56 protein-coding genes (1 of these 56 running past the window's edge) are annotated in these 57,671 nt (G+C 53.5%); 10 read left to right on the top strand and 46 right to left on the bottom strand.

From position 1 onward, the window contains the following. Positions 1 to 935: the end of a cell wall-binding repeat-containing protein gene (locus VCU37_RS08750; RefSeq protein ID WP_336250267.1), read on the top strand. Its footprint begins 1,291 nt before the window's first position; only the last 935 of its 2,226 coding nucleotides appear in the window; its start codon lies off the left edge, out of view; its stop codon occupies positions 933 to 935. Positions 936 to 1,133: 198 nt separating this feature from the next. Next, positions 1,134 to 3,260 carry a cell wall-binding repeat-containing protein gene (locus tag VCU37_RS08745; protein WP_336250266.1) on the top strand — a complete coding sequence of 709 codons (2,127 nt, stop codon included), beginning with the start codon at positions 1,134 to 1,136 and terminating at the stop codon, positions 3,258 to 3,260. Between the two features lie 67 nt (positions 3,261 to 3,327). Here VCU37_RS08745 and VCU37_RS08740 read toward each other — a convergent pair whose 3' ends face one another. The 28 genes from VCU37_RS08740 to VCU37_RS08605 all read right to left on the bottom strand — a co-directional run bounded on the left by VCU37_RS08740 (position 3,328) and on the right by VCU37_RS08605 (position 29,373). Next, positions 3,328 to 4,506 carry an EscU/YscU/HrcU family type III secretion system export apparatus switch protein gene (locus VCU37_RS08740; RefSeq protein WP_336250265.1) on the bottom strand — a complete coding sequence of 393 codons (1,179 nt, stop codon included), beginning with the start codon at positions 4,504 to 4,506 and terminating at the stop codon, positions 3,328 to 3,330. A gap of 2 nt (positions 4,507 to 4,508) precedes the next feature. Continuing rightward, complete coding sequence (locus VCU37_RS08735; protein WP_336250264.1) at positions 4,509 to 5,276, bottom strand: flagellar biosynthetic protein FliR; 768 nt, start codon at positions 5,274 to 5,276, stop codon at positions 4,509 to 4,511. A 1-nt stretch (position 5,277) separates the two neighbouring features. After that, positions 5,278 to 5,547: a flagellar biosynthetic protein FliQ gene (locus VCU37_RS08730; protein ID WP_336250263.1), complete on the bottom strand. Its 270-nt coding sequence runs from the start codon at positions 5,545 to 5,547 to the stop codon at positions 5,278 to 5,280. Further along, positions 5,544 to 6,497 (bottom strand): flagellar type III secretion system pore protein FliP, encoded by a 954-nt coding sequence (gene fliP / locus VCU37_RS08725; RefSeq protein ID WP_336250262.1) that lies wholly within the window; start codon positions 6,495 to 6,497, stop codon positions 5,544 to 5,546. The genes VCU37_RS08730 and fliP overlap by 4 nt, the downstream gene beginning before the upstream one ends. A gap of 112 nt (positions 6,498 to 6,609) precedes the next feature. Next, a complete protein-coding gene (locus VCU37_RS08720; protein WP_336250261.1) occupies positions 6,610 to 7,107 on the bottom strand; it encodes a flagellar biosynthetic protein FliO in 498 nt (165 codons plus the stop codon). 20 nt (positions 7,108 to 7,127) lie between these two features. Next, positions 7,128 to 8,147, bottom strand: a complete 1,020-nt coding sequence (gene fliN / locus VCU37_RS08715) for a flagellar motor switch protein FliN (protein WP_336250260.1) — start codon at positions 8,145 to 8,147, stop codon at positions 7,128 to 7,130. A gap of 6 nt (positions 8,148 to 8,153) precedes the next feature. Beyond that, complete coding sequence (gene fliM, locus VCU37_RS08710) at positions 8,154 to 9,236, bottom strand: flagellar motor switch protein FliM (RefSeq protein WP_336250259.1); 1,083 nt, start codon at positions 9,234 to 9,236, stop codon at positions 8,154 to 8,156. 24 nt (positions 9,237 to 9,260) lie between these two features. After that, positions 9,261 to 9,758 carry a flagellar basal body-associated FliL family protein gene (locus VCU37_RS08705; RefSeq protein ID WP_336250258.1) on the bottom strand — a complete coding sequence of 166 codons (498 nt, stop codon included), beginning with the start codon at positions 9,756 to 9,758 and terminating at the stop codon, positions 9,261 to 9,263. Between the two features lie 21 nt (positions 9,759 to 9,779). Beyond that, entirely contained in the window at positions 9,780 to 10,028 is a 249-nt protein-coding gene (locus VCU37_RS08700) for a flagellar FlbD family protein (protein ID WP_336250257.1), read from the bottom strand. Positions 10,029 to 10,242: 214 nt separating this feature from the next. Then, positions 10,243 to 11,745: a cell wall-binding repeat-containing protein gene (locus VCU37_RS08695; protein ID WP_336250256.1), complete on the bottom strand. Its 1,503-nt coding sequence runs from the start codon at positions 11,743 to 11,745 to the stop codon at positions 10,243 to 10,245. Between the two features lie 7 nt (positions 11,746 to 11,752). Continuing rightward, a complete protein-coding gene (locus VCU37_RS08690) occupies positions 11,753 to 13,027 on the bottom strand; it encodes a flagellar hook protein FlgE (RefSeq protein WP_336250255.1) in 1,275 nt (424 codons plus the stop codon). Positions 13,028 to 13,066: 39 nt separating this feature from the next. Further along, entirely contained in the window at positions 13,067 to 13,816 is a 750-nt protein-coding gene (locus VCU37_RS08685) for a flagellar hook assembly protein FlgD (protein ID WP_336250254.1), read from the bottom strand. Positions 13,817 to 13,826: 10 nt separating this feature from the next. Beyond that, positions 13,827 to 15,515, bottom strand: a complete 1,689-nt coding sequence (locus VCU37_RS08680; RefSeq protein ID WP_336250253.1) for a flagellar hook-length control protein FliK — start codon at positions 15,513 to 15,515, stop codon at positions 13,827 to 13,829. 80 nt (positions 15,516 to 15,595) lie between these two features. Further along, positions 15,596 to 17,113 (bottom strand): transglycosylase SLT domain-containing protein, encoded by a 1,518-nt coding sequence (locus VCU37_RS08675; RefSeq protein WP_336250252.1) that lies wholly within the window; start codon positions 17,111 to 17,113, stop codon positions 15,596 to 15,598. A gap of 135 nt (positions 17,114 to 17,248) precedes the next feature. Next, complete coding sequence (locus VCU37_RS08670; RefSeq protein ID WP_336250251.1) at positions 17,249 to 17,725, bottom strand: hypothetical protein; 477 nt, start codon at positions 17,723 to 17,725, stop codon at positions 17,249 to 17,251. 156 nt (positions 17,726 to 17,881) lie between these two features. Beyond that, positions 17,882 to 18,361, bottom strand: coding sequence for a TrmO family methyltransferase domain-containing protein (locus tag VCU37_RS08665; protein ID WP_336250250.1), 480 nt, complete (start codon positions 18,359 to 18,361; stop codon positions 17,882 to 17,884). A gap of 233 nt (positions 18,362 to 18,594) precedes the next feature. Further along, a complete protein-coding gene (locus tag VCU37_RS08660; protein ID WP_336250271.1) occupies positions 18,595 to 19,965 on the bottom strand; it encodes a FliI/YscN family ATPase in 1,371 nt (456 codons plus the stop codon). Positions 19,966 to 19,974: 9 nt separating this feature from the next. Continuing rightward, a complete protein-coding gene (locus VCU37_RS08655; RefSeq protein ID WP_336250249.1) occupies positions 19,975 to 20,604 on the bottom strand; it encodes a FliH/SctL family protein in 630 nt (209 codons plus the stop codon). A gap of 102 nt (positions 20,605 to 20,706) precedes the next feature. Continuing rightward, on the bottom strand, positions 20,707 to 21,726 hold the full coding sequence (gene fliG, locus VCU37_RS08650; protein WP_336250248.1) for a flagellar motor switch protein FliG: 1,020 nt from the start codon (positions 21,724 to 21,726) through the stop codon (positions 20,707 to 20,709). Between the two features lie 125 nt (positions 21,727 to 21,851). Continuing rightward, complete coding sequence (fliF, locus tag VCU37_RS08645; protein WP_336250247.1) at positions 21,852 to 23,435, bottom strand: flagellar basal-body MS-ring/collar protein FliF; 1,584 nt, start codon at positions 23,433 to 23,435, stop codon at positions 21,852 to 21,854. Next, positions 23,435 to 23,827, bottom strand: a complete 393-nt coding sequence (fliE, locus tag VCU37_RS08640; RefSeq protein ID WP_336250246.1) for a flagellar hook-basal body complex protein FliE — start codon at positions 23,825 to 23,827, stop codon at positions 23,435 to 23,437. Before fliE ends, fliF begins: the two co-directional genes overlap by 1 nt. Positions 23,828 to 23,897: 70 nt before the next feature. Continuing rightward, positions 23,898 to 24,302 (bottom strand): flagellar basal body rod protein FlgC, encoded by a 405-nt coding sequence (locus VCU37_RS08635; RefSeq protein WP_336250245.1) that lies wholly within the window; start codon positions 24,300 to 24,302, stop codon positions 23,898 to 23,900. A gap of 5 nt (positions 24,303 to 24,307) precedes the next feature. Further along, positions 24,308 to 24,739, bottom strand: a complete 432-nt coding sequence (gene flgB, locus VCU37_RS08630) for a flagellar basal body rod protein FlgB (RefSeq protein WP_336250244.1) — start codon at positions 24,737 to 24,739, stop codon at positions 24,308 to 24,310. Positions 24,740 to 24,970: 231 nt separating this feature from the next. Beyond that, positions 24,971 to 25,390, bottom strand: a complete 420-nt coding sequence (locus VCU37_RS08625; protein ID WP_336250243.1) for a flagellar assembly protein FliW — start codon at positions 25,388 to 25,390, stop codon at positions 24,971 to 24,973. A 36-nt stretch (positions 25,391 to 25,426) separates the two neighbouring features. Continuing rightward, positions 25,427 to 26,332 carry a flagellin N-terminal helical domain-containing protein gene (locus VCU37_RS08620; protein ID WP_336250242.1) on the bottom strand — a complete coding sequence of 302 codons (906 nt, stop codon included), beginning with the start codon at positions 26,330 to 26,332 and terminating at the stop codon, positions 25,427 to 25,429. Beyond that, positions 26,332 to 27,873 (bottom strand): flagellar hook-associated protein FlgK, encoded by a 1,542-nt coding sequence (flgK, locus tag VCU37_RS08615; protein ID WP_336250241.1) that lies wholly within the window; start codon positions 27,871 to 27,873, stop codon positions 26,332 to 26,334. Before flgK ends, VCU37_RS08620 begins: the two co-directional genes overlap by 1 nt. Before the next feature lie 69 nt (positions 27,874 to 27,942). Continuing rightward, on the bottom strand, positions 27,943 to 28,425 hold the full coding sequence (locus tag VCU37_RS08610; protein WP_336250240.1) for a flagellar protein FlgN: 483 nt from the start codon (positions 28,423 to 28,425) through the stop codon (positions 27,943 to 27,945). A 96-nt stretch (positions 28,426 to 28,521) separates the two neighbouring features. Then, the gene (locus VCU37_RS08605; protein ID WP_336250239.1) at positions 28,522 to 29,373 is read right to left on the bottom strand and encodes a response regulator transcription factor; all 852 of its coding nucleotides are present in this window, start codon (positions 29,371 to 29,373) and stop codon (positions 28,522 to 28,524) included. A 158-nt stretch (positions 29,374 to 29,531) separates the two neighbouring features. Here VCU37_RS08605 and VCU37_RS08600 point away from each other — a divergent pair, with 158 nt between their 5' ends. Further along, a complete protein-coding gene (locus VCU37_RS08600) occupies positions 29,532 to 29,942 on the top strand; it encodes a flagellar protein FlaG (RefSeq protein WP_336250238.1) in 411 nt (136 codons plus the stop codon). A 35-nt stretch (positions 29,943 to 29,977) separates the two neighbouring features. On the opposite strand, the gene VCU37_RS08595 is transcribed toward VCU37_RS08600, so the two are convergent. The 8 genes from VCU37_RS08595 to clpS all read right to left on the bottom strand — a co-directional run bounded on the left by VCU37_RS08595 (position 29,978) and on the right by clpS (position 38,371). Continuing rightward, positions 29,978 to 30,304, bottom strand: a complete 327-nt coding sequence (locus tag VCU37_RS08595) for a hypothetical protein (protein WP_336250237.1) — start codon at positions 30,302 to 30,304, stop codon at positions 29,978 to 29,980. Further along, the gene (gene fliS / locus VCU37_RS08590) at positions 30,304 to 30,726 is read right to left on the bottom strand and encodes a flagellar export chaperone FliS (RefSeq protein ID WP_336250236.1); all 423 of its coding nucleotides are present in this window, start codon (positions 30,724 to 30,726) and stop codon (positions 30,304 to 30,306) included. Before fliS ends, VCU37_RS08595 begins: the two co-directional genes overlap by 1 nt. A 368-nt stretch (positions 30,727 to 31,094) precedes the next feature. Beyond that, positions 31,095 to 32,408 (bottom strand): flagellin N-terminal helical domain-containing protein, encoded by a 1,314-nt coding sequence (locus VCU37_RS08585; protein ID WP_336250235.1) that lies wholly within the window; start codon positions 32,406 to 32,408, stop codon positions 31,095 to 31,097. Between the two features lie 211 nt (positions 32,409 to 32,619). Continuing rightward, positions 32,620 to 33,930: a flagellin N-terminal helical domain-containing protein gene (locus VCU37_RS08580; RefSeq protein WP_336250234.1), complete on the bottom strand. Its 1,311-nt coding sequence runs from the start codon at positions 33,928 to 33,930 to the stop codon at positions 32,620 to 32,622. Positions 33,931 to 34,138: 208 nt separating this feature from the next. After that, positions 34,139 to 35,530 (bottom strand): flagellar filament capping protein FliD, encoded by a 1,392-nt coding sequence (gene fliD, locus VCU37_RS08575; protein WP_336250233.1) that lies wholly within the window; start codon positions 35,528 to 35,530, stop codon positions 34,139 to 34,141. 187 nt (positions 35,531 to 35,717) lie between these two features. Then, positions 35,718 to 37,493, bottom strand: coding sequence for a DEAD/DEAH box helicase (locus VCU37_RS08570; RefSeq protein WP_336250232.1), 1,776 nt, complete (start codon positions 37,491 to 37,493; stop codon positions 35,718 to 35,720). A gap of 74 nt (positions 37,494 to 37,567) precedes the next feature. Continuing rightward, complete coding sequence (locus VCU37_RS08565; protein ID WP_336250231.1) at positions 37,568 to 38,080, bottom strand: DUF2017 family protein; 513 nt, start codon at positions 38,078 to 38,080, stop codon at positions 37,568 to 37,570. 3 nt (positions 38,081 to 38,083) lie between these two features. Beyond that, on the bottom strand, positions 38,084 to 38,371 hold the full coding sequence (gene clpS, locus VCU37_RS08560) for an ATP-dependent Clp protease adapter ClpS (protein WP_336250230.1): 288 nt from the start codon (positions 38,369 to 38,371) through the stop codon (positions 38,084 to 38,086). Between the two features lie 83 nt (positions 38,372 to 38,454). Here clpS and VCU37_RS08555 point away from each other — a divergent pair, with 83 nt between their 5' ends. Both VCU37_RS08555 and rsgA read left to right on the top strand, forming a co-directional pair. Further along, positions 38,455 to 39,183: an FxsA family protein gene (locus tag VCU37_RS08555; protein ID WP_336250229.1), complete on the top strand. Its 729-nt coding sequence runs from the start codon at positions 38,455 to 38,457 to the stop codon at positions 39,181 to 39,183. Then, the gene (gene rsgA, locus VCU37_RS08550) at positions 39,183 to 40,193 is read left to right on the top strand and encodes a ribosome small subunit-dependent GTPase A (RefSeq protein ID WP_336250228.1); all 1,011 of its coding nucleotides are present in this window, start codon (positions 39,183 to 39,185) and stop codon (positions 40,191 to 40,193) included. The genes VCU37_RS08555 and rsgA overlap by 1 nt, the downstream gene beginning before the upstream one ends. Here rsgA and VCU37_RS08545 read toward each other — a convergent pair whose 3' ends face one another. Together VCU37_RS08545 and VCU37_RS08540 are read right to left on the bottom strand one after the other, a co-directional pair. Beyond that, a complete protein-coding gene (locus tag VCU37_RS08545; RefSeq protein WP_336250227.1) occupies positions 40,194 to 41,264 on the bottom strand; it encodes a Fic family protein in 1,071 nt (356 codons plus the stop codon). Beyond that, positions 41,264 to 42,139, bottom strand: coding sequence for an HAD-IIA family hydrolase (locus VCU37_RS08540; RefSeq protein WP_336250226.1), 876 nt, complete (start codon positions 42,137 to 42,139; stop codon positions 41,264 to 41,266). The genes VCU37_RS08545 and VCU37_RS08540 overlap by 1 nt, the downstream gene beginning before the upstream one ends. Before the next feature lie 163 nt (positions 42,140 to 42,302). Here VCU37_RS08540 and pncB point away from each other — a divergent pair, with 163 nt between their 5' ends. Together pncB and VCU37_RS08530 are read left to right on the top strand one after the other, a co-directional pair. Further along, the gene (gene pncB / locus VCU37_RS08535; RefSeq protein ID WP_336250225.1) at positions 42,303 to 43,649 is read left to right on the top strand and encodes a nicotinate phosphoribosyltransferase; all 1,347 of its coding nucleotides are present in this window, start codon (positions 42,303 to 42,305) and stop codon (positions 43,647 to 43,649) included. Between the two features lie 65 nt (positions 43,650 to 43,714). Further along, positions 43,715 to 44,578: a hypothetical protein gene (locus tag VCU37_RS08530; protein WP_336250224.1), complete on the top strand. Its 864-nt coding sequence runs from the start codon at positions 43,715 to 43,717 to the stop codon at positions 44,576 to 44,578. A 33-nt stretch (positions 44,579 to 44,611) separates the two neighbouring features. Here the strand turns inward: VCU37_RS08530 and VCU37_RS08525 are convergent, their stop codons facing one another. Both VCU37_RS08525 and VCU37_RS08520 read right to left on the bottom strand, forming a co-directional pair. Continuing rightward, positions 44,612 to 46,591, bottom strand: coding sequence for an ATP-dependent helicase (locus tag VCU37_RS08525; protein WP_336250223.1), 1,980 nt, complete (start codon positions 46,589 to 46,591; stop codon positions 44,612 to 44,614). A 51-nt stretch (positions 46,592 to 46,642) separates the two neighbouring features. Next, positions 46,643 to 47,857 (bottom strand): sensor domain-containing diguanylate cyclase, encoded by a 1,215-nt coding sequence (locus tag VCU37_RS08520; protein WP_336250222.1) that lies wholly within the window; start codon positions 47,855 to 47,857, stop codon positions 46,643 to 46,645. 98 nt (positions 47,858 to 47,955) lie between these two features. On the opposite strand from VCU37_RS08520, the gene VCU37_RS08515 reads away from it, so the two are divergent. Further along, a complete protein-coding gene (locus VCU37_RS08515; RefSeq protein WP_336250221.1) occupies positions 47,956 to 48,816 on the top strand; it encodes a hypothetical protein in 861 nt (286 codons plus the stop codon). A gap of 133 nt (positions 48,817 to 48,949) precedes the next feature. Here the strand turns inward: VCU37_RS08515 and VCU37_RS08510 are convergent, their stop codons facing one another. Next, a complete protein-coding gene (locus VCU37_RS08510) occupies positions 48,950 to 49,879 on the bottom strand; it encodes a type IV toxin-antitoxin system AbiEi family antitoxin domain-containing protein (protein ID WP_336250220.1) in 930 nt (309 codons plus the stop codon). A 264-nt stretch (positions 49,880 to 50,143) separates the two neighbouring features. On the opposite strand from VCU37_RS08510, the gene ettA reads away from it, so the two are divergent. Next, positions 50,144 to 51,814, top strand: a complete 1,671-nt coding sequence (gene ettA / locus VCU37_RS08505) for an energy-dependent translational throttle protein EttA (RefSeq protein ID WP_336250219.1) — start codon at positions 50,144 to 50,146, stop codon at positions 51,812 to 51,814. A gap of 481 nt (positions 51,815 to 52,295) precedes the next feature. Here ettA and VCU37_RS08500 read toward each other — a convergent pair whose 3' ends face one another. Further along, complete coding sequence (locus VCU37_RS08500; protein WP_336250218.1) at positions 52,296 to 52,811, bottom strand: RDD family protein; 516 nt, start codon at positions 52,809 to 52,811, stop codon at positions 52,296 to 52,298. A gap of 412 nt (positions 52,812 to 53,223) precedes the next feature. Then, on the bottom strand, positions 53,224 to 53,403 hold the full coding sequence (locus VCU37_RS08495; RefSeq protein ID WP_336250217.1) for a hypothetical protein: 180 nt from the start codon (positions 53,401 to 53,403) through the stop codon (positions 53,224 to 53,226). Positions 53,404 to 53,429: 26 nt separating this feature from the next. Here VCU37_RS08495 and VCU37_RS08490 point away from each other — a divergent pair, with 26 nt between their 5' ends. Next, positions 53,430 to 53,942 (top strand): RDD family protein, encoded by a 513-nt coding sequence (locus VCU37_RS08490; protein ID WP_336250216.1) that lies wholly within the window; start codon positions 53,430 to 53,432, stop codon positions 53,940 to 53,942. Between the two features lie 60 nt (positions 53,943 to 54,002). Here the strand turns inward: VCU37_RS08490 and cysS are convergent, their stop codons facing one another. The 3 genes from cysS to VCU37_RS08475 all read right to left on the bottom strand — a co-directional run. Then, the gene (gene cysS, locus VCU37_RS08485) at positions 54,003 to 55,190 is read right to left on the bottom strand and encodes a cysteine--tRNA ligase (RefSeq protein ID WP_336250215.1); all 1,188 of its coding nucleotides are present in this window, start codon (positions 55,188 to 55,190) and stop codon (positions 54,003 to 54,005) included. Positions 55,191 to 55,217: 27 nt separating this feature from the next. After that, a complete protein-coding gene (locus tag VCU37_RS08480) occupies positions 55,218 to 55,853 on the bottom strand; it encodes a ribonuclease HII (RefSeq protein WP_336250214.1) in 636 nt (211 codons plus the stop codon). A gap of 9 nt (positions 55,854 to 55,862) precedes the next feature. Next, positions 55,863 to 57,671, bottom strand: a 1,809-nt coding sequence (locus tag VCU37_RS08475; RefSeq protein WP_336250213.1) for a trypsin-like peptidase domain-containing protein, incomplete at its 5' end; no start/stop codon positions are given.

The raw sequence follows: 57,671 nt of genomic DNA, 5'->3' as shown, positions 1-57,671 counted from the left end.
CTGGAAATAACGCCGGTGGTGGCACCAACCCCAGCGGAGATACCAATATTGCTGGCGATGATCCCATGAAGCGATTTGGTTCAACCACCCGTTTTGAAACTGCGGTTGCGGTTTCAATGGCGCAATACCCAACCGGTGGGGCTAAGGCCGTCATTTTGGCCCGTAGCGATGTCGCTGCCGATAGTGTTTCTGCGGTGCCCTTGGCTAAAGCCATCGATGCGCCTGTTCTGCTCACCCAGCCCGACCAACTCCATACCGCAACCGAGGCTGAAATTAAGCGCCTTCTTCCCAATGGCGGGAAAATCGTGCTCATGGGTGGCCCGGTTGCAATCAATCAGTCAGTTGAGGATCACCTCGTTAAACAGGGGTACACGATTGAACGGATCGCTGGAGCGAACCGTGCAGGTACGGCAGTTACCACGGCTGAACACCTCACCACCATGGGGAAGGCCAAAGCCGTGCTATTGGTGGATGGTGCTGACTGGCAGCCTGACCTGATTGCCGGACCTGCTGCCGCCCAGGTAGAAGGGGTGACCTTGTTGACGAATGGTGCGGCAATGGCCGATGAAACCGCCACATTCCTAGCAACGCATGCAGCCTTGCCGGTTACCGCCATTGGTGCCCGTGCGAAACAAGCAGGGTCTGTTCAGTCCAGTGTGGTTGCTGATGACCCGTCTGCGTTAAGTATTGAGGTGGCAACACGGTTCTTCCCGAAGGCAGAAGCCGTTGGCTTTGCAACTACGGCAACCTTTGCCGATGCACTCGCCGGTGGTGCACACATTGCTAAACAAGGCGCCCCGTTGATCTTGCTCCCAGGTGAAACACCCGCTGTTGTCCGCAATTGGGTTAAAGCAAATGCCGGTATTAAGACATTCTTTGTCTATGGGGGAACAAAGGCTATTTCTGACGAACAAGTAGAGGCACTTCATTCATAAGTCCTGCCTCTAGATGATGGCACCGCCGTACGTGGTGGTGCCATCATGGTATCTATTGATATATGCAATAATCGGTAAAGTTCTACCTCGTAATATTGGAGTAGGTTTTGGTGTGGTAATTATTGACTATAGATAACCAAGGATAGTAAGAGGTAGTGAGAGATAGACATCTAGAGGTTGTTACCTATAGTCGTGAATATGACTATTCAATTCAAAACTCGTAACGCTCTGCTTATCACACTTGCTACAGCTTCAATGCTCGCTCCTGTGGCGCTACCCTCTGTGGCGATCGCGCAGGAACAAGACATCAATATCGCGCAGCCTATGGGTAACAACGTAATTGATGTTATTGGTCGTAATGGATTGGCTGACGCGATTGCTCGTGCGACAGCAACCCTGGAAGATCCATCAGTAGGAACGGTAACTATTACCATTCGTAATGGTCAGCCTCAACAACTCCCTGATTCTATTAAAGCTAACGGGAAGATTGTTATCGTAGGTGTGGATGTTCCGGCGGGTGCTGATGGTGCGGATAATGTTGCACGTCCCTTGCTTACCCTTACCGGTGAACGGACTGTTCATGTAGAGTCGCCGCTTGAAATCCGTGGCGTTCGAATTAACATGCAATCAACAGCATTTAATGCTGACAGTGACTTAAAGATTGCGAATAGCTATATCTATAACAGCACCACTGATCCCATTGCGGCTGTTATGGTAAATGATAGTAGTAGTCACAAGAATAATACAATTGACATTGAGCAGAGTACATTCTTTGCAAGTCGTATCCTTTATATGGATGGACCTATTAAGAATATCCGAATTGTTAAAAATCGGTTTGAGGGAAATGTGATTAGTACTAATGATACGACAATATCATTGGGTAGTACGCAATCTCATCCTGGGCAAGTGGTTATTGAAGGGAATAGTTTTCAAGTACGAAATAGCCATATGAATGCACAAAATATTCTGGTATCTCGTCCTAATGTAGGGATTTATCGGAATGAATTTATGGCTTCAAACCCAGGTCAACATTTTTCTGCAATCAAGATTAATAATGTTGCCAATAAGAACCCAATCAACAATGTCAATATTGTCTTGAACCAAATATTCACGTCCTATGGGGTCCTCAGCGCAGGTGATGACCAGCCACTCATGCCGGGTGCGTTGAAGATTAACTTCAACAGTTTTGAGCGGTCTAAGACGATTTTGCCGATCACCCTTCCCAACAGCACCAAAGACCATACGACGGTTGACGCGAGAATGAATGTGTGGCCAGCTGGATTTGCGCCCGAATCGGTGTATGCAAAGGTCACCGAGCCCATCACCAAGGAAGCCTTCAATAAGGCGAGTGAAGGTAAGGAGTTGCCAAAGATTCCTGCACCCCAGCTTCCCCCTGCTCAGCCATTGCCCCAGCCAAACCCAAGTCCTTCCAATCCCATTGCCCCTGCAGGAAGTCGAAACCTTATTCGTATTTCGGGTGAAACACGCTATGAAACCTCTGTAGCTGCATCGCGGCAAGCCTTTGCGAATGGTGCACAGGCCGTGGTGTTGGCCCGTGGGGATATTGCGGCAGATAGTGTGTCTGCAGCGCCACTCGCAACGGCTGCGAATGCGCCAGTATTGCTTAGCCAGCCCGATGTGTTGCACCCGGTAACTGCGGCAGAAATTACACGCTTGAAGGCAAAAACGGTGTACATGATGGGTGGCCATGCCGCACTCTCCCAAGCCGTTGAAGACGCCGTGGCCAAATTGGGTGTAAAGGTGGTGCGTATCGACGGTGCAAACCGTGCTGCGACCGCCGTTCATACGGCTGAACACTTAGCCAAGATGGGCAAGGCAACCCAAGTCCTTGTCGCTGATGGTGCCGACTGGCAGACGAGCCTGATTGCCGCTCCCGCAGCCGCAGCGGTCAGCGGGATAACCCTCTTGAGCAATGGTGCGACAATGGCGCCAGAGACTAAGGCCTTCTTAGATACGCATACCACGTTAAAGGTCACCGCTATCGGCGATCAGGCGATAACAGCTACCCCCCGTTCAACGATGAAGATTGCTGGTCGTAACGCTGAACAACTTGGTGTTGATGTGGCCAAGCACTTCTTCACCAAGCCCAAGGCGTTCGGGGTGGCAACCACCGCAGACTTTGCTGATGCGCTTACCGGTGGCGCCCATATCGCCGGTGTTGGTGGACCGTTGTTGCTCTCCGCACGTGAAACAGCGAAGACGGTTATTGACTGGTCAAAGGGCCAGGCCGATGTTGGCAATGTGTTTGTGTACGGTGGCACTACCCGTATCACGGATGCACAGGCCGAGGCGTTCATTAAGTAGTAGTCGAAACGTTGAGGTAAGCGGCTAGGGGCAAGAAAACACGAAAAGATGCTGTTAGCCGCTTACCTTATGGGTTGTCACTGAGTTCGACGTGGGCTTGCGGTGCGGCTCCGCGCTTTTGGGGTACCCGTTTGCGTTTATAGCGCAAGAGGTCTTCGTGGTCCTCCGCATACGGACTTTCCATCCAGGAGGTATCGGTGCCCTTGGCACGCATACTCCACACCCAGGCGAGCACTTGGGCCATAGCCTCGTAGAGCTCTTCGGGGATCTGTTCATCAATTTCAACGACACGATAGAGCGTCCGTGCCAATGGAATATCGTGAATAATCGGCACCTCATTATCAAGGGCAACTTCACGAATACGAAGGGCAAGCTCGCCTTGGCCTTTTGCGACCACCCGTGGAGCACCAACAAGTGGGTCATAGGCGATGGCTACAGAAAAGTGCGTTGGGTTTGCGATCACTGCGGTTGCGTCAGCGGCAGCCGCCATCATGCGGTTGCGAGACATGGCCATCTGTCGGGCACGCCGCTGGCCTTTAACGTGCGGATCCCCTTCTTGCTGCTTGTATTCTTCTTTGATTTCTTGCTTGGACATCTTGATTTGGTCACGTATTTGTTTGCGACTCACCAGATAGTCCACACCGGCGATACAGATACCCACCACCACCATGGTCTGTAACAGGTGAAGGGCGGCTTGGCCGATGAGGAGCGCTGACCCCTTGGCTCCGGTACCAACCCCGATATGAATGAGCGTATGAATAAGCTCAACGGCAGGGCTATAACACACATAGGTGACGGCAGCGATCTTCAATATATTCTTAATCGTTTCCCACCCTAAACGGGTGGGTTTGAACATGTTTTTTATTCCTCCAACGGGGTTGAGTTTCTTCCAATCAAACTTCAGTTTTTTGGGGGTCCATCGCACCTGCGCAAATTGGGCGGCGACGTTAATAATTCCCAGGAGGAGCACAATCGGCGCGGCAATCGTGATCGCAATCGTTGCCATTTCACCTAAATAGGCCAGCATGGCGATCTGGTCCATTTCCGTGTCATCTAATCGGGTAAACCCTTGACCGAGGTTATTCAGGAAATAGTGGATTCCAGTTGGAGCCATTACGGAGAGCGCCAACACGCCGAACCATCCGCCAAAATCATTTGAGCGGGGAATCTGGCCTTCTTTTCGGGAGTCTTTGATTTTTTTCGGGGTTGGCTCCTCGGTCTTTTCCCCGCCTTGTCCTTCAGCCATACTCACCCCCCGAAGAGGTTAAATCCTGCGGTTAGCCCGTGATTGATGAGGTTGGTGAGTGCGTTAGGTAACATCCCAAAAGCCAGTGTGGTTACCAAGATGGCGACCCCAACCTTGAGCGGTGCCAGTGCTAACATCACGTTCATCTGTGGAGCAGCTTTGGCAATCAGGCCTTGGGCAATCTCAATCACAAAGGACACTGCGATTGCGGGCAAGGCAATTTCTACGGCGGCCAGAATGAATATCAGAATGGCCCGTGTGGCGACCTCTTCGACATTGCCGACGGTCATGGACGTGGCTTCAGGGCTAATAACATCGAATGTTCGCAAAAATCCACGCACCAAGAGGAGATGGCCACCAATGGCAAATAATAATCCAGTGGTGAGGTTCCCGTAAAAGCGGGCAAAGCCGCTAGCCATTTGCCCCGTGGTTGGGTCAAATGCCGGGTTGATTGAGATACCGCCAAACACATCGATGAACTCACCGGCAGCTTGCATCGCACGAATCAAGATATTGGTAAAGACCCCAAGTATCACCCCGACAGCCACGTTGATGACTACTGCATTGAGTAAGGGCGCAATATCGGTAGGTACCAGTTCGGTGCGAATCGTTGGGCCGAGAAATAGAGCGAGTGCGAGTGCAAAACTAACGCGAACGCGCACTGGCATGGCTCGATTATTGAATGGTGGGCAGGTGAGCATCCACGCACTTGCCCGCACCATGATGAGTACTCCACCGAGTACCCAACCGGCGATAACGGTGATATCCATTTCAGCTAATCAGATTGGGTATCTGGTTGAATAACCCGATCGTGAACTCGATGAGGATACGCAAAAACCAGTGCCCGGCTAGTACGAAAATGGCGGCCATCGCAATGAACTTTGGCACGAAAGTCAGCGTAACTTCTTGGACCTGGGTGACGGCTTGTAACAGGCCGATGATCAACCCGATAACCAGCGCAACGAGGAGAAGCGGTGCCAAGATTTTGGCGGCTACCATCATGGCGCTTAACGCAATTTGTAAGACATCAGTATCGGTCACGCAAAACTCCTCAGGATTGATTGCACAACGAGCCCCCAGCCGTCAACCATCACAAAAAGCAACAGTTTGAACGGCAGTGACACGGTGACGGGGGGCAGCATCATCATGCCCATGCTCATCAGCACGGCGGCCACGATCAGGTCAATCAACAAGAAAGGAATATTGATGACAAAGACCATGATGAAGGCCGTTTTAATTTCACTCAGTACAAATGCAGGCATCAGTGTGGTGAGTGGAATCTCTTGGGGAGAAGCTGGGCGGGTATCGCCGCTGGCCCCAATAAAGAGTTCGAGTTCATCATCCCCAACTTCATGCATCATGAATGTACGAATGGGAGCTTGTGCATTGGAGATAGCCTGTTCAACGGTGATTTCAGCATTCAAATACGGTTGAATGGCCGTTTCATTGACCTGGGTCAAGGTTGGTGTCATCGTGAATAAGGCAAGGAAGAGGGCAAGGCCAACAACCACTTGGCTTGGCGGCACGCTCGGCATCCCGATCGCATTTCGTGTGGCACTCAGCACGATAACAATGCGCGTAAATGATGAGAACATCATGAGCAAACTCGGTGCCAAACTGACTACAGTCAGGGTCACCAAAATGGTAACGGCCTGACTGGGGCGGTTGATGCCATCAACATTTAATGAAAATTGGTTGGCATTTCCTGTGGATTCCAGAACCGGTACTTGTTCACCAGCCGTGGGGGACTGCACACTTGGCACACCGGGGTCGAGTTGATTCTGCCCTGCATTCAGGGGGTCACCGATGTCTGGCTGGGTGAGCTGGGCACCAACATCAACATTTTGTGCCTGGGCGGGGGTTCCCGGATCCATCATCATCACCAGCACTGCCAAGACAGCACCCAACATCAGCACCACACCGAGTTGGATAATGGCGCTTCGTACCAGTGCACGAGGCACCTTGGTAGGAGATTGGGACGGTTGGGGCACGGACTAAACCTTTTTTGCTGGATCAATCAGAGGGCGGGACGCTCGTGTCCAACACACCTCATCTGTGCTTGGAAGGGCGTGACTCTCTCACGTTCCAAGAAGGCGTGTGACCTTAATCGGCTTGGCGGTGACGGAGTTGAGCCGCTCGAATAACCGCTGGGTCGATTGGGTAGCGTTCAAGTTCACCGGGTACAGAACCCGTGTCTTGAGGTTCAGCATCACGATCACTGCCTAGATCTTTTAACAGGCTCACGTGTTGATCGGTTACGCCTACCACGAGGCGATGACCGTCCACACTGATTGTGGCCACCTTGGCTTGACGGGTGAGGGGCGCTATCTGTTCGATATGGATACCGGACACATGAGAACGCTCCTGTTGAGACGATGAGGTTCGTCTACCACCATGTCGGGTACCGCCGCCATATCCAAATCGTTTGAGGAGGTGGGTGATAATAATCAGTAACCCTGCGGTCACCCCAAGGGCAATAACCACTCGGATTGCCAGGCCGGTCGCTTCAATAGGGTGGCCCTGCCCGACGACAGGCGCTATCCAATCCCCGAACGGGACAACCCAGCCAGGTGAACCCTCAAACGAAATGTCGGCTGCCATTGTGCTAACGGTAACCGTTGTTAGCCTTCACTTGCTAATTCAAGGGCATTGGCTTTGGCTAAATCAGGCATCCCCATGATTTGGGTGATCCGCACCCCAAACTCTTCATCAATCACAACAACCTCACCGCGCGCAATGAGGGTGCCGTTCACAACCACATCAACTGGTGCCCCTGCGGAACGGTCCAATTCAATGATAGAACCAGGGGTTAATGCCAAGACATCACGGACCGTCAAACGAGTACGCCCTAATTCAGCCGTCACCCCAAGTTCGACATCACTCAGTAACGCCATTGGGTGCGGGGTCCCCCCAAGCTGGCCATAGTCATCAAAGGCAGCAAACTCGGCAGGGTGGGCCACCGCATTGGGCGGCATCATAGGCGCATCGCCGGGGGTGCGCCCTAACGAAGAGGGCAGGTCGTTTGGGTTGATGCCGGGAACGATGGGGCTTTCAAATCCATCATTGGTACGGCTCCCTTGAGATTGTCCTGACATGGTTCCTGCTTGTTGGCCAATGGATTGAGATACGGGTGCCGCATTACCTTGGGCGGCTTGGGGCGTTGAAGTGGTTGATGACGGCGTAGGCGCGGTGGCGCCGGCTTCTTCTCGCATTGCGTCAGTCACGACTAAACGAATGGCAATCGTCGCGCGATGTTCGTCGCCGTCGAGAAGTTGAACCCAACGGGTTTCCCCATCGGCGGCTTTGAGTACGCCTTGAAGATCATCAACAAGTTGAGCCGACCCAACATCAAGTGGGGCACCGCCCACGAGATCAGAAAGGACTGCGGCAGCCTGGCCCACAGGACCGTCAAGTGCTGCGTCAACCGCATTGTCTTGTTCTACGAGGACATCTGCAGCACCTTGGTCAATTGCAACGGCAAGAAGATATTCACCAACGGTCCAGGTCAATGCCGTTGGGTTCTCAGGCAAGGTTGGAACGCCGTCAGCTGGTTCGGCAATCGTAAAATCCCAGCGTGATGGCAAGGTGACAGCGATACCTTGAGCCAGTGAAGCAACGGTGAGGTCAAGTACGGTACTCATCGGTGATTACTCCTGGAAAACCTGTTCATCATCAATGGTGTTGATGAAATCTTGAGGCATTGGTGGGTCGAGTGCTTCAGCAGTTGTATGTTCAACCGTTGTCGCAATGAATTCGGCGGGTTTACGTAAAAATGGGTTATTTGATGAATCAGTAATGACCATGCAACTCAAACGGTTACCAGAACGGCCTGGTAGCGCTTCAAAACATGGTTGGTCACCAATTTTGACCGTGAGTGGATCTTTCACGCGGTGGCTTAAGGGAAGCACATCACCGATACGTAAATCAATAATTTCTTCTGCGGCCACGCTGACGGTGTTGAACTCCACACGAACTTCAACCTTTGCCTGTTCAACATGTTCGCGTAACCGCAACCGCACTTCGGCCAGCTCTTCCGGTTTATGCTCATTTGCCTGCTTGCTCTGGGTAAACGCAATCAGGGCAGGTTCTAACATGTTGTAGGGAAAGCTCAGTTTGATCTGCCAGCTTTCATCTTCAATAGACAAGGTGTACGTACCGGTAACAACCATGTCAGACAGGCTGAGTAACTGGGCAAACTGTGGATTCGATTCGTAACTGGCAATACGGCCATCAACCTTCATAAAGGATTCAAAGGCGTATTTCAGTTCCCGGACCCCTCGGTCAAGCAAACCACGAAGGACGTTTACTTCAATTTCGCTCATTGGCCGTGAAGCATTCGTCGGAAGGCCTTGCCCACCGAGGAGGCGGTCAACGACATTCATGGCACAGTCTTGGGGGAGGTGCAACATCCCGCGCCCTGGCAATGGATCTACGGCAAGAATCCCAAGAAAGGTTGGGTTGGGCAGTACTGAAATGAACTCGTCGTAGGTTTCTTGTTCGATGCTGTCTACAGAAATGGGACAGATCGTACGCAGGGTTGACGAAAAAATGGTTGAAAGCTGACGCGCAAAGGTTTCATGCACAAGCTGCAAGGCGCGTACATGGTCACGGGTGACCTTGTTCGGGCGCTTGAAGTTATAGGCCGACACGTGGCGTTCATGCACCATACCGGTCACGTCGCGGGTGAGTACCACCGCGTCGTCAGGTTGCGAGTTTGCAGAAGCAGCCATAAGAGCACAAAGAGAAAGGAATCGTTAGACAGATTGGGTGACGAACTCGGTGTAATACACAGCCGATACCGCATCTGCACCATACAGCTCATTTAACCGTTCACGCAGATGATCCTTTGCCACTTCCTTAATGGCAGGGTCGGATAATTCTTGAACGGAAAGACGTGAATAGAGTTTGATAATCTCGTCGTTAATGGCAGAAGTCGAAAAGGTCGCTTGATCGACTTCGGGGCCAAATTGCACACTGATTGAAACCTTCAAGAATCCAGAGTTCTGCGCAAGGTTTACCGTAATGGAGTCGATATTGACGGTTTTTTCGGCCAGTGGTGGTTCGTGCGTTGCGACCGCTTCGGTAGGCATATTCGTCGCATTGGGATCGGGGCCAATCAGCGGCGTTTTAAACCACAAATAGGCGACCACGGCACCGATAATAACAACAAGTACCAATGCAATAAGAATTAGTTTTTTCTTCTTCCCACCAGTGGGTTGTTCATCTTGAACATCTTGTTCTTTTTTAGCCATCGGGGCTGAATCCTCTCGCGTTTACTTCTGGTCAGATGATTCGCCGGCCACTCGGCGTGGTACGGAGTGGGCAACGGGCACACCCGCCGAAGCGATAACGGCTGCCCTAAACCGAATGATGAGTCGCGTAATATCTCGTGCGCTTTCACGAACGACCAGACGTTGGCCATCAATGAGACTAATCAAGGTGTCTGGGGTTTCTTCAACAACCTGGATGAGATCTTCATTTAGGTAGAAGGTGGTGCCATTGAGGCGGGTTAATTCAATCATTAATCCCTCTGGGTTCACGATTACATTCGGCCTGGATAATCGGCAGGGGAGGGCAGTGGCTTAGAGTAATAGCACCGGGAGTTCGACATTCTTCACCCACGGGGTGTAGACGGCATTGGGCCTCCCACGTCATGCGGGAGGCCCAATGAATCACGGAGAGAGAGAATTGTCGTGATTGGGTTGAGCGTTGCCGATACGCTCAACAGTGTGAGGGTTACTTGCGTCCAGCGTCGTTGAGAATCTGGTTACTCATGGCGACTGGACCGCCATAACCACGTACTTCAGTCACCTGTGTTTGTGTGCTCAACCAGTCTTTTATCTCGGGAGGCAACACGTCAGGATAGGTCAGCAACAGGGGACCATGGGCGGCTGCAATATTTGGTGCACCCGCTAATCCGTCAGGGAACCGTGTGCCGTTTGCGATACCGACTGTGGTGGGGTTTGTGTATTCCTTTTGTGCAACTAACAAACTGGTTGCCATCGGGTTCCCTGCGTCATACACGGTGTGTGCTCGGGTGCCAAGGGCTTCACGTGCTTTGGCACCAATCGCAATGACCTTGATCCCGGGGTGGCTGGCCAGCCACTGTGCATTGGCGGGGTGGAGGTCACTCCCATTGGTCAACAACTGTACGCCACCTAGGTGAGAAGCCAGCGAACCTGCAATCAATGCGTCAGCAAACTCACGGCCATCCGCAACAACAACCGTTGAGGGCTGTTGTTTTGCCACATTGGCAATGGCAGTGGCCGTTTCCACACGGCTTGGCCCGGCCAGACGAACTGCGTTATACCCCATCGACCGGACTTGTTGTTCAACCTGAGGATTGAGGGCGTTGGGGCCTCCAGCGAGATACACCGTGCCACCTGGGCCTAATACCCGACGCATCTCTTGGGCAACTTCACCGTAGAGCTGGTCATTGACGGTGAGCAATACAGGACCGTTCACGGCACGGGCAAGTGACGATGCGGCAAGGGCATCAGGGAAGTCACCCTGGCGAGCCAATACGATAGCCCCAGCGGTGTTCCCACCAAAATGGTTTTGGCTGATAGCCATGGCGGTGTGTACACGGCTCGGTCCAGATAGACGACGTACTCGATGACCAATGATGTCGGGCACTACTCGGAAGGGGCCAACCATGCCTCGCTTATTGGGCACATCGTTGATCTGGCCAAGTTGTGTGCCGTCGGGCAAAAATGACGGGTTACGGATAAGAAAGACTGCTGCCTTAATGTTGTCTGGTTTACCAATGCACTCAGTTGGTATTTCAACGATGTACTGAACACCGGTAAAGGAAGTTTTTGCGTCACACATTTTGTCCGAGTTGTCGGTTCGTGCGACCGTGCTTTCAACGCGTCCACCAGGTAAGCGGACCCAGTTCACGCTGAACTCAGGTTGGTTATCTTGGTTCGTGTCGATAACCGCACCGAGGGCAAGCTTTTCGTTTTCCCAAACAGGGCTGGTTTTGGGGTCGTGCATGGCCATGGCACGAGCTGAAATCTGCACCCGTTGATCGCTGTGATCAACACACACGCCCAGCAAGTCTGCCTCTGGCGCATTCACGATCTGCTTGGTTGCCAAATCGTCTACATCGCCAGCTGGACTGGAGTAGCAGGCAGATTCGGCGACGGCGAGGGATGGAGAGACTGTCGCATCGGCAGCGAAAACGGCACCCGTGAGTGCCGCAGTCGCTGCGACGCTGAGAACTAAACGACGCAACATAGGATTCCTAACGCTTCATATTGACGAGATCTTGGAGGATCTCGTCGCTAGCAGTGATGATGCGGCTGTTGGCTTGGAACCCACGCTGAGCCGAAATCATATTCGTGAACTCTTGGCTGAGGTCCACGTTGGACATTTCAACGCTGCCACCCTTGATGGTGCCGGCGTTACCTTCACCGGGTACCACAATCTGTGGTTCACCAGAGTTACCGGTGGGGGCAAAGGAGGTTTCGCCGATGCGTTCCAACCCGTCGGGGTTCTGGAATGTCGCCAGGGCAACCTTACCCATGACTCGGCGGGTGCCGTTGGAGAACACACCGTTAATGTCACCATTTGCGGCCACATTGAATGAGCGCAACATGCCCATCGTGTAGCCATTCTGGGAACGAACATTGGTCGCGCTCTCACCGGCATACTGCACGATCGTGTCGACATCCTCGTTGCTTTCCTTGAGGATAATGTCGATAGGTGCGGTAAAGGTACCGCCAAGGCCACCAAGAGCGGCTTGTGGAATCGTGAGCTTTTGCTCACCATTAGGCAACCGGCCATTGGTAAAGGTAAACGTGGCAGCGGCACCAACATTGGCCCCAGCCGTTGTTTTGGCCTGCAACGTCCATTGGTTAGCCGCAGCGGCCTTCTTCCATTCAAGCTGAAGTTCTAAACGGCCACCGGACTGGTCATAGACGTAGGTCGATGTGGTTTGGACATCATCCTGTTTGGCGGTGGCATCTAGGTTGCCCGCAATTTTGACGCGTGTGGTGGCATTCGGTGGCTGAATCTGGCCCAGTGGAATCTGAACCGTTTCTGGCGGCCGGTTGGGGTTAACTTCAAAGCCGCCTGGAGCCGCAGGGTTTGGCGTGGCTTGCCACCCTTGTAACATCGCACCTGTGGGGGTTACAAAGCGACCGTTGGCGTCCAGACTCAATGAACCAGCACGGGTGTAGAAGTTCCCGCCACCTTCAACCTTCTTGGTAATAAAAAACCCGTCACCTTGGATCATCATGTCCGTAGTACGACCCGTGTCCTGGGCGCTGCCTTGGGTGAAATTCTTTTGCACACCGGCAATCGTTGTTCCTAACCCAACCTGGTAGGGGTTTGTTCCCCCATACACCTCTGTTGGACGGCCAGCACCGTTCATCGTCTGACTCAATAAGTCTTGAAAAACAACCTGGCCACTCTTGTACCCGGCAGTATTAACGTTTGCGATGTTATTGCCAACTGTGTCGAGATAAACCTGGTGGCTACGCAAACCGGAGACACCGCTGTACATAGAACGAAGCATGAATAATCCTTTTTCCTATACGGGAAGGGGCACAACTCGTTACGGGCGTTCTGGCCGTGTCACAGCCGGTGTACCCGTAGCTGCTGGTGGAGAAGTACCAGCATTAGTTGGGGGTTGTTGTGAAGAAGTATCGGAAGTGTTACCTAAAACCTGAGCGCGTTCGTCACCCTGTTCACCTGAAGGGGAGGCGCCTGGTGTGCTGGGTTGGCCGGCAGGAGGCTGGGTACCAGGGGGAACCGTCGCACCTGGGTTGGGTGTTGAAGGCGCAGGGTCGGCATGTTCTGGCTTGGGTACTGCACCAATGCTCTGAATCTGGTCCATCGTTAGTTTGTGATCCTGGCTGGTTGTAATGACAGGATCTTTCCCAAATACCACGCCGGTTACCCATGCCGTGACCGGGTTCCCATCCGGGCCGGTATAAGTCACTTGATGTCCAAGCATGCCGGTGGCGTTCGCCATTTGGCTTTGCTTGAGGGCTGCTTGGAAGTTGGTGGCAAGGTTGTTCATTTGCTCAGCCATATTCATTTGGCTGGCCTGTTGCACCATTGCGTTCGTATCGGTGGGTTCGAGGGGATTCTGATATTTCAGTTGTGCAATCATGAGCTGCATAAACATGTCTTTATCGAATCCACCACTGGCACCATTACGTGTTGAATCGTTTGCATTCGTCAACACGCCGCCCGTTGATATGGCTTGGGCACGGTTTTGTTCTGCTTGTGTGATCGCATTCGAATTGGCCATCAAATCGGCAGCCGAAATGGGACCAGGGACGGGAGAAAGAGAAGGCATGATCTTGTCCTTACGCCAGAGTGTTCACACCGGTACTGGTGATGTAATCGGCCAAGGTGGTTGGCAACGTGAGGTCTTCTTCATCAACAACCTCAACGGTCCCTCCGCCATAGTTGATAGCGGTCTGATTGGGTGTGTCTTGGCGGTCACCTTGGCTGACGTCAAGTTGTCCCCCTTCAAGACCGGCATCAGTCAGGGCTTGGCGTAAATCATTGAGGCCAGCATCAAGGAGGGCACGGGTTGCGGGATCTACCGCATTAGCGGTCATATTGACCGTAACGCCTGCAACATGTACCTGGAGCCGTACCTGTCCAAGTTCCTTTGGATTGAGCGTAATCTCAGTTAGATACGACCCATCGCCGCGACGGCGCAATGCCCCCAGCGCTGAAGCGATCTGCTGGGTAGGTGTGGGAAGGGGTATCGGCGATGGGCCTGGTTGCGGTGGCGCACTCGTAGGAGCAGAGGAGCTGGCGCTCACCTGACTAGGTGCCTGCGCCTGTCCGAGCATTGGTGTACTCGGCTGCTCTACTCGCGGTGCTTGTGCTGATTGGCCGGGGGGTAATGATTCACCGTGCTCGGAAGATGCACCATCAGCGGTGGTACCGTCATTCGGAGTTTCAGTAGACACTTGACTAGGTACGTCTGCCGGTGATACATCACGCTGTGACTCTCCAGCGGTTGGTGGCGGCGTGGGTGTCTCGTGGCCGGGTACACCATCCGAGGGGCTCTCTGGCGTGGTGCCAGATGGCGATACTAGGTCGTCGGCTCCCTCAAGCATGGCGTGCTCATCAGGCTGTGCGTGCCCCGTGACAGCTACCGTGCCAGGTGTGACAGCTCCTTGCGCGAGAGCGTCGATGTGGTTATCCACGGTACCTGTTGTGGGTATTGGCGTATTGGATTGACTGCCTGACGGTGTGGCCGAAGCCGTTTGCCCGTCACCAGCACCAATGGGAGAAGGCAATGGTGTGCTGACTGACCCCTCGCCACCTTCACTGGCAGGCAGAGGTGATGAATGTTCACCTATCTGAATCTGCTCAGAACCTTGAGTGGGAGTTGGAATATCTTGGATATTCGTGGAAAATACGTCTGTTTGATGGGTTGTGATAGGTATATCCGAAGCGGTCTCGGTGAGTGCGAACTCACCTAAGTCTTGAGCGATACGATCCACACTCGAACTGTCATTATTCGCGTCTGTAGATGGTTGTTGGGCATCAGTGGCGGACGTTAGCGGTACGGTACCCTGAGCAAGCAACTGTTTAAGGGAACGCACCGAACGATCATCTTGTTCGTCATCAGCAGAGGTATCGACTTGCTTAGCCTTCTCGTCTGGTGCCCTATCGTGTGTCGTTGATGTGGATGAGGAACGGGAAGGAGCTGGATGATAGGTACCATCATCACCCACAGCATCACCATGTTGGCTATGCACCGGACGGTCCTGCCCACGTACGGACGGCGTTGACGGTGTTGTGGACGATGAACGCCGGCTGAGGCCAGGTGTGTTCATCCCGCCACGGTTGGAACGGGTATGGTTCTCGGTTTGGGAGGGGCGCGACTGTCTGGTATGGCCATGCATCAGTTGAAGTGCTGATCCAAAATGATCAGCAAACTGATTGGCCGTATTCGGTGCGCTCGTTCGTGTTCTATTCCCGTTGACTTGGGGAGAGAATGACGCAGGATTCAACATGGCAGGATCAATCATGGGGAGCCTTAATTGGCGAAGAGAAGGGGGAAGGATGGTGCGGAAACCCAACGATTTCCACAACAACGGGAAGGAATGGGTTAGCTGATGCCGTGCATATACTCGCGGACCTTACGCACGTAGTTTTTTGTTTCTGTGTAATTGGGTACACCCCCGGCACGCCGAACGGCACCAGGACCGGCATTAAATGCCGCGAGGCCCACGCTCACATTGGGCTGCATTGCAAAATACTTAGCAATGTAATGGGAGGCTCCGTCGATATTGAACACCGGATCAGTGCGTTTCTCGAGGGGAACCCCAACTTCACGGGCGGTGACTGGCATTAATTGCATCACCCCAACAGCACCCGCGCGGCTCGTCAGGTGTGGCCTGAAATTGCTTTCTGTTTTAGCAATAGCGGCCAACATACGCGGGCTAATGCCATACATGCGTCCCGCCTTATTGAAGAGCTCGGCGTACGGCACGTTGGAGACCGTGTCATAGGGGTTCAAGGCGGCTTTATATTCAGGGTCGTTGCTGCGGGCCGCTGCAGCTTGAGTGGCATTGAATACCTTGACTGAAGCAGGGGTTGCCCCCACTGCATTCGGGCCCACCGGCACATCAGACCGTTGGGTGTGATTCTGCATGATCGGGGCAGGGCCACTTTGGGTAATCACCATATTTCCCCGAACCTGCCCACTCGTTGAGGCGGTTACCGGTGTCCCTGGTACGACACCCCCAATAGGACGTGCAGCACCTCCCTGGCCTGCGGTAGGCATCGGTGAGGGGGGAGCCACCGGTGGCGTGGCGGTGTTGATGCTGACGTATGCTCCACGCTTTGCGCTTTGGGGCTGAATCTGTCCGATGGTCGCTCCATCGGGGATGACCCGGCGAATATCCGTCACCTTACGGGTGAGCTTGTGTCGGCGCACCTTGAGGCCGGTTCGTGGGGCTTCGATCCATTCCCCATTACCAGCGTAGATACCAATATGGTGGGCTGGATTCCCAAAGGTCAATAAGTCACCTGGCTTGGCCTCTGCCAATGAGTTCACACGAACCCCTATGTGCTGCTGGTCACGGGCTACTCGTGGCATCTTGATACCAAGGCGCTTAAACGCATCTTGTACCAGCCCCGAGCAGTCGTACCCGCCTTCAGCGTCACTTTCACCGCCCCACACATAGTCTTTGCCAAGGTGCAGGCTGGCCATCTTGACGATGGCTTCACCAGCAGGGGTGGTACCTGGGAGGCCAGCAACTTCAGGACGGAGAGGACCACTGCCTACCACCGGACTGACGGCACCTGGCGCACCAGGAAGTGTGCCGGGGATCGACCCTGCATTCAGCAAGGACTGCAAGGTCTCTAACCCTTTGGTGCCACCCGTTTGACCGTTCTGGTTTATCGGACCGGCCAAAAGCGCTGCAGCAATTTCTTCTGCGGTCGGTTGCCGTACCGAGTTGGCCTTGCCGTATTCGGCAACGCGCCGGTCAAGCGCACGACTAAATCGCCCACCATCACCTTGGGTGTTGCTGCCGGGGGTAAGTCCTTCAATCTGGGCAATGGTGCTCTCGATTTGACTAATGCGTGCGCTGATCTGGCCAATCGCCATCCGGGCGTTCACTCCCTCATCGTTCGGACCGTTGTACTGGCCTTAGTTATCGGCCTCTGGGTGAATAGTGTTAGGTCCTCGCTGCGCAAACTCTGCGCACGGTTCGCCATACCTCCGCGGGCCATCTCCTTGAGGGTTAATGCGGTATCAGGTCTGAGTTGAAGCGGCATTCTTGCGTCTGGCTTGGGCTAGAAGGATGCCTGCTCGGGTACCAACAAGGTCGTCATTGGTTTTTGCTTCTTCAAGCCGATTTTCTTCCTGCCACCGCTCGCGCGCAGCTACCCGAAGTTTCTCAATGGCATCAACTTGGCGCTGCCGTTCAATCAGTCGGTCATTCGCTGCTTGAGTTGCTTGTTGGCGCTGGGCCAAGGTTTGACTCGCCGCAGTTACGGCCATTGCTCGAGACTGTGCCCGCATCGTCATCCCGGTGAAAGCGTGGTTAGCAAAGGTTGCTCCTGGAACCACACCAATGGCTTCTGCCGTGGCTGCCTGGCGAAATTGGTCGAGCGATTGCTGGGCTTCAACTTCCGCACCCTGGGCCTGAGCCCATTCAGCTTTTGCTTGGTCACGGGCAATGGCGCGCACTCTCGCTACCCGTTCCATCCGAAAGTTGAATTTACGCATGGCCTACCTCATCGGCCAGAGCCCCTGGCCGCTTAATCATCTGGTCGTCGCAAATTCGATACCGAACTGGGCAGAACAGCGATCACCCGTTCATTACCGCTACGAAAAGAGCTATCACTACATAGCCTGTGATAGCTCCTTGGTTATCCGGTTGTGCTATGCCTTGCCGTCTTCTTTCGCCCAATCAAATACCGCCGATTCTTCACGGCTCTTGGGCCAGTGGGCTGCCCACTCAGGCAGGATTGGTGCTTCAACCCGATCTGAACCAGGGGAGTAGGGCTTAATATCTAATAACGGGGTGTCAGGGAGTGCATCGTGGCGGTCAATGACAACCAACCCCTGTTCAACATCAACTCGGTCGATTTTTGCGACGGTCAGTCCGATCGGGTTGGGGCGCCGTGGTGACCGGGTAGCAAACGTGCCGGCCTCACCGGGGCTTGATTGGTGCGGGCGTGTCTGACGCAAGATGGATCGCGTATCTGGGTTGTCGCTGCCGCTAAACCACCACACACTCACCACATGGCCCCACTCATCAAGTTTGTCTAATGCGGGACGGTATTCGGGCAGCACCTCAAGTACCTTGCTTCCGTCTCTTTCACGGACATAGCCAATGGGGTGAATCGAGAACGTTTCCATAGCACCTGCTTTCGTGTCGAGAGGACCCAAAGTGTAGGCACTGCTGCAACTTATTTGCGATTGAAGGTGCTGGGTGTGGGTACACCGGGTAGCCGGCTAGAGGAGGGTTCCGTGAGGTAAGCGGCTAGCAGCAAAAATTGGCGCTTTCTAGCCGCTAGCCGCTTACCTTATTCACCTATCTCGGCGGTGGTGCTCCCAGATAGGAACGCAACAGTGGTGGGGCTATATGGTGCCTACGCCATGCCTGCCGGTAAGGCGTTGGGTACAGCCTTGCCGAGGATCTGTGCGATGGCCTGCCAGGAATAATCAGCTAAGGTCAAGTCCTCGAGGTCTTGGCGCAAGAACAAGTTGATTTGATCGTTCAACTCAATCGCACGGTCCACCTCCGGGTTGGAACCAGGCACATAGGCGCCAATGTCAATCAAGTCGCGGGCATCACGGTAGGCGGCGAGGAGACGACGCAGTTCAGTTGCAAGGTCACGTTGTTCTTTTGTGGTTACGCGGTTCGCAACACGTGACGCCGACTCAAGGACATCAATCGTAGGAAAGTGCCCGGCTGTGGCCAATTTTCGACTCAGCACAATATGGCCATCGAGGATGGAGCGTGCCGTATCCCCAATCGGATCTTGAAGGTCGTCCCCTTCGACGAGTACCGTGTAAAGGCCAGTAATAGAACCGGTTTCCCCGGCACCGGCTCGTTCGAGCAGCTTGGGCATTTCCCCAAACACACTGGGGGGATAGCCACGGGTGGCCGGTGGCTCACCGGCACTTAGCCCGATCTCACGTTGGGCCATTGCAAAACGGGTGAGTGAGTCCATCATCAGGACGACGTCTTGACCCAAATCACGGAAATACTCAGCAATACGTGTTGCGGTGTACGCTGCACGCATTCGCACCAGGGCGGGTTGGTCGCTTGTGGCCACGACCACTATGGAACGGGCTAGGCCTTCTGGACCGAGGTCGTGTTCGATGAACTCACGAACCTCACGCCCACGTTCACCGATCAGTGCCAGCACGTTGACGTCAGCCTGGGCACCACGGGCAATCATGCTGAGCAGGCTTGATTTCCCTACGCCAGAACCAGCGAAAATACCCATGCGCTGGCCTTTTCCACAAGGTATGAGCGTGTCAATGGCACGCACCCCAAGCGGAAGATACTGGTCAACTTTTTGTCGGCGTAGCGGGTGGGGTGGGGTGCCCTCAACGGTGACTGCCCGACTATCCGACCCGCGCTTACCGAGGCGCGGGCCGTCATCAATGGGATTTCCAAGCCCATCGAGGATCCGTCCCAATAAGTCTGAGCCGACGCGCAAGGTTCGGGCGTGACCGGTGGCCAACACCCGGTCACCAACAGCAACACCGGTCATATCGCCAAGCGGCATCACAATGGCACCGGTTTCAGTGAGGGCAACGACTTCACAGGGGAGACGGCGGTCGCCGGTAAACACATCAATCGCTTCGCCGAGGGCAACTTGGAGGCCGTCAACTTCCATGTTGAGCCCAAGCACTCGACTTACCCGCCCACTTACTTCTGGTTTCACGGCCTTGGCAATGCGCGCCGCCATCAAGTCAAGTGGGCTTTCAAGGTCACTCGGTTGAATCATCATGGTGTATTAGCGAAGCTGTTGACGAGCACGTTCGAGGGCGGTGGCGATATTGCCATCAATGGTGGTTGCGTTTGAGCGAACGAGGGCAGAGCCGCTCTCAACGGCGGCATCGGGAAGCACCGTAAACTCACGACCAACGAAGAGGTTTTGAACATCGTCGAGGGTTTCAATATCGTCCGGAGAGAGATGAATCTGGAGTGGCCCGTCATCGGGAAGGTCACCCAAAATCCGTTTAATCGCGTCCAATCCAGGATTTGCTTGGAGGGCAACATCGCGTTGCAGAATCTGCTCGGCAATAAGCAGGCTCAGCATCGCAGTTTGGTCAGCAACATGATGGAGGGCGCTTTCTTCACGAGAACGCAGATCAGCGGCGGCAGCTTCAATCGCTTCAACGGCAGCTTGACACCGTTTGACCCATTCACGGTTTTGGGCAACAACCTCTTTGTATCCCTCATCACGGCCACGGTCGAATCCCACTTTGAACCCGCGTTCTTGCTCAGCTTTAATCCGAGCAGCCTCATCATTGGCGGCATTAATCGACGCAGGTAAGTACCCGGCAACATCATGTTCGATGACCTCTTGTTCAATAGAGGCCCCCCGCATGATGGCAACGCGACGCGGCTTACGATTTGGCATGGTTCCTTTGACGTTACTCGACCCAATCGGGTGCTTACTCAGGCAGGTGATTAATCGGCCACCAAGCCGAGGGGAGAAGGATCACGTGAAAAAAGCAGAAACCTATTCGACAAACTCATCATTCGAGCGGCTGAGTTGTACTTGACCTGCTTCTTCCAAGGTACGGATGATGCGCACGATAGAGCCTTGTGCCGTTTCAACATCCTTCAAACGAACCGGACCCATATATTGAATCTCATCGAGTAGGGTTTCTGCGGCACGTTCACTCATATTGCGGGTGATCTTGTCAAGGACAACCTGTGGCATCCCCTTCAACGCAGTAGCGAGATCCTTATTATCAACCTGACGCAAAATCAACTGGACGGCACGGTCATCAAGGGTAGTGATGTCCTCAAAGACGAACATGAGCTGGCGAATCTCGTCGGCCAAGTCCTCATCGGTATTTTCTAAGCCCTCCAAAATGAGGCGTTCAGTGGACCGGTCTGAACGGTTCAAAATATCCACAAGGCTCTGGATACCGCCGGTTTCTGAGAAATCATTGCTGATATTGACGGTGGAGAGTTTGCGTTTCAACACAGACTCCACACGTTCAATCACTTCGGGGCTAGTTCGGTCCATCTTGGCGAGACGAATCGCCACATCACGTTGCAGCCCTTCGTTAAATGAACTCAACACTAAAGCTGCCGCTTCTGGCATCATGTGGGCAAGGACAAGGGCAATCGTCTGCGGATGTTCGTCAGCAATAAAGCCTTGGACCTGGCGAGGATCTGCGTTGCGTAGAAACTCAAAGGGGGCTTCTACGAGTTGGGCACTGAGCAAGTCCATGATTTCAAATGCTTTGGCTGTCCCTAGGGATGCTTCGAGCATTTCACGCGCAAAGTCGGCGCCACCACGGGCCATATTGACTTTTGCGTGCATCGTTTCACGGAACTCGGTGAGGACTTGTTCTACCGTTTCGGCGGGTACGGTTTGCAAGCGTGCGATTTCACCAGCAATTTCAGCTACTTCGTCTTCTGGTAGCTGCTTGAGTACGGTGGCGGAGCGTTCTTTGCCAACGCTCATTAGCAAAATCGCAACTTTCTGAGGTCCGGTCAGTTTGGTTGCAAGTTCAGTGCTTGACATTGATGCTCACCTCCTTGGGCAACACATGGCGGGATTACGATGGGTGCACAATCGGCTGAAACACCCCGATTTGTAGCGGTTTCATCGAGAAAACGGCGTTAGATGAGGCGTATCAATCGTTGGGCTTAGCGTGCGGCCATCCAGCCGCGTACCACACCTACGGTGTCATCGAGTTGGCGGTCCATCAGGTCGTCCACTTCATCAATTACGGAAGGGCCAGGGTCGATTTCGTGCACAATCTCGGGTTCTTCATCCCAATCTTCAATGACATCTAATTCTGGAATGTCAATGGGTACCGGCTCTTCCTTTCGGCGTGCCTTTCGGGTAGTCAAGAACGCAAAGATCAAGACGGCCAGAATCAAGATACCCAGGACCACAGAACGAATAAGGCTCATCATGCGTTCTTGGTTTGTCGCAGCAAGGGCCTCTTCGGCGGCTTTGGCGGCTGCCTCTGCAGCGGACTTGTCAAAGGGTGCGGCATTCACAACCACAAGGTCTCCACGCTGGGCGTCAAACCCGATTGCGGCCTGAACAAGCGGAGTTAACTGGGCAGGAGTGGCTTGGGTTGCATCGGCATTAACGAGCACACCAACGGTGATCCGTTCCACTGAACCACCACCTTGGGTGGTTTCTTCGACTGTGCGATCAACCGCATAGGTCGTGTTCTGGTCATCACCCGTATAGGTTGTATTCGGATTCTGCACGCCGGCAATCGGTGCCCCATCAGGGCCAAGAATGCCCACGGGCGTACCCCCATCACCTTGATAAGTCTGTGCACTTTGGGTTGTTTGCAGCGCAATCCCTGTTTGGTTTGGACCAGCTTCTGGCTTCCCAAAGGTTTCACGGGTGATATTTGACGCATTCTTATTCACCGTCACGGTGACGGTCGCCTTCACATTTTCTGCACCAACAGAAGCCCCAAGCTGCTGTTCAATCTTTTTGGCCAGACGTTCTTCCAACGCTGCGGTGGCATCATCCACCGCACTGCCACCACCCACACCGTTTGCGGGGTCCGCGAGGGCAGCGCCGGTCTGGTCGGTGACGGTTACATCTTTGGGAGATAATCCGTCTACGGCCCCTGCAACCAGGTTCACCACACTTTGAACTTGGGTAGAGGATAACGCATTTTCGTCAGCCATATTTAACACAACAGCTGCCGTTGGTTTGACGTCGTCGTCATTAAACAGATCTTTTTTAGGGATAGAAAGGTGCACGGTTGCCCCGTTAACCCCATTCAACGATGAAATCGTTTTTGATAGCTCCCCTTCAACCGCACGACGGTAGTTGACTTGCTGGAGGAAATCGCTCGTTGTAATTGAGGTGTTATCAAGGAGCGAATACCCCGTTTTGTCGGTTTTGAGTGACCCATTGGCGGCCATCTCCATCCGCAACCGCGCCTGGTCATCTTCAGGGACTCGGATCGTTGTAGTGCCGTTATCACCTTCAGCGAGTTCGTACTCCACGCCCTGCTTCTTCAATGATTCAGTCATCGTGGCGGCTTCACCGGCGCTCAGGTTGGAATAGAGCAACGCCATTTCAGGTTTGGTGATTGTGGTAAACGCCCAATAGGCGGTCGCCAGTACCGCAATCATGGCGATAAAGGTCACAACCTTCTGGCCGCGAGTGAAATCACGAAAGGTGGTGTGGGCACGGTCACGAACTTTCGTGACCAGTTGCGTACTACTACTAGAGGTCTCTACGGCGCTCATCAGACCTGCATCCTCATGATCTCATTAAAGGATTCAAGGGCCCGATTCCGGAGATTGACGGCGAACTCGGTAGAAATCTGTGCTTGTGTTGACGCAACCATGTAATCATGAATATCGGTCAACGTACCTGTAGCGGCTTGTTCGGCCAAGGCGTCTGCGGTTGCGTGCGTTTCTGAGAGCTGGTTGATTGCACCGGTCAGTGCTGTCTGAAAACGGCTCGCAGCAGGAGCGTCCACGGCACCGGCAGCTGTTGGTTTGGCGAAGGCGTCGAAGCCTTGAATACCATGATTAAACCGGCCGATGGTGGGTTGAGACGCACCAGAAACCAAATTGGTAAGCGGGGTGACCCCAGGTGTGGTGGTCATACCAATATTGGGAATAGAGGATGGCATAGATGTCCTTTACGACTGGATAGCAACCGACGTAGTGCTGGCCTGGTGATTAGTAGCGCTGGCCGGGTGATTACTTGCGGCCAAGCTGCAAGGCACTCTGATAGGCCTCACGAGCGGTACGAACAACCTGCAGGTTTGCTTGGTATGAGCGTTGACTCATAATCAGGTTCGTCATTTCCGTACTCATGTCTACGTCTGGCATACGCACAAGACCGTTTGCGTCTGCAAGGGGGTGGTCAGGCCAACTTGCCAGACGTCCTTCTGCAGATCCGTAGCGGATTGCAGCTACACGTGCTCCTGAGCCAACTCCGTTGGTGCGACCTTCAATGGCTTGTGCAACGACGTAGCGTGCTTGAAAGGCCGGGTCGGCGGTTGAGCGAACCGTATTGACATTGGCGATGTTGTCGCTGGTTGCATCCATCCAGATGCGGGCCACGCGAACACCTGAGTGCGCGGTTTGGAGTGCACCGAACATGTTTACTACCCCGTGATCGATGTACGAAGGAGACGGAATTTGCCATCCATGGCTTGCAGAACGGTTTGGTAGGCCAATGTGGTTTGTTCTTGACCGATCACTTCATCGTCCAAGTTCACATTGGCACCGTTCATGCGAGTGCCTTGAGCACTATGGGTTGTTGCCGCTTTGACTCGTCCAACCGCAGCCTGAAACCCGGCACGCTGGTTGGGGCCTTGAACGCGATCAAGTGCGCTTGAATGAGTTGGCCCGGCGTAGGTGCGATTGCCGGCCTTATCAAAGCGGCGAATCGCGCCAGAGAGCGCTTCTTCAAATTGCACACGTCCAGCGACATAGCCGGGGGTATCCACGTTGGCGATGTTCTTGGCATACATCCGTTGGCGGGTCGCCAGACCACTAAGGGCACTGTGTAGTGCGTTCATTGTGATATCTGGCATGGGATGTCGCCCTCCTTCATCGTCTTCCGGGATTCCGGCTCGTTGAGTGGTATCGGCACCTCATCGAATTTCGTGAGTCAAAGGAGAATGAAATGCCTACGTACACTACGTAGGCATTTGGCTAGTTCTGGTAGGTATCACTACACCGCTCGGTTGTTGGCTGCGAGCAGATGCCTACCGTGGAACGAGAAGAGGCTGGACAAGATGTCCAGCCTGTTTGAATCACTGGAGTTAGCTAGCTTGAGGAATCAACGGCTCACGAGTTGAGTGATGCGTGTTGGTACGGATCATCTGCACGGCATGTTGATTATTGACGTTCACCACGATGGGGCCAAGGAGATTGGCGGTCGTTGTTTCGAGTGAGTCTCCGAGTGTCAAGATGGCAAAGAGGGCGACATCTTCAGGCGATTCGATACCTAATAATTCGATCGTTGTTTCATCGAGTTCAATTTCAGCGGTTGGCCAAAATACGCCAAGCTCGACCATCACAAAGGAGGGACCCTTACCGTCGATTGCACTCAGTGTTTTAAATGGGCTTTCTGGGTCGCCCCAATTGGCTATACCCCATCCTGATACGTCAGGGAAACCGGGCATAGCGGCAACGAAGCTGAGGGGGATAACCGTGCCGGGATCGGCCAGCGCAGAAAACATGTTGATGTCCTTAGGTACAAACTGCTTGGGTAGAACTTAGCGCAGGAAGTCCATTAATGATGGTTGGATCACCTTACTCGTTGCAGCTAAAGCGGCTTCGTAGGCAACTTTTTGTGTCATCACCTGTACGGTCGTCTCAGCTAGGTCAGTACTTTCAGCTTCTGACTTATGATTCTTTAGTGCAGCGGTCTGGTCCACAGCGCGGGCGCGCAAACCTTCTACGCGGTTCAAAATGGTGCCGGATTCGGCGATGGCGTCCAACATTCCCTCTCGGTGCTCACCGATTTTGGTGAGGGCTGAACGGACATCATCGATACGGCCTGCTTCAATATCGTCCGCAAGTTGGTCGAGCGTAGCAAAAAGGCTTTTATCTCCGCTTCCAAATGCGCGAGCGGTATTTGGAGCAATGTTGACAGAGGTATCTGGGCCGATCGTTCGAAAGACGGGTTCACTGTTGCCGTTGAAGGCATATTTGGGGTTCGTCCCAATCGCTTGGTCGGCATACACCCCATCGGTGATATCTGCAGTACCTGCAAAAATCTTGCGGCCGGCATATTCCGTTTCGGTGATTTCGAGGAATCCTTGACGCATCGAGCGAATTTCAACGGCAAGGGCACGACGACCGGTTTCGTCGTGGGTTGAGTTTGCGCCTCGAATGGCGAGTTGCTCAACCCGGTGCAGTCGGGTGACGGCATCTTGCATCGCTGAGTCGGCGACTCGCAGCCACGCTTGGGCGTTATCTGCGTTACGAATATAAGTTTCGGTGCGTGCCAGCGTTGACCGACTCTGCTGACCGGTTAAAAAGCGTTCGGGACTGTCAGATGGCTTGGTGACATCAAGGCCAGTACTCAACTTGTTATTCAAGTCCTGCATACGGTTCAACCCGTTTTGCAGGTTGTACATGGCGTTAGCGGTCATCGTGGTTTGGGTGATACGCATCATTACCTCCCGACGCGGCCGGTGCCGTTGATTAAGGTGTCGAGCATTGTGTCCAGCGTGTTCATGTAACGAGCCGCAGCCTGATACGCCTTGAGCTGCGCAGCCATATTAAGGGTTTCTTCATCGGCGTTTACCCCGCTCACGCTCAGACGCTCTTCATTTGCCCGTTTGGTTTGGGCTTTTTGCTGATCGAGACTTGTTTGAGCTGATCGACTCTTGACCCCAAGGTTGGTGAGTGTGTTGCGGTAGGTGGCATCGGCACCATCGCTCTTGCTCGCCAGCTCAGCAATCTTTACCGCAGCCTTATTCCCCAACGGGCCTTCGACGGTGGGTGCACCGCCACCAGCTGTGGGGGTGGCCCAACGGGTAGCTACTAACTTGGAATCAGTGCGCAGCACCGAGTTCACTTGAATTGAGCGTGAAATACCGTTGAAGTCGGCAATATCAGCATCACGGTTATCCGTGGTGTTCTTCAACTTGCCATTCTCGTAGGCCAGTTTTTTGCCAGGGTAGGCAAAGAACTCTCGGCTCTCGGTATCAGCAGCGTTATTTGCGGTGCCGCTGTAGGAACGGCCTTGGAGATGCAGTTCGTTGACCTGGGTGTACAAGGTGTAAGCAACCTTATCCAAACCGGCTTGCTGCTCAGGAATCTCATGGTTAATTGAGTCGTACAAGGCAGCGAGGCGACCATCTTTTAACTCAATAGGGCGTTGGTTGGCGACATCTGTGCCCACAAGGAGACGGGCGGTGAAATTCGCTGGGTTGGTCGCATCGTGAACTTTTTCTGCGCGTAACAGGGAATAGGTCCCGCCGCCACCAACGACACCTACCCCATTCAGGTGCACAAAGAGTTCATCTGTTTTGGAGAAACTCACCGTGACTTTGGCCAGGGAGCTCAGCTCACGTACCAAGGTGTCTCGCTTGTCGAGGAGTTCATTCGGTGGGAACTTCTTTTCTAAAGAGTTGGCACTAATCTCACGGTTTAAGTTCGCAATACCCTTGATGAGGGCATTTGCTTCTTCAGTGGCCCCTTCGAGGCGCTTGTAATGGTTCTCGCGCACGGCATCGAGGTTGTTCGCCGCGTAGTGAATAGACTCAGCAACAGCTTCACCACGACGAATCACCGCTGTTTTTGCGGCCTGATCCTGTGGTGTAGCGGCCAACGAATCCCAAGAATCCCAGAACGCCGATAGGGTTTGGGTCAGCCCGTGGTCACTCGGTTCGTTGTAGGTGCGTTCAACCCCCACAAGGAGATCGACGCGTTCTTTCTTGAATCCTTCAGATGACAGCTCAGCATTATGGCGACCGATGAGGAACTGGTCGGTGACACGAGAGAGCTGCGTGATCCCAATACCATCAAATGACGCTTGCTGTCCAGCGAATACACCCGATGACGACAAGAACTTCGAGTCGGTACGTACAACTTGTTGCGAATAATTGGGATCTTTCATATTGGCGATGTTCTGGCCTGAGACCTCTAGCGCCATACGGCTGGTCATCAACGCAGAGTGCGCAATATTGATCCCACCAAAGGTGGAAACCATCTGTATCTCCTCATCCATGAGTGTGTGTCCAATATGAATCGGCACACACACTGATGCCCTTAGCGTTCGTTACATTGATTCATCAAGGAGTCGTGCCGCATTTGATGCGCGCGTACTCACTTGCTGGCCGGCACGTGAATAGGTGTCGACCCGTTCGGTATTGCCGCCAAATGCACTGAGGGCATCTTGGGCAGCCTGATAGCCCTTGGCGAGGCTCTCTCGGTTGTGCTCAGCTAGGGCTACAATCTCACCTGTCGCTTTGAGGAACGCTTGGCGGTGCTCTTCAAAAATGGCATCCCAAGGTTCGGGAAGGACGGCTACAAGGGCACTCAGTGTCGGAGGTTCAGTAACGTTCAGTTCACGGCATAGTTTTTCAACTTCCATGGCCCGCACTAGGTCGGCTTGGCGAACCTCTTCCACAACCATTTCTATTTCTCGGGTGGAGTGGGTCAGCCAGCGGGTTTTACCTGCGGCCATAAGCGCCTGTTCACTTTCTAGTTTGAACTGCAACAACTCAAGCAACTGGCGTTGTCGCCAGAGGATATTGGACATGTCGGCGTAGCTCACGGGAACCTCGCTAGATAACAAAACAGATGCGTTCTTATCGACCCTTCACGAATTAACCTGAGTGGATGGGGGAGATGCGCCCTATTGTAAAAGACCCCGTTCAACGGCTACAAGCACCGCTTCTCGTCTACCTGGTACATCTAATTTGTTATAGATACTTGCGAGATGGGTTTTTACGGTGGCTTCGGACACGTGGAGGGCGTTCGCAATGGATCGGTTGGTGCCATAGGTCGCAAGCTGGGCGAGCACTTCCATCTCTTTTGGAGTTAAGGGATTTGGCATTTCTTGGATACCCAGTTCATCGGGTGTTGGGTTGAGCCCTGTTGATGCCAGCACCGCAAGTGGACGGCCTGACAGGACCCGATCACCGGCCAGTAACCGGGCGACTGCCGCTCGGAGATCTTCTGGTGTGGCGGTGCGTTCAATGATCCCTGGAATGCCGCGTGATAACAGCTTGCGCAGATGGGCGGGATCAAGCTGGGTGAGTATGGCCAAAATGGCTGCCGGTTGACCGTTTGGGCGACCGACTAACTGTTTAACGTATTCGGCAACCGTTGATGTGTCGGCCTCATACTGGCCGATGATGACTAAATCAAGGCGATCACGGATGAACTGGTCGATGTTGTTTAAATCATTATTGGCGTCAACCATGCGCAACCCCATAGGGCGCAAGATGGAGCTTAGCCCTTCAATAAAGAGTGGGGTGTCATCCAAAACCACGGCCACACCCAAGAACGAATTATCCGGTGCAAGTTGGGTGGCTCGGCGGTTCGCTCGACGGCGTTCTACCGCAACCGGGATATTGCGTTTACGGCGTTCTTCACGTCGGCGTTCTGGGCTGAGTGACTGCAATTCACGGGCAAGGTCATCATCAATGGGTGAGACAGGCGTGATTCTTGCACGCAACTCATCCGGATCAGGCAACGAAGGCATCGCATGGAGCTTAGCGCAAGCATCTTTCCATTTGGAACCGATTCTTGAGAACGTGCTGCCCCATTAGTGGACCGTTTCGGGTCGGATTTTGGGCCTTTAGCAAAGGCCTCATGGTGACGTTATCCAACGGTGTAAAGCGTTTAGCTCAAGGATGAGAAATGGAACCCTTAAACGGAGTTATCCCTTCTGCCTTTGCGAACGCCGTTCCGCAAAGCTTGCAGATACTGCCTGTTCCGGGGCAAGAAGAATCGACCACTGTTGACCTGAATGTAGATAAAGAACGAAAGAAATCGCAGTTCATAAGAAATGCGCAACCGCTATTAGATTCCGAGATACCACCAGAGTTGCGTGTTTCTATCCACAAGGAATTGCGCGAATTGATGGTACGTATCGTTGATCAGTATGGCGACACCTTGCGCGAGCTACCTCCTGAGAAGGTGCTCGACATGGTGGCCGACATCGTGGGCAATGCTCGCAAACGTGAAGAGGCCCACCGCGAAGCCATTAGTGAAGCCATCGATACGGCTATCCGGCGTGGAGAACATCACAAACGTGGAGCCAGATTTTAGAAACTGAGCTCCACAGGTTTTCAACTATCCGCGGGTCACGCCTGCTCGTCAAGCATCGAAGGACGGGCGGCGTGACGATAGGTTTGTGCCGCTGGACGATGTAACCCGTCAAGTTCTTGGCGGGTTGTGATCATCGCCTGACGCAGAGCCTCAAGGAGGTCGTTGTACTGTTCAGCCAGGCGGTAAGCTAGCGGCGCAAGCTCATGGGGGAGTGGTCCTAACCCAGCCGGTGGTTCCCAGGTTGGTGGCTCAGTGACCAGGCCGTTCGCTACCTGTTCAGCCACCGTATCGAGGTGGTGCTGAAAGTCGCTCAGGGTGTCAACCCAGGCATCCTTTCCGTCATTATTCGTGATGGATGCCATTAGCCTGCAACGCTGATTGAATCCATTGACGGTGAGTCGGGTCCTGATTCAGCAAGGGTAGTTGCGGCTTGACGCCAGGTTTCTGCCAATGGTTCAACGAGGCTACGCACCCCCATCACCTTGGCTTTGGACTTGTTGAGATTGGCGTCAATCAATTCACCATACATAAAGGTGTAGAGCCCCAGCAGTTGTTGGCCACCTTCGAACCCATCGGGGTTCAAACTGGAGATCAGTTCACCCACAATGTCTTGGGCCACAATCAGTTTTTCATGGGCCACGGTGCTGTTTTGGTCGTCAATGGCTGCTTCGGCTTGCACCAGATTGCGTACCAACGCATCAAAGAGCATGATGAGCAGTTTTTCAGGGGCCACTGTTTCAACAGCAGCAGAGGCATACGCATTTCTAGCAGAACGCAGAGTCATAACACTTCCTCTTGTGATTGGACCCCTATTTATCGGCCATTCCCATATGCCGGTTAGTAATCTGACCTAACTGGTTGTAATTCATTTGCGGTGATGTAACGCGGTATAAATGCGCCTCAATTCCACTCACACCTGGTGCCGTTACCCCTACTCGATAACCGATCAGAATCATGCTAAACACCCTTGATGTAAGCGCTAAGCGGCTGTATATATCCCAAAATTGCCTCCATACGCTTACCTCAGGTTGATACTGGCGGAAACTGATGTGTCGAGGGGCGAGGTCAACGGCCCTACACACAAACAACCACCCCCGAAGGGGTGGCTGTTCGGATACCAGAGAAAAGGAGGTTGGTACTGGTAAGGCGAAATTAGCGCAGGAGGCTGAGGACGCCTTGGGGTACCTGGTTGGCCTGGGAGAGCATGGCGGTTCCGGCTTGGTTGAGGATTTGAGCGCGGGTCATGCTCATCATTTCTTCGGCCATGTCGGTGTCGCGGATGCGGCTCTCGGAGGCGGTTAAGTTCTCGACGCTGACCTTGATGGAGTTCACGGTGTGGTCGAGACGGTTCTGGGTTGCGCCTAGTTTGCCGCGGACTTCGGAGACGCTGGAGATCAGCTTGTCGATATCGTCTACAGCAGCACGAGCCTTCTTGTTGTCAGAAACATCAAGAGCATCGGTGCCCAACTTGCTGTACACGCTCTTGAACAAGTCGATGTCACTGGTCACGATAGACAGGCTGTCCGTCTTGGCGTTATTGGCCCCAACCTGGAACTTAATGTCTTCGATCGGAGATTCAACCAGCGATTTCAACGCGACCTGGTCGCCGACCTTAGCTTCGGCAACGGTTTCTAAGTCAGAACGAGAGGCTGTATGTGTGACCTTCGCAGACGTACCATCATTCTTGGTAACCAAGTGCAGTTCGAAGGTTGCATTAGCAGCGGTACTAGCATCAGTGGCCTTTAAGTAAAAGTCGCCCTGTTTTAAGCCGGTACCATTTGCAGCTACCTTAAGGTCGCTCCGGCCGGTGAGCTTAGCAAAGTGTTCCTTGGCCAAAGCTTCGTTGTGGCCAGCATCATCTTTCATCTTGCCGCCAGAAGCAGCCTGATTGAAATCCGCAACTGCCGTCGCGGTTACAGCTTGGTTATTTGTCCCAAGGAGGAGCTGGGTATCGCCGGCACCCTTGGTACCTTTGAGCTCTTCAACCCGAGAAGCCAAGGCACCACTTGCAGCGGTGATGTTGTCTGCTTTGAGTGAGGCGCTCTTGCCTTGGTTCACGAAGAGTTTACGGCCATTGAATTCGGTACCGACGAGCACGTTCTTGACCTGCTCTTTAAGCTCGCCGATTTCGGCGGCGATGGCTTGGCGGCCTTTGGCGTCGTTGGTGTCGTTGGCAGACTGCACACTCAAGTCGCGCATGCGCTGGAGCATGGAGTGCACTTCGGTGAGTGCACCTTCACCAGTCTGGACGAGACTGACGGCGTCTTGGGCGTTGCGTTTTGCAACCTTGAGGCCACCAATCTGTGAGCGGAGGCTTTCGCTGATGACCAGGCCGGCGGCGTCGTCGGCGGCGCGGTTGATGCGGAAGCCTGAAGAGAGGCGTTCAAGGCTACGGCCCTGTGAGGCTTGGGTGCCTTGCAGGTTGTTGTAAGCGTTGATAGCCATTGGGTTGTTCTGAATACGCATTGTCCTGGATCCTTCCGTAGGTTCTAGTGTTGTAGGACGGCGGCCCATCCGTGGGCCTATTTGCGCAGGGCGATTGCCCGTGCAGAGAAAGTTACGGCACGGGTGAAAATGTCTTTAGTATTTTTTGAAGTTTAAGTTTTTAAATGGAAGCCAAGCCACCCCCGAAGGGGTGGCTGGCCCACTAGAACCAGAAGGAATACCTTGGGCGAAATTAGCGCAGGAGGCTGAGGACGCCTTGGGGTACCTGGTTGGCCTGGGAGAGCATGGCGGTTCCGGCTTGGTTGAGGATTTGAGCGCGGGTCATGCTCATCATTTCTTCGGCCATGTCGGTGTCGCGGATGCGGCTCTCGGAGGCGGTCAAGTTCTCGACGCTGACCTTGATGGAGTTCACAGTGTGGTCGAGACGGTTCTGGGTTGCACCCAACTTGCCGCGGACTTCGGAGACGCTGGAGATCAGCTTGTCGATGTCGTCGACGCTCTGGCGGGCCTTGACGTTGGAAGAAACATCCAGGGCGTCTGAGCCGAGCTTGTCGTAGACGCTCTTGAACAAGTCGATGTCGCTGGTGGCGATGGTCAGGCTGTCAGTCTTGGCGTTGTTCGCACCGACCTGGAACTTAATATCTTCGGTAGGAGCCGCAACCTTAGACTTGAGCGCTACCTGATCACCAACACGAGCCTCAGCAAAGGACTCAAGATCACTCCGGTTGGCTTTTGCATTCACCTTCACCGAAGTATTTCCACCGTCGGTGTTCATGAACAGCTCATAGGTACCATCAGCTTGGTTACCATTAGTTGCTTTGACGTAGAACTGGCCCTTTGCTAACCCGTTGCCATTCGCGGCAATCTTAATATCTGATTGGCCGGTCAACTTTGCGAAGTGCTCAAGAGCAGCTTGGTTATTTTCAGCTTCTTTGTTCGCCTGAACACTGAAACCATTTGCTGTGGAAAAGTCTTTAACTGCTTCAGTAGCAATGGGTAAAGTTGCACCATCAGTAATTAACTGGGTGTCACCTGCTCCCTTGCCACCTGTAGCGGCGGCTGAACCTTGGCCAAGAGCTTTTGCGGCATTGGTGATATCTGCCTGGGTAGCCGGAGCGCTTTTGCCTTGGGAGACGAAGAGTTTGCGGCCGTTGAATTCGGTGCCGACGAGGACGTTGCGGACCTGTTCTTTGAGTTCGCCGATTTCGGCGGCGATGGCTTGGCGGCCTTTGGCGTCGTTGGTGTCGTTGGCAGACTGGACGCTCAAGTCGCGCATGCGCTGGAGCATGGAGTGCACTTCGGTGAGTGCGCCTTCGCCAGTCTGGACGAGGCTGACGGCGTCTTGGGCGTTGCGTTTTGCAACCTTGAGGCCACCAACCTGTGAGCGGAGGCTTTCGCTGATGACCAGGCCGGCGGCGTCGTCGGCGGCGCGGTTGATGCGGAAGCCTGAAGAGAGGCGTTCAAGGCTACGGCCTTGTGAGGCTTGGGTGCCTTGCAGGTTGTTGTAAGCGTTGATAGCCATGGGGTTGTTCTGAATACGCATTGTCCTGGATCCTTCCGTAGGGTTTTAAAGTTTGGACTGCGGCCCGTCCGTGGGCCTATTGCGCAGGGCGATTGCCCGTGCAGAGAGAATTACGGCGGGGGGGGGGGGGGGTCCCCTTTAGGGTTATTTTTGAAATGTGCAAAAAAAGCAACAACCACCCGATAGACGGGTGGTTGTATGGGGGAAAGAGCGGGGTTGGTGGGGCTGCTTACCGCTGTGCGTTCAAACTACCCAGCTGGCCGATCAGCCACTGTTGCTGCCGTTGCATCTGGGCCATCGCCTTTTCCATCGCTGCGAACTCACTACGCAACTGATTACGGCGACGGTTTACCCGTCCATCAATCGTTTCAACCTGATTACGGAAATCACGATTGAGATTCTTCAATGAATCTACACTGCGCTGGATCGTGCCAGAGGTGGCATCGGTCGCCGTTTTCACCATATCCTTCACTCGTGCAGTGATACTGGTTTTGTCGTCTGCACTCCCATCGCCACGGATTAACTGTTCAACGGCCGCAGGGTCTTTCTTCAGGGCTTCTTTAAACTTATCCTCTTTAAACTCGAGTTTGCCTTCTTTGGTGACCTCAACGCCGATGGCCCCCATAGAGCTAAAGGGGTTTCCGTCAACAGGGTTCGTAAAGGAGCGCAAGAGGTTGTCACGGATACTCCGTGCGGTGGAATTACCCGCCAACTTACCGGCAACTCCAGTTACCTCACCTTTACCGCCCTTGTAGTCAATGCCGTATGACACGGCGCTATCAATATCACCGAGGGTTTCGTTAATCGCATTGACCAAACCCTTCACTCGGTCCACCAGGGTGTTTTGGTCATCTTCAATACTGAGCGTTACATCTTTACCAACGGCTTCTTTAGAAATGGTGAACGTCATCCCGTCAACCGCGCCGGTAAAGGTGTTGGTAGGGCTTTTCACTTCTACGTCGGTACCAGGAATGGTGACGAGGGCATCTTTACCTTCACTAGCCTGCTGGAAATCAGCCGTACCAAGGCCAGTGAGAGCAGATGCATTAACCGTGAAATTACCGTCCGCGCCAGAGCTTGCTGCCGACAACTGCAACCGAGCATTACCGTCACCGGTGTTAATCAGCGCAGCTTTTACCCCAAGGTCCTTGTTGTCATTGATCAGGTCGCGCAGCCCTTCAAAGGTGGTGCCGGCTTTAACTGCAACCTGCTTTTCTTCCCCTTTGGCGTTGGTAAAGGAGATGGTGGTGTCTTGGTCGCTAACCACAGCGTCACGCGCCAACGCTGCCGAAGAAACACGGGAGGCTGTTGTGGCCAGTTGCTTGACGTGAAAGGTAGCGCTCGCTGACTTTGCCCCTGCGCTCGACGTGACTTTAACCGCGTCAAGGCTTGAGCTTGCCTTGGTAGGCATGAAGTCAGCACCAATCACCCGCAAAGTGTTGGCTGCCGTTGTCACCTTGTTCAAGTTGCTCCGAACGCCATACCAGGTTCGCTCCGCATCTTTATTGGCGTCAATACGCTTTTCAAGCGCCGCAGCAGGCTGACGCTCAATCTGCATGAGCTGATTGATAATGCCAGTGGTGTCAAGGCCAGTTGCCAGGCCATCAATTGAAAAAGACATAGGAGAAACCTTCCGTGGTCGCGCCCCATGTTCGAGGCGGTCCGTAGAGGTATCGGCCCCTATCCAGGTACCTTGAGAGCGTCTTCACGGCTCATGACCACACCGTCTGACCATCCGTAGGGTCTACCCGGTGCCCCGATCACTCCATAAGGGTGATGGCAGAAGGTTTATGCCTGCCGTAAAACAGTTATGGCAAGAAATCAATCCGCATAGGACGCCGGAGCAACGGTTTCCCTGACCCACGAGCTTCTTCAACACGGACCTTCGGCTTTGGCCGTGCCGCACCGGCACGATTCGCACCACCGCGGGTGCGCCGATGCTTATCGTCGCGGTGCTTGCCACCCTTACCCTTGGCCGGTTTCCGCCGTTGGCGATCCTCCTTCGCTACCGAAGACGTACCGGATAGATCATCCTTATCGGTACGGGAACGACCCTTCTTCGTGTCAGCCGTCACCGGTTTATCCTCGGTTGCCACATGCTTTAAACGCTTTCGGGTGCGGGTACGCCGTGAGGATTTAGGGTCAACTTCGACCTCAATATCATCCACTTCATCTGGTATTGGTGGCGATTCAACGGGTTCAGGTGAAGTACGCACTTGTTTGACTCTCGTGCGGCGACGTTTAGACGTGCGCACCTCGTCCTCATCATCAGTACTCGTGGTGCGTTTCTTGGGTGCAACCTCGGCACGAACCGCCTCACCCCCACGCACCTTACGTTTCGGTTTGCGGTGGCTAGCCGGTTTGTCTTTCTCTAACTCAACCGTGCCATAGGCATTCGTTCGTTTCCGTGACCCCGTAACTGGCCCCAAATCAAAGAGTTCAACTAGCTCTGGACTCGTTGAGAACATTTCAGGGATTTCGGCCTCAATATCGAGTTCTCGCAGAATCATCTGCATACGCGGTAGCTCATTGTGCAGCACCAGCGTCACAGCCACCCCGTCATGCCCAGCGCGTCCAGTACGCCCGATACGGTGGAGATACATTTTTTCATCATCGGGCGTGTCAAAGTTGATCACGTGGGTGACATCGTCAATATCCAACCCGCGTGCAGCAACTTCTGTGGCACAGAGAATCCGTAACTTACCGCTTCGGAAGGCTTTGAGCGTACGCTCGCGTTTGTCTTGACTCAGTCCAGAGTGAATGGCTTTGATATTGAGCCCCTGGCTTGATAGCTCGGTACTCAACTTGTCAGCCATGCGCTTCGTTGAACAGAACACCACAGCCTTATCCACATCAGGGGCACTTAGGATTCGTGCGCACAAGGCTGGTTTGTTCATCCGATGGGTTAAAAAGAAGAACTGCTCAACCTTGTCTGGGGTGGAGTCATCTTCCTCTGTCTCGGCACGCATGAAGGTCGGGCTCTTCATATAGCGACGGCCAAGCGCAATGATGGCCGCAGGCATCGTGGCACTAAACAGCATCGTTTGACGGTCTTCACCAACCTGGCTAATCAATTCTTCTACATCGGGCAAAAAGCCCAAGTCCAACATTTCGTCGGCTTCATCCAATACAAGCCCACGGCAGGTCGATAAATCCAGATGGTTACGACGACAGAGGTCAAGGAGACGGCCAGGGGTTCCCACGATTAAATGCGCCCCACGCTTAATCGCAGTCACCTGGTCGTCCATGCTGACACCGCCATACACGGCACTGACCTTCACTTGTTTGCGTCGCCCGGCCATAGTGAGGTCTTCAGCAACTTGCATACACAATTCTCGAGTCGGCACAATCACGAGTGCTTGAAGATCGCCGGAGACATCAATGCGTTGCAGTAGCGGTAACCCAAACCCAAAGGTTTTGCCCGTGCCGGTGCGAGCCTGGCCAATAATGTCAGCCCCTTGTAAGGCGAGCGGCAAGGTAAGTTCTTGAATAGGGAACGCTGAGGTAATGCCTTGTTCGGCCAAGGCTTCGGTGATTAACGGTTCAACACCCAACTCGGCGAAGGTTCTAGATGGTGTGGGCACCAACAACTCCTGGGTTGTATTGGACAAGCCGCTGAATTGCGCCTGTCACTTGCAATACTCCAACCTAGTGCAGGTCAGTCAGACTTTAAGAATATATGAATGATCTCTTCCAACAGGTAGGCCAACCAAACCAATAATTGTCGCCACTCATCAGCCAAATGATCCATGTCATCTTCGGTCTGCACATTCGCTATTTGTGACAGGGACAAGCGGATATCTTGAATAACGACCATCCAGACATCTAGTTCCTCAATTGTTATCTGGGTCCTCCACTTTTGGCCGACAACCTGTCCGGGGAGTTCAAGCTGTTGTAGAACACGGGCGAAACGGTTTAATTTGAGGTGCCGTAACGCCACAAACTCGGCATTGTGTTTGTCATAGGCCAGCGCTTCGAGCGGGTTCTCAAAGATTGACGGAAAGAGCCGGTCAACGGTGGGTGGAAGTGGCTGGGTAGGGTCGGTATGGATCAGTGCGCCATGCACCATGCTGACCATGTCGTTAAAGACCTGGTATTCATCTAACGACATGGCCACGTGCACGGTGTTGTCATCGCGCAATTGAAAATGTGGCTCAGCAACAGAGCCCATGCCCTAGCCTCTCACCATTGACGCTTGTAAGCCATGCTGGTGAAGGCGACGGACATCACGTAAACAAGCGTCACGCGTGCCTTCAGCGACAGCTGCTTTCCCTTGATTGTGGACCTGGAGCATCAACCTCGTTGCAGTGGCTTCATCAAACCCGAATAAACGCCGGAGAACAAGCACCACATAGCTCATCAGCGTGACTGGGTCATTGAGTACAAAGACAGTCCAATGGCTCTCGTCATCCAAGTCGTACTGAATATCAATTTCTTGGTCGGCAAGGGGCGATGAGGACATAATCCGATGGTACGACAAGTAACCGGGTATGGGGAGAAATGCCCAAATGTCTGACCGGGGGTGACAGGGGTACGCTTGTACGCATGAAGCGTTGGCTGATCCCACTTGCCCTGACTGTCGGGGTATTTGTTGACTGGATGTTGTTGAGCTACCTCAAAGACCATATTGGGCTCGCATTCACCCTGCTCATCGTGGTTATGTTTATGCCATGGGGGTTATATCTTCAATTCAGCCAAGGCAAGGTTGTGCGTGATCAACTGGTTGAAGCGTTTATGACCGGCCAGCGTATGCCCCAGGCCGCCATGGAAGGTGCCATGGTGATGGTCGGTGGAATGTTGATGATTCTGCCTGGGGTGATCAGTTCCCTACTCGGTCTTGCCTTTGCCTGGCCAACCACCCGTCGGCTCCTGAGTCCCCTGTTCGTTCGTATCGTGAGTGCACAAGTCTCCCACGGCACCATTCCAGCCAGCCAGCTCCTGAATGATATGGGTGCAACGATGGGCGGTGGCAAGGCAAGTGTCGTTGACGCCAACCCGAAGGGGGCCCCACGGGGACGTTCACGGGCAGCAGGGTACCGCCGTACCACGGTGCGCAGCCAGACGAGTACCAGCACGGGCACACGCCCTACAACACCGCCGTCTGGGGCGACTCGACCACCGCGCCCTGGGTCTCGTGGAACGACCACATCCTCCCAAACAACGACAGGACATGTAACACCGCCCACTGGTCGGTCTACTCGAAAGAGTATCAGTGCTGAAGTTGTTAGTATTGAACGTACCCAGCCGCGCCCCACAGACGGCACAAAACGGTAATGGAGCTGGCACTGGTTGACCGGTGGAAATCACTGGCCGATGAACAGTGGGGTGACCTTCATCCTGATGACCATATCGGGCAGGTGGTACGCACCTATCGCATGGGTATGGATGTGAGTCAGGCGGATGGCCAACGGGTATTTGGTACCACAGATGATAAATACCGAGATCCCCTTGCAGCGCCAGCTACCGGCGATTGGGTTGTCGTATCAACACCTGGACAGCGTGAATATCCGCTCATTCGGCGTATTAACCATCGTGACACAATGCTTGTCCGTCGTGACCCAGCAGATCGGGCAGCCCCACAACTGCTGGCAACCAATACCGATATTGTGGCTATCGTCCACGGGGCAGACCGACCGGTCAATGCGCGACGACTGTGGCGAGCGTTAGCGGTTGCGGGTGGATCAGGGGCAGATGTCGTGATGGTCCTTACCAAGGCTGACTTGGATACGACGGGTAGTGCCGCACAAACGATGCAAGCTGCAGCGCCTACAGTGCCGGTCTACGTGACCGCAAGCGAACAAGGTGACGGTCTCCCTATGCTTCATCAGCTGTTACAACCTGACACGCAGGTGCCAGGCAAAACGATGGTGTTGATAGGCGAAAGTGGTGCCGGGAAAAGTTCGCTGGTGAATGCCCTCGTTAACGATGATGCTGTCGCGGTTGGGGCAGTGCGCGACCTGGATGCGAAAGGCCGGCACACGACAACGCATCGTGAGCTTATCTATTTGCCGCATGACGGTGGGGCAGTGTTGGATACACCAGGGGTACGTGCTATCGGCATGTGGCCAGGATTTGTAAACGTCGCAGTGCCCTTTGCTGATATTGCTGAGGCGGCGATGAATTGCAAATTTGCAGATTGTCGGCATCGCAACGAACCTGGTTGCGGGGTGCGTCAAGCATTGGCTGACGGCAACCTTACCCAAGAGCGGGTTGATGCGTGCCTAGAACTGATTGATGAAGAAGCCCAGGTCGCAAGAGAGTTAGAAACGAAACACTGGCGGTAACTACACGCCGGCGTTAGCAGTCCAATACATCCCGTCTGGCATATCGAGCACCATGCCAGCTCGGCGGGCTTTTGCGAGCTGGTCGGTAGCCTCACGAAGGCTCAATCCACATGCGGTTGCAAAGTCTTTGATCGAGAACTGGGTGTGCCCCAACACGTAGGTTGCTACATCATCGTGCACCATCGCACGCAGGCGCAGTGACGAGCTCCGTTCTCGGAGTTGATGTTCAGCGCTGTGGGCAATGGCCCAGACCTGCCAACTCAACCATTGAGCAAGACCGGTTCGGCGCAGACTGGCACCCACTTCACGGTGATAGGCCATGATGTCACGCGCCCAAAACGCTTCGGGATTCAACTGGTCAGCCATATCACCTTCACTGGCCAAGAGCACCAGGCGGGCAGCGAGGCGCGCAACTCGGCCATTTGCGGACGAAAATGGCATAACGGTCAGAATGCGCCAGTTCACGACACCGGCTACCACGAGTGGGTCGTAGCGCCAGGATTTACCCAAAATCCACAAGCCCAGGTCGGCCATCAAATCGTCAACGGCTGATGACGGAGGAGGAGTGTAGATGGCTTGACCAGTTTGGCTATCGCTCATCACATGGTCTATGGAACGCCAACGACCTGCGGTGTCATCGGTGGCGAGGCCGTTGGTAACCATACGGTGGATAATTTTTAATGCGCCAATAGGGTCGGCGAGCCATCCAGGGATGAGGGTTTGACTTGCAGAAAGCACATCGCGCATGCACTGGTATTCCTGGCGTTGCACAGCCAGTGTGTCATTGAGATCGACGATACCGAGCGGGCCGGTATCTTGCGGTGCACGCTCAACTTGGTCAAACCCCTTAGCTAAATCCAGCGAGGTATCACACCCATCTAAGCGCAGTGAATGCACTGCGACGGAGCGATGGGTGGCGTTGCGTTCGCTCAATTCAAAGACACTGTTGAGCGAGCGATCTTCTGGATTTAAGAGCGCCAGAGCAGCCCGCGCCCGACCGGTCAGGTCAACAAGGCGTTGGTCTGCCGTAATGAGAGGCGCGATACTGGCTGGGTAGGCGCTCATAGACATTAATGCTCGATATCGTGAATGGGCATGGGATAGGGAGAGTCTTCTCGTGACTTGGGCTTTGGCGGTTCCATCGACGGTTTGGGGGCTGTACCGCTCCCGACGTAAGGCACCAAATCAGCGATTGAGTTCATGATGGCGGTCGGGAAGAACGGGAAGGTTGTCACTTCCTCAAGCTGGGTTGACCCTGTCAGGGTCAAGTAGGTGCGCATACCAGCTTCCATACCTGCAACGACATCTGTGTTCATCCGGTCACCGATCATGGCGGTGGTTTCCGAGTGGGCATCAATACGGTTGAGAGCCGAACGGAACATCATGGGGTTTGGCTTGCCGACGTAATACGGCTTCACGTTTGTTGCCTTGGTGATGAGGGCGGCAACGGCGCCGGTCGCAGGCAGCGGGCCCTGTGGGCTTGGGCCGGTGGCATCTGGGTTCGTTGCGATAAAGCGAGCACCATCTTTAATTAAGCGAATGGCCTGCGTGATGGCATCAAAACTGTAAGTACGAGTTTCACCGAGCACCACATAATCAGGGTCAAGGCTCGTCATCGTCAGTCCGGCCTCATGCAGTGCCGTGGTTAATCCAGCTTCACCCATGACATAGGCACTCGCCCCTGGCATCTGGTCGTTCAAGAACACAGCGGTTGCGAGCGCAGATGTCCAGATACGCTCTTCGGGAATGTCGAGGCCTTGGTGGTGGAGCTTGGCGGCCAAGTCGCGGGGGGTGTAAATGCTGTTATTGGTTAAAACCAAAAACGGCACCTCTTTTTCAGTTAATGCCTGAATAAATTCACGGGCACCGGGGATGGCTTCTCCTTCACGGATCAGCACCCCGTCCATGTCGGTTAACCATGCTTCAATCGGTTGATTTAATGTCATGCCACAACCTTATGTTATGCATACAAAAATGCCCCTCTTTACTGATGAACGTTTTATGCAATTACGCGAATGTACAAGATTTCGTAGGTATGAATGCTATTCACACATGAGGCAACCAATGGATATGACCACAAAACAGGGTTGATCGCCTAGCCTTGTGCCTATGTTGCACGAACACCCAAGCGCATTGTTTACGGATTATTACGAGCTGACGATGATGGCTGGCTATGCCCAAGCCCAACTTGCGGATGCTCCCGTGACCTTTGATTTCTTCTTTAGACGACTCCCGTTTGGGGTTGATTTATTGGTGACATCTGGGCAGGCAGCTGCGTTACAGTTTTTAGAAGCGTTGCGCTTTACCCAAGCCGACTTGGACTATTTGCGTTCAACAAGCCTGCCCAGCGATTTCATTGAACAAGATCTTGCCAAGATGCGCTTCACCGGTGACGTATGGGCCATGCCTGAAGGCACTGTGGCGTTTGGAAATGAACCGGTTCTTCGGGTTCAAGCTCCACTTGCCCAAGCACAGCTCGTGGAAACGGCGCTAATTAACACGATGTGTTATTCAACTCTTGTGGCGTCTAACGCAGCGCAGGTTCGTCGGGTGAGTGGTGGCGCGTTGATTTTGGAGTTTGGTGCACGACGGGCCCATGGCCCCGATGGGGCAATGACGGCTAGCCGTTCAGCCTATTTGGGTGGATGTGACGCAACGTCAAATGTCGAAAGTGCCAAGCGATACGACATGCCTGTTGCGGGAACACAAGCGCATGCATGGGTGATGGCCTTTGACACTGAGTTAGAGAGCTTTGAAGCCTTTGCGCGCACATTCCCCGAAGATTGTGTCTTACTCGTTGATACCTATGACACGTTAAACACCGGAGTTCCCAACGCTATCAAGGTTGGGTTAGCGATGCGTGAACGGGGGGAACAACTGAAAGGAATTCGCCTCGATAGTGGCGATCTCGCATATCTGAGTACCGAAGCACGCCGAATGCTCGATTCAGCCGGCTTGCATGATGTGATGATTGTGGCCAGCGGTGATTTGGACGCCCAGCGGATTGCTGAATTGCGCGCCAAAGGTGCCCCTATTGATTCGTATGGGGTTGGTACGAGCCTGGTGACGGCCAAACAAGATCCCACGATTGCGGGGGTCTACAAGATGGCTGAAATCAATGGGGTACCTGTTGCGAAACGGAGTGATACCCCGGCAAAAACATCAAACCCTGGGCGAAAGCAGGTGTGGCGTACGGATCAAGGTGATGTAATCGGTCTCGACAACGAAGACCAGCCCGGAGAACCGCAGCTGGTGCAGATGATGGCCAATGGCGAGATCATCGTTGATATTCCGACCGTGCATGAATCACGTGAACGTGCCATTGCACAGCAAGCCTGGCTGGCTGAGCATAGCCACGATGGGATCGGGCGTGACTGGCGAGTTGAACGGTCTGCTGCCTTAGAGGCATTACGCACACAGGTATTGGATGATGTTGCTGATGGGCGCCGCGATTAAATCGCACAAGGGGTAGCCGATAGAAGATAGCTGAACACTACGAGTATCAGCGTCGAGGCGGACCGATGAGTAGGCACCAACTCCAGCAACATACGTGGGCATTCGCTCTAGTACTGAGCGTTGTGCTGTGTGGATGTGCAAGTACACCTGCCCCGGTTATCCCCGCCGATGCAAGCCCTAGCCGTGATCCATCCGCACAGGCGATTGCGTCGATACCGAACGGTCCATCCTCTCCCCAGTCAGGGGAAAGTGGGCAAGGAACGCATAGCGAAGGAAGCCGTGAACAATCATGGGAATCCACAGTAATCCAAGGAAATCCAACTCCTTCAATGCGGCCGTCTGTAGCCACCTCCGCATCAGCCAGTCCTTCTGTCTCCCCATCTGCCGCAGTGTCATCGAACCTACCTGACCGCTTTGACGGGAAGGTAGACCGGCTCGTCAAGGATGCTTGCACCGCACCCAAGGGTGCCGTTGATGATGGTTGGCGGGTTGTCATGGTCGGCGGGCGTGCTCCAGAATCTCAAAACGCTGAGGATTGGAAACACTTTGGGTTACTCGTTGATCCGGTGTGTTTTACTGGTGGGGCATCACCAACTATTTCCAACCCTGGAGGCGAACTGTACTGGCTGCGTGTCCATGATGAGGTTCGCTATGCCTGCGCCGAAGGGTTGAGCCCGTGTGCACTCGGACTTTTTCGACGGACCCTACCCCCATATCCACCCAGTAAACAGCCGCTTGGTGAACGGCAGTGGCCAGTCGCTGCCATCAGAGTGACGGGAGGCAAGATTGACCGGGTTGAAGAAATCGTGATGCCAGGTGATGTACCACGATCCAGCACACCGGGCATCCAACCGGCCCCAGGCGTAGCGGGCGACCCTGTGGCTCAACCAGGAGGCCATCCTCCGGGCACCCTCGGTGCAGGTGAGTGACGAGAAGACACCTCGTTGCGCAATGTGGACGGCTTACGCCTCTCCGCGGTCCTGTGTTGCTGTGCGAAGCACGTGCAAAATGTCATCACCGTACAGCACTACCTTTTTTGGTCCCATCCCATACACGGCTTCAAGCTCTTGGGGAGTTGCCGGCATCGTTTCAGCAATGGCCAGCAGGGCAGTATTCCCGAGAACAACAAAGGCTGGAACACCGTCGGACTTCGCCCGTGCCAACCGCCAGGTTCGTAACGCCTGTACCACAGCGGTTTCAGGTAACTCACGCCCAGGTTTGGCCCTCGATGCCTTCCGTGCTGCCGTCTCCACCCCAGGAATAAAGGGTGACGGTTTCCGCTTCTGTGCCTTCCCCGAGACCGGGTGAACCCGCAGTTGGGCGTAAGAAAGCAATAACAACTGCTTTGCGCGGGTACAACCCACATAAAACAACCGCTGTTCTTCGGCTTGTTCTTCTGGCGTTTTCGCTTGCGTGACCGGGAGAAAACCACGTTCACAGGCAGGGATAATGACCACACGAAACTCGGTGCCCTTGGACTTATGCAACGTCATCAGCGTGACAGCCGCCTCCTGCACATGCCCTTGACGTGCTCGACGGGCATCTACCTCACCAATAGTTTCTGCAAGGGAATGCCCAGCTTTGATGAGGTTGATGCACTGGTTGCGAATAGTCGCAATAACCTGCCAGGTTTCTCGTGCTTTAGCGCCAACGGGAATGGGAGCCGTTGGAGACCACCGCAATCCCCGTTTGATTAGTACATCTAACTCTGCGATCATGCCCTCAACAGTTGGTGGGGGAGGCGTACCCACTAACGGTGGCCGATTGGCTTCTTGCTCTTGTACCTGGTGGTACGCCGTTATGAGGGCCTGAATGACGGCTACAACTTCACGGCGAGCATAAAACGACCCTTCCCCAGGGATAACCACAGGAATTCCAGCCTCCCACAAGGCTTGTTCCCAGTCGGCGGTTTGTACATTCAGCCGTACCAATATGGCAATGTCACTGGCTGGCAGGCCATGGTCTAGCAGTTGTTGAATCTTCTTGATCGTGCCCGCTTGTTCATTCGCTGCGGTTGTGTAGGTGTACACCTTTGGTTCAGGGCCATGACATGGGGCTTGGGCGATCAGGTTTGCCTCATTGGGCAAAATCTGATTGGTGAACGCCACAATCTCGTTTGTTGACCGATACGACTCGCGTAACGCAACGGTTGCAGCCTCTGGATAGTGGTCAGTGAATCCCGTCAGATAGCTCGCATTTGCGCCGGTAAACCCAAAGATTGACTGGCACGGATCACCCACCACACACATCTCACCACGGCCACCATCCCACAGGCGTAACAATGCCCATTGGAGCGCATTGGTGTCTTGGAACTCGTCAATGGTGAAGGCTCGATAGCGTTCTCGAATGGTCGTGATCGCGGAGGTATCACCCAGGCGAATCGCCAGGCGCAACATATCGTGATAGTCGATCCAATCATTCAAGCGCTTGGCTTCGGTGTAGTCGGTAATCGCATCGGCCAAGTCGGTAGGACTGACAAGCTCATCTCGTCCACTCGTTGCCACCTGCTCAGGGGTGAGGTTCGCGTTAGCGGCCCAGTTCATTTCGTTGATAAGGTCAGCCGCTTCCACATCGAGTCGTCTCGCAATCGGCCCAACCACCCGGAACGGGTTTGGTATGACCTCAGGGATAGGTCGATCAGAAAGGTGGCCCCAGAAATACCTCACCTGTGCCCAAGCTGCGGCGTGGACAGTGGCTGCCCGAATTGAAGTTGGCACTCCCAAGGTGGCGAGTCGATCACGGAGTTCTCCAGCCGCACGGTCGGTGAACGTCACTGCCATGACCTCACTGGGTGCAAACGTACCAGTGTGAATCTGATGGGCGATCCGATGGGTGATCGTGCGGGTCTTACCGGTTCCAGCTCCAGCCAAAATACGGACAGGGCCGCGTAGGGTTTCTACCGCTCGTCGCTGCTCGGCGTTGAGCCCTTCTAAATACTCCACGCCCACAGGCTAGTCGCTCAATCACCTCACCCACTCGGTGAGGATGGAAGCCTACGTTGATTCTATGAAATCTCGGATAAGCACCGGGCCGCCCTGTTCACGTTTAGATGCGTACATGGCGTCGTCTGCGGCAACAAGTAAATCACTAAAAGACTTGACTTCATCAGTTAAGACGATCCCGACCGATGCGCCCGTATTCACCGGAGCTTCATCGATAAGCACCGGTCGTGAGAGGGCCATATCCACACGCTTGGCTACCCGCATAGCCTCTTCTTCGGTTGCGTAGGGGAGGAGCACCGCAAACTCATCTCCACCTAAACGGGCTGGCGTATCCGTATGGCGCACGATGGCTCGAAGCCGTTCAGCGACAGCGCGCAAGACTTCATCGCCTGCTTTGTGCCCTTTCAGGTCATTCACTTGTTTGAACCCGTTAAGGTCGATCATCATGAACGCCAAGGAACGACCCAACGTTCCTTCACGCATAAGGCGAACCTTCTCAAGGGCACGTTGAAGTCCTCGGCGGTTGGCGAGACAGGTCAGCTCATCCACCCAGGCCTTTTCAGCTTGACGACGTAACTCCATACGAATAGTGATGTCGTACAAGGTGGCCAAATGCCCAATTAGTCGATCACCATTCGTTAAGGGTCGAGTATGGACTTCTACCCAGGTTCCCCCATCCTGGCAGGGGAGCCACACCTCATTTGGACCGCTTGTTTCGATACCACGCGGGGGACGCCATTCTTTAATGTGCCCAAGTTGGTTCCAAAGACTTTCACCAACATCGTTGAACCCGTTACGAAGCTGGTTGTACACCGAGTTAGACCATTCGATCATCCCGTCAGGTGAGGTGCGTACGACCGCCACACTGACCGCGTTTAACAAGTCGAGACCGCCGTGAAGATCGGTGGTTGGGAACACAAATACCAAAATGGCTGTTTCGATGTGTTCAAACATCACACGCCACCAGGTTTCGTTATCTGAAGCACAAACGTCTTGTTCAGATTTACCTTTTTCGCGTAACACCTGGCTCAGTGCGTTATTAGTTACCGACAACACATCCCGTCCAAAATGCAGCCCCATTCCTGGCTGCCCGTCGGGCAGATTGGGACTGATGTTGTGGTCTATCCATGCCCGGTTTGTCCAGGTGATGTGACCCGACAAATCGAGCAGAAGCATCGGAACGGAAAGAAGATCAAAAAAATCTGCCCCTGGCAATAAATCCAGTGGATCTTCGGGGGTGTTGTCGGGCGAAATGTCCTGGTTCATGGGCAGTGAATCCTATCGGCACGCTCTTTCCCGATTTAAGCAAGTCTCCACGCTTACTTTGCTTATTGTGGATGTCTCACCTCACATACACTCTAACTATGTTTTTACGCCCAGACATCGCCAGAAGTGACTTCTTTCTTGTGAGTGCCTTAATTCTGTTCGGACCACTCTTGACGTCTCTGGTCACCGGACTCATTCCTGATCCAACACTCCAGTACTGGGTACGTACCTTACTTGTGGCAGGGCTATTGGTTGGTGTTCCATTCTGGTTGCAGTACAGCCGGAAACAACCAGTCAGTGACTTGTATCGTGGCACAGTCAAAGACGGGTTCAAAGGCGCGGTTGTCGCCCTCCCCCTTGTGCTTGCCGTCTTAGCTATCCAGGTAGGTACAGGTGGTATTGGGCTCTTTGGTGGCATCGGCGGGTTTATACCAATTGCGTTCAAATGGATTGGGCTTAGCGTCGCTATCACGTTTATGGTTCTGCGAGCTGAGGCGGCGTTCGGTGGTTTTCAGGCCCCTGCGAGTGAGGTAACCATGCGAATGGTTGGGGTGATGATTGGGCTTGGTTTGGTCGCTGCCATGGGCTTTTCTATCATCGGGGCACTCTCCAACGCACAATTCGAAACAAGCCTGCGTGAGAGCACTATCGTTGCCCTCCCAATTGCCTCTGGTGCTGCCTGGTTACTGGCTGAACGAGTGCTTGGGTTGAGTGGCAACGTGTATAAAAATACGTGGTACACCATCGGCGGTATTTTGTTCTTAGCTGAGGTCAATATCTTGGCGGTGATTACGAACTTCCCTGGCTTTGCCTTTTCACTCATCATGCTTGGCCCCCTTGCTGCATTAGCGATGGTCATCATGGCTGCCCGAGAAACCAAACACTCTGTCTGGTTCGGCTATGGCATGGGCATTGTCTACGCCCTGGCATCAGTTCCAGGCCTTGCACTATTTCAGTAGATGGCTCTTGCCTAGTGCCTCCGCCCATTTCTTGGCAGTGAAGTAAGCGCCTAGCGGTAGTTTTTGGCCGAAAACGGCCCGTAGGCGCTTACTTGAATGGCGTTTATCGGCCTGAAGGGCCGCGCAGCCCGTGTTACACCCAACAGGTTGGGCTACAGGGTTCAATAGGGAGCTGTGGAATAGCCGTGGCAACGTCTCTCGCCGTTTGACAAGGTCGTTCAACGATGTCCGCCCAGCCAAAACGCAACGTGACAAATCCGCGTCGTCTGGCTGCATAATCCTTATCACGGTCCCGTTTTAAGACCCTGGGGTTGAGATGAAACGCATCGCCGTCAAGTTCATAGATCGTCTGATAGTGCGGCCACGCCCCGTCTCGTCGATACCCATCAGGACAAATCCACTGGCGCTGTGACGGTGCCATGTTGTGGGCTTGTTCAACATTTACGAGCCAGAGATACTCCAGGACCGAATCAAAAGCTGGCTCACAGGCCATTAATGTGGTGAATAGGTGCCGGTGGCGTTGGCGGTCGCGCTCAATGAAATCTGCCTGACAGTGTTCAACCTGGTGAGGGAACTTCGCGCGGGTTCCAATAATTGCAGTTGCCGCTTTCGTCTCGTCTGTCACCGTATTTAAATAGTCCAAGAGGGCGTCGCCAAGGCTCAGGAGCATCCCGTTATGGTCTTTACGGTTAAGGCGGCCGCGTTTGTCACGATGAACGACGTAGGGTGTATGCGCCAGAGGTCGAATCGTTCGTGTCGGCGGGATCCATAGGTCAATCTGTGCTGGCGGTGACGGAAGAACCCCTCGCACAAAGAGGTTTGCGGCACCACCAATGGCTCCGTCACGGCCACAGATGAGCGGGGTTGCCAACACCCAATGGGTAAAGGTGGGGGGATCGGCATGGAGATACCACACGCCGCGATGCATACGTTGCCAGCCTCGGCGTTTACCTGCTCGGAGGATTGATGCATCAAAGCCGGCTGCAATCAATTCGTCGAACGTGACGACCCCTTGCCGTCGTGACGCGAGTGTTGTGAGTATGGCGAGTGCATTAGTGTCCATAGTCAAGTAATACCACGTAAAAACCTGTTAGACATCTCAATATCTGGTGTCTGTGGGCAGGCTACCCCTCGTGAAGTAAGCGGCTAGCGGCAGTTTTTCGTCGAAAACAGCCGCTAGGCGCTTACCTCACCTGAATGAGATCATCGTGAATACCAAATGTGCGCCCAATCCATCAGGAGGAGGCGCATTTGGGTGGCCAAGGGTTAGGCTGGCCTGTCTTACGCGTGGTGGCTTGTGCGCACTCACATATAAAAGGGAGAAACGATGGCCGAGTTTGTGTATGTCATGAAGGGGCTCACCAAGGTGGTGCCCCCTGCTAAAGAGTTACTGAGCAATATCTGGTTGAGCTTCTTACCCGGCGCCAAAATCGGGGTGATTGGCCAAAATGGTGCAGGTAAATCCACCTTGATGAAAATTATGGCTGGGGTTGACACCGAGTTTGAAGGTGAAGCCTGGGCTGCTGATGGCGTGAAGATTGGCTATCTCCCCCAAGAGCCAGAACTAGATGAAACCAAAACCGTTCGTGAAAACATCATGGATGGTATTGGTGATGCGGTAGCCCTTGTTGAGGAATACAACACCCTTACCGCCAGTATGGGCGATATGGACCCCGACGAGATGGATAAGGCCATCGAACGGATGGGGGTGCTCCAAGACAAGATTGAAGCGGTTGATGGGTGGGATATTGATCGCACCGTAGAGATCGCAATGGATGCCCTACGTGTTCCCGATGGTGACAGTCCCGTAACGCATCTCTCTGGTGGTGAGCGCCGCCGGGTAGCCTTGTGTCGTCTATTGCTGAGCAAACCGGATATGTTGCTGCTAGACGAACCAACGAACCACCTTGATGCCGAGACGATCGCCTGGTTAGAGCGCTTTTTGGATGAGTACCCGGGCACCGTTGTGTGTATCACGCACGATCGGTACTTCTTGGATAACGTTGCCGGTTGGATTCTTGAGATGGACCATGGCAAGGGGCTGCCCTTTGAAGGCAACTACTCTGCCTGGTTGGCCGCGAAGGAAGAACGTCTCCGTATTGAAGCCAAGGGTGAGAATAAGCGCCAAAAAACGTTGGCCCGTGAGCTTGAGTGGGTGAATGCATCGCCGCGTGCGCGCCAAGCTAAGAGTAAAGCACGTATCAGTGCCTACGAAGAGTTAGTTGCCCAGTCCAATAGTCGTGAGAATGCTGAGTTGGAATTGAAGATTCCGATGACTGGTCGATTAGGTGACTTAGTTGTTGATGCGTCACACATCACTAAGGGCTATGAAGATCGTGGTCTGTTGATTGAGGACCTTACCTTTAAGTTGCCTCCCGGCGGCATCGTTGGGGTGATTGGTGCAAACGGTGCTGGGAAATCCACGCTCTTTCGGATGATTGTGGGTGAAGAGGCGCCTGATGCCGGTGAAATCAAGGTGGGGGACACCGTTGACATCGCCTATGTGAATCAGGGGCGAGACGAATTAGACCCCAACAAAACGATTTTTGAAGAAATTACTGATAACAATGACTTGCTGATGATTGGTGGCCGTGAAGTGAACGGGCGTGCCTATTGTGCGCAGTTCAACTTCAAAGGTTCTGACCAGCAGAAGAAGGTTGGCCAGTGCTCAGGTGGTGAACGCAACCGTATCCACCTTGCCAAACTGTTGCGCCGTGGTGGCAACTTGTTGTTGCTTGACGAACCAACGAACGACCTTGATGTGGATACCTTGCGTGCCCTGGAAGAAGGGCTAGTGAACTACCCCGGTTGTGCCGTGGTCATCAGCCACGATCGCTGGTTCTTGGACCGCATCGCAACCCATATGCTCGCCTTTGAGGGAGACTCCCAGGTCTACTGGTATCCCGGTGGCTACAGCGACTACGCAGAAGACCACAAGAAACGCACCGGAGGCGATGACCAACCCCATCGGTTGAAGTACAAGCCCATTACACGATAGGGCAAACAAGAGTTAATGCGGCGCCCAGACTGGGTCCATCAATACTGAAAACTAGGACAACGCCCTCGTCGTGAGGTGGCGCCGCAAGCTCGTTTCTGAGCTAATGATCCGACCACTTGGACGCAGGTACGCGGTTCACCTCGTGGCTTATCTCCGCAATCGAACTCGTCTTCTGGCCAGTTCTAGGTGTATTAATTACTTCGTGAAGGAATGCTGAGGTAGCATAAGATCCTATAGCTATATTTAGCTTAAAACTAAAGTATTTACTAGGTTCCTCTACTTTTTCAATTATCGAATCGAAGAGCGTGGGTCTAGCAGGTTGATTTGGCAATTGAGTTCTCGAATCAATCTTTTAATGATTATTTATTCAGTATAAGATACTTGCTACTCCCAATATCTATAGGGGCTGCATTTCATTTTGATATGTATTATTGCTACTGTTCTAATGTTTGTTAGCGTTTATTGATTTTGAGTGCCAGAATTATTTACTATTCAATTGAACTTGAGTGCTAGCAAAAAGGTCTCCTAAGTGCCTCTTGTCTTGTCTTAAAAGAGCCATTAGCAATAATAGTGCGCCGAATGACATACTGAATATAGACAATGTGATTGATGGCAAATTGAAGTTTGTATATACACCATGAATCGTAGAAACGTGTCCTAGCTGCCAGGGTAGAAATTTTATGCCATTCCTTATTAAACTGGCTTTCATAGATTTCCTCTCATAGAAAAGGGTCAAACCAGCGATTCTTTTTCCAATACTTCCATCTTTTGAATAGTCTAAGTAAGAAAAGATTAGAATAATAGGAATTACTGATGTTACAGTTACAAGTAGCTGGGATTGCAATTCAGTCATTTCAGGAATACCCTTAAAGGAAAATGCGTAGAACATCATCGTTGCTGCGAATAAGAGCGCCAGATAGAGAAGAATGATCAGATAATCAAAAAGCAACTCTTTTATCCTATTTTTAATTGGGATTGGGTTGTTGGTATTAATCATCGATATACCCTCCTGTAGGCTAAATTGAAACTACTTCATATCTATTATCTAACTAATTGTCATGTATCTGATATATCGACGGATTCTTTGGGAAACCTATAGTTCTTACCTATGCATAGCTTTACTGGTGCTAAGAATGAAATAAAAGCTCCTGACTAAATACGATTCCTAGTGCTGTATGCACCAGCATAGCCTACCGAGAATAAAACATCTGTTTGATTATGGTTTGTCTTCTCACCTCGTCCAGACTTCCAATATTTATTTGGTAGAAGATATTTGCCTTGGATTGATTTTAAGATAATTCTCTTGATGCTATTTTCCTTGATAGAGGCCATAATGAAAGTACTATTTCGGTGTCTGTAGTGTTGACACATAAAGCCATAATCACTATCCTGTTTCTTCTCTTAGTCGTCTACTGGTTCTCTATCTGGTTCGATGTACCCACAAATGCCCAATCAGCCAACTTCAGCGCAAGATCCGTATACACCGCAAGAACAGCCTGAGCAGCCAAGGGCTGACTATCCGTTTGGAGTGGGACCCGGACAGCCATCTCCCCAAGGTTCCACTCAACCGGTAGATCAGGTGCAGCCATACTCGCCAGAGCCAGTGGAACCTGGGGTGAGAGTACTCGCACGGGTGATTGATGCGGTCCTTCTTTCCTTCTTAATAGGCTTACCGATCGCCCTCGTAAAATTTCTTCTTCTTGGGTTTTTAACGCATAATTCAGCAGCAAATAGCGCTGAAGTTGCTACGGTGTTGCTCAACGATAAAATCGTTTCGACGGTCTCGTATGTTATGTTTTATATCGCCGTCTTTCTTAATGATGTGGTATTCGTAGCCTTCAAAGGTGCAAATATCGGTAAGTTGCTTATTGGACTTCGTGTAATAAATGCAGAAACAGGGGATAAACCAACCTTCGGACAGGCAGCTGTTCGTACGTTGGTGTACTTCAGTGTGCCGATGGTGTTCTCATTTATCAGCATTTGGGTATCTACCGCTATTTTTCAATCGCTTGCGATACTGAGCTATATATGGGCACCCATCCTGTTGATTACGATAGCAATATCCCCTCCAACCTTTCAGGGATGGCACGATAAAGCGGCCCGTACAACAGTCATTAAAAAGCTATAACCTAGTAAACGCCCGGATCGCCGGGCGTTTACTAGGTTAGTGGCGAGATAGTCAGCAGTACTATCTGAGGGTTTGGAAGAAACCGAGTACTCGACCACACATAAAGAGTGCCTTGGCACGCTGAGTATCCGCAAGCTCATCAAGCACGGCCAGTGCGCCAGGAGTGTTCAAATCATCCTCAAGCTGGTCGCCCAATTGTGCTAACGCTTCGGTTAAGTCTGGATCATTGAACCCGTCAATCTCTGCCTGGGTGATGGGACCACCTGTACGATCCCCAACCACCCGCTGCCAGCGGTGAACGCGAGCCTGGGCAGCATCCATCACCTCAGTGGTGTAGGTCCAGTTCGCCCGATAATGATTATTTAGGAGCATTGCCCGGATAGCGTCGGCGCTGTACTCATTTAACAAGTCACCAAGAAAGACCAGGTTACCGAGGCTTTTGCTCATCTTGACGCCTTCAAGTGCCACCATGCCACAGTGCATCCATACCCGCGCCAAGGGGTGCTGTCCGGTCAAACTTTCAGCTTGCAAGATTTCTGACTCATGGTGGGGGAACACCAGATCGCTGCCACCACCATGAATATCCATCGTGGCACCAATATGTTCATGAATCATGACTGAACAGCCGATATGCCACCCAGGACGACCAGCCCCCCAGGGTGCTGGCCATGATGGTTGACCATTCTCACTAGGCTGCCAAAGCAAAAAGTCAAGGGTGTTCTTTTTATCCGGGGCGTCAGGGTCACCACCCTTTTCACGGAACTGTTCAAGGGCTTCGTCTTTGGATAATTGGGAGAACGCCAAATAGTTGGGATGGTCGATGTTGAAGTACACCCGATGGTCCGGGAGTGAGTAGGCCACACCACGGTCAATGAGCCCTTGGATAAAGGGAATCATTGCATCTACATTGTCCGTGACAAATGGTTCAACGGCAGGTGGACGCAGGCCAAGGCGGGCAAGGTTGGCATCAAATTGAGCAGCCTCACCGCGAGCTAATACCTGAAAATGTGTATCACGCTTCGCCGCAGTCCGTAACGTGTCATCATCGAGGTCCGTTACATTTCGTACATAGTGCACGGTATGACCAATACATTCGAGATAGCGAATCAGTGCATCAAAGCTCGCATATACAAACGCATGGCCAAGGTGAGCTGCATCGTAGGGCGTAATACCACAAACATAAAGACGAACCGTTTGGGCGGGCACAAAAGGCACCACCTCTTGGGTTCGAGTATCAAACAAACGCATAGGCCTAGGGTATGCGTTCTGGTTCGTTTAGAACAGTGATAACTGGCGAATGGGCGCCCAGCTCATCCGGTGCAGGGGGCTTGGCCCGTGCTGGGCGATGGCCTCAAGGTGGGTGGTACTCAAATAGCCTTTATTGGCTTCAAACCCATAGATGGGATAGGTGTGGGATTGGTCAATCATCAGCGTGTCACGGTAGACCTTCGCCACAATGGAGGCCGCAGCAATGGATCGGCTCACACGGTCACCCTTGGTGATGAGTGTTTTCTTACCCGAAAAGTGGGGGCAAAAATCCCAATTTCCATCAATAAGCAAAGAATCCAAAGGAATAGCAAGGTTATTGATGGCGCGCTCTGCTGAACGTTGGAGGGCCCTGGATAACCCGATGGTGTCCACTTCTGTGGCGCTTGCTTGTCCGATACCCACTGCATGTGCACGTTCATAAATACGTTCAGCAAGATGGCTCCGCGCCGCACTAGTTAGCGTTTTGGAGTCGCGTAACTTCAAGATGGGTTTGTCAGGATCGAGCACCACAACAGCATGTACAACAGGGCCGGCTCCTGCCCCACGCCCCACCTCATCAATGCCACCAACGACAAGGCCGTCCGCCCAGTCCGCTTGTTCGTGGCGGAGATGGGGGACGGCTTGTGATGATGAATAATGCATAACTGAGGGTTAGCTGGTGGCTTTAACTCCAGTCAACTCCACAGTGCCCTTCTTTTCTTCACCCGTATTGGTTCGCCAGGCGAACTCAACCCGAGTTCCGGGTTTGGTAGCACGGATACGACCATTCAAGTCACCCATGCTCAGCACTTCGTGGTCGTTGAAGTGGGTAATCACATCCCCTGGCTGCAAGCCCAGTTGGTCGGCGCTGGAGTCTTGAACCACCCGCAACACTAAGCTGCCGCGGCTCGTGGGGAGATTCATTTGTTGGGCTATGTCAGCTGGCACGTCAGCCCCGGCGATACCCAGTTGGGCGAACTCGTAATACCCCGTCTCAATGAGCTGGTCAGCAATCCGACGCACCGTAGGCGATGGAATGGCGAAGTTCAAGCCATTATCAAAGCCTTGTCCGAGAGAACTTGGGCTGAACCCTGCGGTATTGATACCAATGACGTTACCTTCAGCGTCCAGTAAGGCCCCACCTGAATTACCAGGGTTAACCGCCGCATCCGTTTGAATCATGTCAACCATTGGCACGCCAGTATTGGCCACAAAGGAGCGTCCAACGGCACTGACGATACCGGCAGTCACCGTTGATTCAAGGCCTTGGGGTGCCCCAATGGCGATAGCTGTTTCACCAACGGTTGGTTCATCCGTATCGAAGTTCAAGGCGACGAGATTATCTGCCTCAATCTTCAATACTGCTAAGTCAAAGTCACGGGCAGTGCCAATCACCCTGGCATCAAGTACACGCCCATCGGTGAGCTTGACCCGTACCGCACGGGCGCCACTGACAACGTGTTCATTGGTGACGAGATATCCATCTTTGCGGTACACCACGGCCGACCCAGAAGCGCTTTCGGTTTCAACGACAGCCACACTTGGCAACGTATCGCGGGCCACGGTGGCAATCGTATTGTTACCGACCCCGGCAGGAGATTTACCGGTTGTCGAACCGGCATTGCCTGAGGTGCCAGGTTGGTTCCCCGCACCATTTCCTCCACCGGTATTTCCGTCTCCTTCACCAGCACTTCCGACTGAGCCAGCCGGATCCTCGACCAGTTGGGCGGCATCGGCGGCACCAGGAACAGTTGTTTTTGCTTGGTCAATCAGGTAGTTGACGCCTAAGGTCGCTGGAACTGCAATGATGGTGGCGATGAGACCAGCTCTCAATGCGGTGATCCACTGTTTGGTTTTATCCCTGGCTAGGGTCGTAGCACCGGACAAGTCTCGCGGAACTGATGCCGCAGCTTGCCCAAACGGACTTGCTGGATCAGTGGTGATACCACTGCCTTGGTCACCTGATACCGTTCGTTCGGTTGGTAACTCAGTCGTTACTTCAGCCTGGTCGGGGTGGCCAGGTGACGCACTTGGCTGTCCAGGAGCGGTATGAAGGGGGGAAGTAGCTGCTGGTTCGGTAATATCAGCAGGCACGGTCCCAAAGGGCTCAGGCTGCCTTCCCGCGCCAGCCGCAGCTAACCCAGCCGTGGTTGCCCCTACGCCGATACCAACTGCTGCAGCAACGCCACCGGCGGTAGCAGCGGATGAGGGCGTTTCCCCAGCCGGAGCAGCTGTGGGAGGGGTGGGGGGTAATACTGCAGGATCACCAGGCTGACCGGATGTCGGCCCATCCATCACCATGGGTTGTGACCTATCACTCCCTACGGCACCGGCTGGTTGAGCACCTGGGGATCGCTGTTCAAACCGTTCAGCGTCGGCGGATTGGGCGGCTTTGAGTTCGTCGGTGGCTTCGGGTGGGTTGATGTAGTGGTTGGTGGCGAGGGTTTTTCGGCCGGTGGGGTCGCCGATGGCTGAGCCGCC

This window comes from Stomatohabitans albus (assembly GCF_036336025.1).
Classification (GTDB): domain Bacteria; phylum Actinomycetota; class Nitriliruptoria; order Euzebyales; family Euzebyaceae; genus Stomatohabitans; species Stomatohabitans albus.
The sequence above is the reverse complement of the archived record's forward strand: the minus strand, read 5'-3'. Positions and strand labels throughout refer to the sequence as shown.

Coding starts and splice junctions, on each gene's coding strand:
- ettA (WP_336250219.1), top strand. CDS start 50,144: ATGGCCGAGTTTGTGTATGTCATGAAGGGGCTCACCAAGGTGGTGCCC.
- VCU37_RS08700 (WP_336250257.1), bottom strand. CDS start 10,028: ATGATTGAATTAACCCGCCTCAATGGCACCACCTTCTACCTAAATGAA.
- VCU37_RS08655 (WP_336250249.1), bottom strand. CDS start 20,604: ATGCCAAATCGTAAGCCGCGTCGCGTTGCCATCATGCGGGGGGCCTCT.
- fliM (WP_336250259.1), bottom strand. CDS start 9,236: ATGGCTGCTTCTGCAAACTCGCAACCTGACGACGCGGTGGTACTCACC.
- clpS (WP_336250230.1), bottom strand. CDS start 38,371: ATGTCCTCATCGCCCCTTGCCGACCAAGAAATTGATATTCAGTACGAC.
- VCU37_RS08510 (WP_336250220.1), bottom strand. CDS start 49,879: ATGGACACTAATGCACTCGCCATACTCACAACACTCGCGTCACGACGG.
- VCU37_RS08515 (WP_336250221.1), top strand. CDS start 47,956: ATGTTTTTACGCCCAGACATCGCCAGAAGTGACTTCTTTCTTGTGAGT.
- VCU37_RS08620 (WP_336250242.1), bottom strand. CDS start 26,332: ATGATGCGTATCACCCAAACCACGATGACCGCTAACGCCATGTACAAC.
- VCU37_RS08530 (WP_336250224.1), top strand. CDS start 43,715: ATGAGTAGGCACCAACTCCAGCAACATACGTGGGCATTCGCTCTAGTA.
- VCU37_RS08600 (WP_336250238.1), top strand. CDS start 29,532: ATGGAACCCTTAAACGGAGTTATCCCTTCTGCCTTTGCGAACGCCGTT.
- flgB (WP_336250244.1), bottom strand. CDS start 24,739: ATGCCAGATATCACAATGAACGCACTACACAGTGCCCTTAGTGGTCTG.
- VCU37_RS08735 (WP_336250264.1), bottom strand. CDS start 5,276: ATGGATATCACCGTTATCGCCGGTTGGGTACTCGGTGGAGTACTCATC.
- VCU37_RS08605 (WP_336250239.1), bottom strand. CDS start 29,373: ATGCCTTCGTTGCCTGATCCGGATGAGTTGCGTGCAAGAATCACGCCT.
- VCU37_RS08500 (WP_336250218.1), bottom strand. CDS start 52,811: ATGATTAATACCAACAACCCAATCCCAATTAAAAATAGGATAAAAGAG.
- VCU37_RS08545 (WP_336250227.1), bottom strand. CDS start 41,264: ATGTCTATGAGCGCCTACCCAGCCAGTATCGCGCCTCTCATTACGGCA.
- VCU37_RS08740 (WP_336250265.1), bottom strand. CDS start 4,506: ATGGCTGAAGGACAAGGCGGGGAAAAGACCGAGGAGCCAACCCCGAAA.
- VCU37_RS08680 (WP_336250253.1), bottom strand. CDS start 15,515: ATGATTGATCCTGCCATGTTGAATCCTGCGTCATTCTCTCCCCAAGTC.
- VCU37_RS08670 (WP_336250251.1), bottom strand. CDS start 17,725: ATGCGTAAATTCAACTTTCGGATGGAACGGGTAGCGAGAGTGCGCGCC.
- VCU37_RS08625 (WP_336250243.1), bottom strand. CDS start 25,390: ATGTTTTCTGCGCTGGCCGATCCCGGCACGGTTATCCCCCTCAGCTTC.
- VCU37_RS08565 (WP_336250231.1), bottom strand. CDS start 38,080: ATGGGCTCTGTTGCTGAGCCACATTTTCAATTGCGCGATGACAACACC.
- rsgA (WP_336250228.1), top strand. CDS start 39,183: ATGGAGCTGGCACTGGTTGACCGGTGGAAATCACTGGCCGATGAACAG.
- VCU37_RS08685 (WP_336250254.1), bottom strand. CDS start 13,816: ATGCCTTCTCTTTCTCCCGTCCCTGGTCCCATTTCGGCTGCCGATTTG.
- VCU37_RS08705 (WP_336250258.1), bottom strand. CDS start 9,758: ATGGCTAAAAAAGAACAAGATGTTCAAGATGAACAACCCACTGGTGGG.
- VCU37_RS08480 (WP_336250214.1), bottom strand. CDS start 55,853: ATGCATTATTCATCATCACAAGCCGTCCCCCATCTCCGCCACGAACAA.
- cysS (WP_336250215.1), bottom strand. CDS start 55,190: ATGCGTTTGTTTGATACTCGAACCCAAGAGGTGGTGCCTTTTGTGCCC.
- VCU37_RS08520 (WP_336250222.1), bottom strand. CDS start 47,857: ATGAACCAGGACATTTCGCCCGACAACACCCCCGAAGATCCACTGGAT.
- VCU37_RS08635 (WP_336250245.1), bottom strand. CDS start 24,302: ATGTTCGGTGCACTCCAAACCGCGCACTCAGGTGTTCGCGTGGCCCGC.
- pncB (WP_336250225.1), top strand. CDS start 42,303: ATGTTGCACGAACACCCAAGCGCATTGTTTACGGATTATTACGAGCTG.
- VCU37_RS08690 (WP_336250255.1), bottom strand. CDS start 13,027: ATGCTTCGTTCTATGTACAGCGGTGTCTCCGGTTTGCGTAGCCACCAG.
- VCU37_RS08660 (WP_336250271.1), bottom strand. CDS start 19,965: ATGATTCAACCGAGTGACCTTGAAAGCCCACTTGACTTGATGGCGGCG.
- VCU37_RS08540 (WP_336250226.1), bottom strand. CDS start 42,139: ATGACATTAAATCAACCGATTGAAGCATGGTTAACCGACATGGACGGG.
- VCU37_RS08695 (WP_336250256.1), bottom strand. CDS start 11,745: ATGTTGCGTCGTTTAGTTCTCAGCGTCGCAGCGACTGCGGCACTCACG.
- fliF (WP_336250247.1), bottom strand. CDS start 23,435: ATGAGCGCCGTAGAGACCTCTAGTAGTAGTACGCAACTGGTCACGAAA.
- fliG (WP_336250248.1), bottom strand. CDS start 21,726: ATGTCAAGCACTGAACTTGCAACCAAACTGACCGGACCTCAGAAAGTT.
- VCU37_RS08495 (WP_336250217.1), bottom strand. CDS start 53,403: ATGGCTGCACCTGATCTACCGGTTGAGTGGAACCTTGGGGAGATGGCT.
- VCU37_RS08585 (WP_336250235.1), bottom strand. CDS start 32,408: ATGCGTATTCAGAACAACCCAATGGCTATCAACGCTTACAACAACCTG.
- flgK (WP_336250241.1), bottom strand. CDS start 27,873: ATGGTTTCCACCTTTGGTGGGATCAATATTGCGCACTCTGCGTTGATG.
- VCU37_RS08665 (WP_336250250.1), bottom strand. CDS start 18,361: ATGGAAACGTTCTCGATTCACCCCATTGGCTATGTCCGTGAAAGAGAC.
- VCU37_RS08580 (WP_336250234.1), bottom strand. CDS start 33,930: ATGCGTATTCAGAACAACCCCATGGCTATCAACGCTTACAACAACCTG.
- VCU37_RS08720 (WP_336250261.1), bottom strand. CDS start 7,107: ATGGCAGCCGACATTTCGTTTGAGGGTTCACCTGGCTGGGTTGTCCCG.
- fliE (WP_336250246.1), bottom strand. CDS start 23,827: ATGCCATCCTCTATTCCCAATATTGGTATGACCACCACACCTGGGGTC.
- fliD (WP_336250233.1), bottom strand. CDS start 35,530: ATGTCTTTTTCAATTGATGGCCTGGCAACTGGCCTTGACACCACTGGC.
- fliS (WP_336250236.1), bottom strand. CDS start 30,726: ATGACTCTGCGTTCTGCTAGAAATGCGTATGCCTCTGCTGCTGTTGAA.
- VCU37_RS08555 (WP_336250229.1), top strand. CDS start 38,455: ATGAAGCGTTGGCTGATCCCACTTGCCCTGACTGTCGGGGTATTTGTT.
- VCU37_RS08610 (WP_336250240.1), bottom strand. CDS start 28,425: ATGTCCAATATCCTCTGGCGACAACGCCAGTTGCTTGAGTTGTTGCAG.
- fliN (WP_336250260.1), bottom strand. CDS start 8,147: ATGAGTACCGTACTTGACCTCACCGTTGCTTCACTGGCTCAAGGTATC.
- VCU37_RS08595 (WP_336250237.1), bottom strand. CDS start 30,304: ATGGCATCCATCACGAATAATGACGGAAAGGATGCCTGGGTTGACACC.
- VCU37_RS08745 (WP_336250266.1), top strand. CDS start 1,134: ATGACTATTCAATTCAAAACTCGTAACGCTCTGCTTATCACACTTGCT.